The following is a 56,427-nucleotide window of genomic DNA, read 5'->3' on the forward strand; positions in this document are numbered from 1 at the left end:
ACCCCTATCCGATCGATGCCGGTTTCCGGGTTGCCTGCAGCTTTTTCCGGGCACTCTTCGTTGCCCGTTTGTTGGAGAGAAGCCTAGCTTACGTTTAATAAATTTGACAAGCCTCAAATAAAAGCTTGATCAAAAGTTGCAGGTGCGTGTGGCTTAATCGCCTCACCATAAGCATGGTGCACCTGCAGCATTTTCATGGGTTTGATCATTTCCACATCAAAACACCCGATCAGGCCCACTCTGTTTAATTGATCAAACATTACCCCGAACCGAGGAACCCGCAGTGGAGGCAGGCCGACGGCGATCGACAAACAGGCTACTGCCGGCAATCTTCTTGGCCTGCTTCTTGGCCTCCGCCGTCGCCGAACCGATTTCATAGTGCGTCAGGAATTGGCCGGGAGGCACTTTGACCACCCCGATGGACAGCGTCGACAACGGGAAAAACGACAGCTCGCCGGTTCTGCCTGCCACCTGAAAGCCGCCCAACGCCAAATGCTCGGCCGAGAACAACTCCCGCACCCCCGCATCGAAGGCAAGCAGCGCATCCTGCAAGCGCTGTTCCCAGTCCGGCGACTGCAACAGCAAGGCAAAATCGTCCCCTCCCACATGCCCGACAAAATCGCGCTCGGAATCGGCCGCATCGGCCAGCAGACGCCCCACCAGCTGAATCATTTCATCGCCTGCCGCATAACCGTACAAGTCATTGAAAGGCTTGAAATTGTCGAGATCCACATACGCCACCACAAACGGCACCTCGGCCGCCAGCAGTCGATCTATGGTCTCCGACAGCGGCACATTGCCGGGCAAACCGGTCAATGGGTTGGCATAGCGCGCGGCGGATATCTGCAGCTCCGCCATTTTGCGCATCAGTTCGAAGCCGGTGCCCATGCCCAAATAGCAGCCCTCATCGGTAATGATGAAGCCATCAACCAGATAGCGCTGTTCAGCCGCCACCACCAACGCCGACAGTTCGTGCACACTCATGTCGGCGCTGACAATCAGCGGCTGCTTGTCCATCATCTGCGCGCAAGGCTTCTTGCCGTACAACTCGCGGTTGAATGGCCGGGCAAAGCTCTCCAGCAAATGATGCCGGCGCAACAAGCCCACCGGCACCCCCTTGTCCACCACGGGAATGGCGAAGCAGGACGGATCGCGCGCGAATCGCTGATAGGCCTCTTCGTTGGGCACGCGCGGATCCAACGCATCCACCTCGCGCAAAAGATCGCGGGCAGTCGGATGGCTTTGCCAGGCCGGCCGGGCGCAGCCTTTCCAACGTACGCCGGCGATCGCCAGCTGGGCATCCAGCGCCGGCGCTGGACTGGGGCGTCCCAAGAGATAGCCCTGCCCGTAACGCACGCCAAGTCGCTGCAAGGTGCGCAGTTCTGCAGCGTTTTCTATGCCTTCAGCAATCAATTGCGCGCCGGACTGACGCGCAATATCCACCATGGAACGGACAAACTGCTCCTTCAGCGGGTCCACATGCAGATTGTGCACAAAATGCTTGTCCAGCTTGACGAAATCCGGTCTCAGCTCGGACCAGAGCCGTAGATTGGAAAACCCCTCGCCCAGATCATCCAGCGCAATGTGAAAGCCAGTGGAGCGGTAATGGCTGGTAGCCTGCCGCAGCGCCTCGTAGCTGCCGCCTGGCGAAGTCTCGGTCAGCTCGATGATGATGCGATCGGCGGCAAGCCCCAGCGATTTGACCAGCGCCAGCGTGGCCCCCTGCCGATGATCCGGGGCCAGCAAACTGGCGGGACACACATTGAGAAACAGGAAGCCCGCATGTCCGAGTTCGGCAAACCTCTCCATCACCACCTGCCGGCAAATGCGGTCCAGCATCACCGTGCTGCCGCAGCGTGCAGCTTGCTCGAACAACAGCACCGGGGAGTGCAGCGTACTATTGGAGGGGCCGCGAATCAGACCCTCATGACCGATCACCCGTCCCGACTCGAGGTCCACGATGGGCTGGAATACCGGCTGGAGGTTACGCTCTTCGATGATGAGGTCGAGCTCGGCGCAGCGCAGCACGCCCTCCTCCAGCTCGACTCGACCGACCAGGCAATTCATGCTGACTTTCGCGCAATGAACAAAGACAAGCACTGTAAACGGCGGGCATGACAGTCCGGTTACATCCGCCACACGCCCGGCGGCTGGTCTTGCCCGGCCAATACGGCCTAGAATGAATCATGACGGCGTAAAGCCGCGCACTCACCGGGATAAGGAGGCGTCATGCCGCATGTCAACCTGCAGGGTCATTCGGTGTTTTACGAGGTCAGCGGACAGGGCTCGGACGTACTCATGCTGTTCAACGGCATCACCATGTCCACTGTCGCCTGGATGCTGATGACGCCGGCGCTGGAATCGCGCTTCAAGCTGGTGCGGCTGGATTTTCTCGGCCAGGGGCTCAGCGACAAACCGGCCGGGGAAAAATACCCGCTGCCCGAACAGGCGGACCTCGCCGCAGCGCTGCTCGATCACCTCGGCATTGCAGAAATCCACCTGCTGGGCCTCTCCTACGGCGGCATGGTCGCCCAGCACTTCGCTCACCGCCACCCACAACGGGTACGCAAGCTGATGCTGGCCTCCACGTTGGCTTGGTCGGACTCCGTCAACAATTACATCAGCCAGAGCTGGATAGACGCCAACCAGGCAGGCGGGCTGGATCTGCGTTACACGACCAGCGTGCCCTGGCTGTTTTCCAGCCGCTTTCTCGCCGCCAACGCCGCCATGCTGGAAGACATGAAAATCATGGCCGGCATGGTGGACTGGGACGCGGTCATCCGCCTCATCAACGGCGTTAAAGAGCACGACGCCCGCAACTGGTTGCCCACACTGGACATGCCGGCGCTGGTACTGCTGGGCGACGAGGACAGACTGACGCCGCTCTACCAGGCCAAACTGCTGGTGGAACGTTTGCCGAACGCCCGACTGGAAACCCTTCCCGGCGCGGCCCATGTATTGCATATTGAAGCAGTGCCCGCGTTCACCCGCAGCATCCTCGCCTTTTTCAACTAATGAAACGCCGACAACAACAAGGGGAAAAACAGTGAATGAACCCGTTTTGCTGAACGTATCGCCGCAGGGCGTGGCCACCGTCACCCTGAACCGGCCCGAACTGCACAACGCACTGGACGACAAGACCGTGGACCTGCTGCAAGCCACGCTGGCCACGCTGGCGGAGGACAATTCCGTGCGCGTGGTAATCCTCACCGGCGCCGGCATCAGCTTTTCCGCTGGCCACGACGGAGACTGGCTCAAGCGCATGGCTGATTTTTCACCGGAACAGATCGAACGCGACGCACGGCGCCTGAGCGGCCTGCTGCAAACGCTGGACCGTCTGCCGCACCCCACCATCGCCCGCGTGCAGGGTTCCGCCTTCGGCATTGGCGCGGGGCTGATTGCCTGCTGCGATGTGGCCATCGCCGTGTCGGAAGCCCTGTTTGCCTTCTCCGACGTCAAGCTGGGCGTTATCCCGGCCATCTCCGCACCCTACGTCATCCGCGCCATCGGCGAGCGAGCGACGCGACGCTATTTCGTCACGGCAGAGCGCCTCAACGCCGGCAAGGCCAAGCGACTGGGACTGATTCATCAAACCGTGGAAAACGATGAACTCGACGATGCCGTAGCCCACATGGCGCGTTCGCTGCTGCTCAACGGCCCGCAAGCCATGACGGCAGCCAAGCAACTGGTGCAAGCCATCGGCCAACAGCCAATCGGCGAAAAAGTGATCGAACAGAGCATCGCCACCATCGTCGCCCTGCGCAGCAGCGAAGAAGGCCGCGAGGGCGTCAACGCCTTTCTGGAAATGCGCAAACCCGGCTGGGTGCGCTAAGAGCAGCCAAAAAAACCGCGCAGCCCTGAACCAAGACGCGCCAACGCAGGCTGCACGCAGCGTGCTGCAAGGTGGCCCGACGGAAAATCAGGAGTCATGGCGGCAGGTTCAAGCGCAGCGGTTTTCACGCTGACGGCATGCCCGTTCACATCCGCGGCATGCCGCTTCCCAGCCCGGCCAGGCTCATTACAATGTGAAGACCACCGCAACCGGAACCTGCCGCATGACCACCCCCACCCGCGACTTCCTGCAATTTGTCCTTGATGCCAGCTTCAAGCAGCCTGAATGCTGGCAGCTGGACAGTGGCCTGCAAGCCCACTGGTTGGCCGAAGGCGTGCTGGAAATACAGCCTGCCGCCCCTGCCGCGGCCTCCCGTCATGTGCTGCTGTCTTGCGGGGTGCACGGCAATGAAACCGCGCCCATTGAAGTTATCTCCGGGATTCTGCGTGATATCGCTAGCGGCAAGCTCGCGCTGAAACACCCCCTGATGGTGATTTTCGGCAACCCGGCCGCCATGCGCGCCGGCGAGCGCTATCTGGATTACGACCTCAATCGTCTGTTCAACGGCGCGCACCAACGTCAGCCGGACAGCCGGGAAGCCGCCCGCGCGGCCCTGCTCGAACAAAGCGCCGACGCCTTCTTCGCCAAGGCGCAAGCGGGTGCGGAACGGGTGCATCACGATCTGCACACCGCCATCCGCGGCTCTGCTTTCGAACGTTTCGCCATTTATCCCTTCCTGCACGGCAAACCGCACGACCGCGCCCAACTGGGCTGGCTGCGCGACGGCGGCATGGACGCCATCCTGCTGCACAGCAAGCCGGCCAACACCTTCAGCTATTACACCAGCAACCGGCATCAGGCTCATGCCTTCACTCTGGAGCTGGGCAAGGCCCTGCCCTTTGGCCAGAACGATCTGGACCGCTTCCGCGGCATTGATGCCGCCTTGCGTGCCCTGTTGTCGGGCAACGCCAAACCCGTTGCGGACTTCCAGAACGGGGACGTCCCCCTGTTCGAGGCCAGTTACGACCTGATCAAGCACAGCGAAGCGTTCCGGCTGCATCTGGACAAGAATGTGCTCAACTTCACCCTGCTGCCGGACGGCTTCGTGATTGCCGAAGACGGCGACCAGCGCTATGTGGCCCAAGGCGGACAGCAACGCATCCTCTTCCCCAATCCGGGCGTCAAGCCAGGCTTGCGGGCCGGCATCGTGGTGGCGCCGGCAGTTTTGCAAGACTGAGACTGCCCCACGCCATCCCGCGCTGAGCCTTATTGCGCACGTCCCGCACGGCCTGCGCCGGCGCATCTTGCCTCAGGTTTTTTATGCGGTTTGGCAGCGCCAAGCGCCCTTCACGCCTCCCACCTCTGGCAGGGCCGGCTGCATACTCAACATCAGCGTGGAACAGGATTTCGATGCGACTTTGTGCCCCACGCCAAAGCCGGTCGGACAATAAAAAAGGCGAACCCTCAGGTTCGCCTTTTTCATGCCGCCAGCCACTCAGCTCATGTAATTGAACAAGGACAGCGATGTCACCTTGCTGTAAGTCAGCTGACTGTACTTGAGCGCGGTCTGCGTCTGGGTGAAGTCACTGATGGCGCTGGGCAGATCCAGATCCTGCAAGCTGCTGATGGCGCTCTTGTATTGCAAAGCCATGGTACCGCCCACATCCTGCACGTTCTGGTTCTCCTGCCGGCGCGCACCAATAGAAGCCTCCAGAGTGGCCATATTCTTTTGCGCGGTATCCAGCGACGAAATGATCGTACCCATCTGCGTGCTGTAGGTGGCCGGCTTGGGGTCCTGCGCCAGCAGGTCATTCAGTTTTTTCAAGGCGTCGAAAGCCGCCGTCTGACTGCTGGAGTCGCCAAAGATGCTGCTGCCGGGATCGGAAATCTGCATGCTGCGCGAGGCGCTGATCGGCACGTTGCGCTGCTCGGTATCCCCCTGATAACTAGCCTGATAGGTGGAATCCAGCACGAACGGCGCCGTGGAGGTTTTACTGCCGCTGAACAAATAATTGCCCTTGCCGTCGGTTGCATTGGCATAACCCAGCATTTCCGTAATGCCGGACTGCACCTGCTTCTGAATCATCTGCAACTGCTTGGCGTCCAGCACGGTATTGCCTGCCTGGATGGCCGCGGCCTTCAGACTGGTCAGCAAGTTGGATGCGTTGCTGACCTGCGACTCGGCAAGCGACAGATTGGACTCCACCTGCTTGGTGTTGGCAATGTACTGGGTATTGGCGTCGTTCGATTGTGAAATCTGCAAGATGCGCGCAGAGGCCACAGGATCATCTGCGGGGGTTACCACTCGCTTCTGCGTATCCAGCTGCATTTGCAGCTTGTTGAGACCCACCTGCAAGGACTGCATGTCATAGGTGCCTACAGCGTAGGAAGTACTGGTGCTGATTCTCATGATTGCATCCTCAAAACTCAGCCGCCCATTTGCAGGATCTGCTGGAACAGCGTCTGCGCCAGGGAGATAACCTTGCCGGAGGCCTGGTAGGCCTGCTGGTACTTGATAAGATTGGCCGCCTCTTCATCCAGGTTCACCCCCGAGGAATTGGAGCGGGCCGTTGTGGCTTGTTGCAATACCGTGGTTTGCGCCGCGGACGACAGCTGGGCGGAGTTGGTCACGTTGCCGACATAACTCACGGTAGTGGAGTAATACGTCTGGAACGACTGCAAGCCGCTGTGCGTGCCATTTTTGGTCTCGTCAACAATTGGCTTGGTTTGCAGTTTCAGCATCTCGCCAAGATTGTTGCTGTTGCCCGGCGTCACCGTGCCGGTAGGCACAGTGCCGACATTGATGGTAGTGCCTGCAGACAACTGGCCGGACAGCTGGAAGCTGATGCCCACGTCGTTGGGCGGCGTGGCGCTGTCCACCAGCTTGTAACCATTGCTCACGGTCGGGTCCGGCACTACGTTATAGGTACCGGGGTTCGTGCCCGCCACGGTGGCGGAAATGCTTGTAGCAGACGTCGCGTTAATAGTCAGGGACGTCAGGCCGGTTGCCGGATGCGTTGCAGTGGACGGCGGCGTGCTGGAGTTGGCCCAGCCGTAAGTAGAGGGCACGGTTGCCCACACACCGGACAGGGTCACGCTATTGGGCGTCGGCGTAATGCCGCCGCTTGCCAGCTTCAGCGATGAAGACGCCGCCAACTTTGTGGGGTCGTTCAGCACCATCTGCATATTGCCCAGCACATCCTGCGGGTGAGACGCATAGGAGGTGAGATCGCCGAAAACGTTGCCGCCCTGCTGGCCCGACAGGTCCCGCCCAAGAGAATTCTGGTAATTCATGGCGGTGGTGAAATCGATCGCCAGCGTGCCCAGCTTTTTCTGTGTTTGCAGCAAGGCCCCATCGCGGAAATCGAGCAGCCCACCCAACTGACCGCCACCGAACAGGTTATTAGCCAAGACGGTATTGGTGCCGCTGGCGTTGGGGTAAACCACTTGCTGATTGGTCGGATTGGCGGGGTCGTTCTGGGTTGCCAGCTTGTACGCCACATTGCTCAACACCAGCGCCTGACCACTGCCGATGAAAACGCTGTAAGTACCGTCGGATTGCACCACGGCCTTAGCCGGCACCAGCTTGTTGAGCTGCTCCATGGCGTTGTCGCGCTGGTCCATCAGGTCGTTGGGCGGCTGGGTGGCGTTGCCGCCCGTCGCCGCGGCGATCTGCTGGTTGAGGTTCGCGATTTGGGTGGCCAGCGAATTGATGCCGTCCACGGTAGTGCTGATCTGCGAATTGATGTTGGACTGCATGGTTTGCAGGTTGTTGCCGATGGTGGTGAAGTTCGACACCAACGCCTGCCCCATATTGATGACAGTCTGCCGGCTTGGAATCGAGGACGGGTCCTGCGACAAGGTCTGCAAACTGTTGAAGAAGCTGGTAAAGGAAGAGCTAAGGCCGATGGACGGATCGGACAGCAGATTGTTGATCTGGTTGAGCTGCTGGACCTGGGTGCTGTAGTAGTTGCCCGAAGCCTGCGCCGTCAGCACCTGACCATCCAGGTACTGGTTGTAGGTACGGGTTACACCGGTGATGTCCACGCCCTTGCCCAGATAGCCGAAGCCTTCCTGCTGGGGAAGACGCGCCGCCTGAGTGAAAATTTGCCGGTTATACCCGGCGGTATTGACGTTGGAGATGTTGTGACCAATCACCGACAGCGCGGTTTGCGCTGCATTCAGGCCACTCACGCCAATGGAAAAGATATTCGTGCCCATACTCGCCTCTCGCTATCCTTATCGGCCGCAACCGCCCGGACTTGAATCAACTACGCGCCAAACGCTGCGCCAACGACGCCGCCACATCCACCAGCTTGCGCGCGTAGCGCGGATCAGTGGCGTAACCACCGCTCTGCAAACCTTGCGCAAAACCATAAACATTGCTGCCTTGATTCAGCGCCGACTGGTAGCGCGGCGACTCCTTCAACAGGCGCGCATAGTCGGAGAACGCCTCGCCGTAGGAACCATAAGAACGGAATTTCTCCACCCTTTTTTGCGCCACGCCATTGACGTACTCGGTGGTGGTAACGCTGGTTGCCTTGCCTTGCCAGTCGCCTGACGCCTTGATGCCGAACAGGTTGTGGCTGTTGCTGCCGTCGCCGTTCTTGATGGCGCGCTTGCCCCAACCGCTTTCCAGCGCAGCATGGGCCACCAAAAACTCCGGCGACACCCCCAACTGCGAAGCAGCCTGTCTGGCATGCGGCAACAACTGCCGGGCAAACCCGCCACCATCGGAAGCATTTGCCTGTGCGGCGGCATCTTGCGCAGCGCCTTGTGCTTGATAACCGGCGGTCATCGCTTCCTTCTGCGCGGACTGGTACGCCCGCAGCCCTTCCATTTGTTGCATGCGCACGCCCAGCGCAGGACCGCTTGAATTCAGATGCTGCGACGGCGGGTCCTGACTGATGTCAATACCGGACTGCTTGGCAATCTGGCGGTAGATCATATCGCCGATGCCCAGCCCGCCGCCCTTGCTCATGGCTTGCGCCATCTGCTGATCCAGCATGCCGCGATAGGTGTTCATCTCGCTGGAATCCGCCTCGTCGAATTTGGTTTCCCGCATCGACTTCATCAAATTGCTCAACAGCATCGCCTCAAACTGGCCGGCGGTTTCTTTTGCCGCGCCCTTCGGATCTTTCAGCATGCGCGCGCGCAAGCTGGCCGTCTGGGTGGGGTCCACCGCCAGTTGCTGGTCCATGGCGTCCTTGACGCTGTATGAGCTGGTCATCTGCATGTTTATCTGTCCTCGCCGGCAGTTGTAGCAAGAAGCGGGCCAAGCAAAAGGCCCCTTTCGGGGCCTTCGGCAAACCTTGCGGACTCAAACGTTTGCAAGCAGGTCAGATGATTTGCAGATCAGCCTTCAGTGAGCCAGCAGCCTTCATGGCCTGCAGTATGGAGATGAGATCCTGCGGCGTGGCCCCCAGGGCATTGAGCGCGCCCACCACCTGATTGAGATTCGCGCCACGCGGGACATTCAGCACCTTGCCGCCATCCGCGCTGATGTTGATATTGGGCTGATTGGTGGTCACCGTTTGCCCTTGCGACAGGGGATTGGGCTGGCTCACCTGCGGGTTGCTGTTGACGGTGACAGACAAGTTGCCGTGTGATACGGCGCAGGGCTCCAGACGTACAGCCTGGTTCATGACGATGGAACCGGTGCGCGCGTTAACAATGACTAGAGGGGAAACATCTGCCGGGTCGACGGCAAGATTTTCCATGCGCGACAAAAACTGCACGCGCTGATTGGCATCCAGCGGCGCGCGCACTTCCACCAGGCCCGCGTCAACCGCACGGGCGGTATTGCCGCCAAAAGCTTTGTTGATAGCCTGCACCACCCGGTTGGCGGTAGTGAAGTTGGCGTCCTGCAGTTCAAGGTTGATGAATTCGCCACTACCCAGCGCCGTGGCCACCTCACGCTCCACCGTCGCGCCAGCCGGGATGCGGCCCACGCTCAGCTGGTTGATTTGCGCCTTGCTGCCGCCCGAGGAGGCCCCCGCGCCGCCCACCAACACATTGCCTTGCGCCATGCCGTAGATCTGCCCGTCCGCGCCCTTCAGCGGCGACAGCAGCAGCGTGCCGCCGCGAAGGCTTTTGGCGTCGCCAATGGAAGAAACGGTGACGTCAATGTTTTGCCCACGCCGCGCAAACGGCGGCAAGGTGGCCGTCAGTGTTACCGCCGCCACATTCTTGGGGTCGACCTTGGTGCCCGGTGGAATCTGCACGCCCAGCTGGGTCAGCATGTTGGAGAGCGACTGCCCGGTAAACGGCGACGAAGTCACTTTGTCGCCGCTGCCATCCAGACCCACCACCAAGCCATAGCCGATCAGCTGGTTGGAGCGCACGCCGGCGATATTGGTGATGTCCTTGAGGCGATCGGCCGCTACGGCGGGGAACGCCAGCAAACCAGACAACAGGACAACAAAGAATCTTTTCATGATGCGATCTCAGATGGGCATGATGCTGAGGAAGAACTTGGCCAACCAGCCCGGCTCATTATAGAGGCGATTGTTGCCGCGCGTTTCCTGCTCGATGCGCGCATCCGCCACCTTCAGCGACGACACCGAGCGATCCGCGGAAATGTCTCGCGGGTTCACCACGCCGGACAAGCGGATGGATTCCGTATCGCCATTGATGCGGACCACTTTTTCGCCGCTGACCATCAGGTTGCCATTGGCCAGCACATCGATGACGGTAACCGTGATGGAGCTGACAAAAGTAGTTGCCACCTGATTGGTGCCTTTGCCGGTATTGCTCGCCGAGCCATTGCCGGAAAGGTTGGCGCCCATGCCGCTACCCAAACTACTGGGGATGAAGGGCAACTGTATGCCACTCTTGAGCGTGTCGCTGATGGCAGCCGACTTGGTGGCGGTGGTTTGTTCTGAAGCAGAGGTGGAAGATTTTTCCTGGATATTGATGGTCAGGGTGTCGCCCACCAGAGACGGCATCTTGTCTTCGAACAGGGGACGGTAGTTGGCGTTCTGGAAAATCGAGCCATTGGACGGCATGCTGGCAGGTTGCGGTTGCGGGCGAGCCGTAGTGGGCAGTTGTACCAGCGGGGCCGGTTCGGTGGCGCAGCCCGCCAGCAACACCATCGCCATCAGGATACCCAACAGGTTTGCCGTTTTTCTCATCATCCTCCCCTTGCCTGTGCATCAGCCGACCAACGCCGGCCAGTCATTACAATTGCGTCAGTTTTTGCAGCATCTGGTCTGCCGTAGTAATCGCTTTCGAGTTCATCTCGAAGGAGCGTTGGGCCGTGATCATATTGATGAGTTCCTCGGTGACGTTGACGTTGGAACCTTCAAGAAAGCCCTGCTTGATCTGGCCGCGGCTGTCGGTGTTCGGGTCGCCATCCTGCGGATCGCCCGAAGCGGCGGTCTGCAGATACAGGTTGTTGCCAACACTTTGCAAGCCTTGTGGATTGATGAAGGTGGTCAGCTGGATGGTGCCGGCCGTTTGCGGACTGGGATTGCTGGGCAGAAAGTATTGCACTACGCCCGCAGTGGACACCGTGATCTGGGTCGCCGTACTGGGAATATTGATATTCGGATTCAGCTGGTAGCCGTCAGAGGTGACGATATCGCCGTTGTTGTTGCGGCGGAATTCACCATCGCGGCTATAAGCGATGGTACCGTCCGGCATCTGGATGCGGAAGAAGCCGTCGCCGTCGATCTGCCAGTCCAGCGACTGACCGGTCTGCTGGGCATTGCCCTGGGCAAAGTTCTTTACTGTTGCCACCGCAGCCGCGCCGGTACCGATTTGCAAGCCGGTGGGCGTTGCGCTGCCATCGGCCAACTGTGCGCCCGGCTGGCGCAGGGTCTGATAGTACAGATCCTCGAACACGCCGCGGGCGCGCTTGAAACCGATGGTATTGACGTTGGCAAGGTTGTTGGAGATCACGTCCAGATTGAACTGGCTGGAATCCATCCCCGTTTTGGCCACATACAGCGCTCGCATCATGGTGCTTGTTCCTTATTGTTATCTTGCTTAACCGATAGCCAGCAATTGGGTGGCTTTCTGATCGTTCTGATCAGCGGTCTGCATCATCTTTACGTTCATGTCGTACTGGCGACCGTGCGAAATCATTTGTACCAGGCTTTCCACTGCATTGACGTTGCTGGCCTCCAACGATTCCGGCACCAGCTTCACATTTGGATCGGCCTGGGCCGTGTCGCCGCCATTGACGCGAAACAAGCCGTCAGCGCCTTTGTAAACCGCGCGATCGCCCGGATTTACCATCTTGATCTGACCAACCAGCTGGGCCGTGCGATCGGTACCGGTCAATGGAATGGCCATGACAGAACCATCCTGGCCCAGCTGCACCTTGCTGCCGGCCGGCACGGTGATGGGGCCGCCATCGCCAAGGATCGGCAAACCATTGCGGTTGCGCATCATGCCATTGGCGTCCAGCACAAAACCGCCGTCGCGGGTATAGGCCTCATTGCCGTCAGCCGCCTGCACCGCGAAAAAGCCGGGCGAACCCAGTGCAAAGTCATTCGGATTGCCGGTGCGCTGCAGGCTGCCCTGACTCATATCGTGACCGATAGTGTTGTCCACCACATACGTGCGAGTGGGCGCGCCCGGCCCCACTACCGGCAGCGAACGGAAAGACGCCAGATCCGCCTTGAAGGCATTGGTATTGACGTTGGCAAGGTTATTCGCCGTGGTCGCCTGTTGCAGGTCGATGTTCTTGGCCCCGGTCATCGCCAGAAACAGCAGTCTGTCCATACCTCCCCCTAATTCAGCTGATTACAAACCATCACTTCAGATTCATGATGGTTTGCATCAAAGAATCCTCTGTCTTGATGGTCTGTGCGTTGGCCTGGTAGAAACGCTGTGCGGTGATCATGTTGACCAGTTCGGCCGTCAGGTCGACGTTGGAGTCTTCCAGCGCCTGCGATTGCAAGGTGCCCGCATTGCCCGAGCCCGGCGCATTGAAAGCCGCCACGCCAGAGCTCAGGGTTTCCGCCCAGCGGTTGCCGCCCATGTTCTGCAAGCCTTGCTGATTGGTGAAGGTAGCCAGCGCGATCTGACCGATGGTCTTGTTCTGACCATTAGAGAAGCTGGCCAGGATTTTGCCGGTGGAGTCGATATTGATGCTCGACAAAGTGCCAGGCGCATAACCGTCCACGGTTTGGGTCGGCGTGCCGGAGGTCTGGGCCACCTGAGTGGAACCCTTGTAATCCAGCGTAAACGTCACCGGCGCGGAGGAACCGTTAACCGGTGTCGGCGAGAACGTGATGCTGAACGGCGTGGTATTGGTCAGATTGCCGCTCGTGTCGTAGTTCATGGTGTAAGTGTTGGGCGCGGTGGCCGGGTTGCCGTCCACATACGCCTGCACCGTCCACGGCGTGCCCGTTGCAGTAGGCGCACCCTTGATGTAGTACAGCGTCACATTGTGCTGATTGCCCAGGCTGTCATACACCTGCGCCGCGTTGGACCAGTTGTAGCTGGCGGAATTGGTGGGACTGAACGGCGTCACGGTCGGCGTGGACAGGCGCGAATCCAAGTTCACGCCCATGGAGACTTTGGTAGTCTGCGCCGGCGCGATGATGTTGGTCTGCAGCTGGATATCGCCCACCGGCCCCTGGCTGATCACGCCATTGTTGGCCATCCAGCCTTGCAGGCGGTCCGCGCCATTGACTACATAACCGCTGGAGTTGACCTGAAACTGGCCGTTGCGGGTATAGGCCAGCGAGCCCACACCGGAAGAGGTGTTCTGGCGCACAACAAAGAAACCGTTGTTGTTGATGGCCAGATCCAGGCTGCGCCCGGTCGGCGTGATATTGCCCGCCGTCATCGACTGCGATACTGCCCCCACTTGCGAACCAATACCGGAACTGGTGCTGGCCACGCCGTAGAAACTGGTGGAAAACAAGTCCTTGAACTCGGTACGAGAGCTCTTGAAACCCACCGTGCTGGCGTTAGCAACGTTGTTGCCGATAGTGCTAAGTTGGGACGAGGCGGAATTCAGACCGCTGAGACCTTGTTGGAAACCCATTTCACTACTCCCGGAATGCTTGGATATCAGTAATCGTCAGGACAGTTGGGCCACGTCGCCCAAGGCTACTTTGGTGCCGTCTTTCATGATCAGCTGCGGAGAGCCCGACACCCAGGACACGGCGCTGACAGTCTGATTGGCATAGGCAGTAGCCGTGACGGAAGAAGTGCTGCCCGTAGACACCGAGAAGGTGTACTTGCCGTCCGGCAGGGCATTGCCGTTGCTGTCCTTGCCATCCCACTCAAATGCGTTGTAACCGGCACTCGGGCTTTTCACGTTGACGGTATCCACCACATTGCCGTTGGCGTCCTTGATGCTGACGGAGAGGTCGGAGACCGAGTCAGACAGCTTCACGCCGCCCTGCACCGCTGCGCCGCCGCTCAGCGTCAGCGCATTGCCCGGCACCATGGCCTCCTTGCCGATCATGGAGGCCGCCATCATGGACTGATTGGCCGCCTGGGACTGCACCAGCGACTGCATGGCGGTGTTCAGCTGCTGCATGCCAGACACCTGACTGATCTGCGCCATCTGGCTGGTGATCTGGCTGTTGTCCATCGGATTGCTCGGATCCTGCGCCTTCAACTGAGCGACCAGCAGTTTCAGAAAGCGATCCTGAATGCCTTGTGCGCTGGTGGTGCTGGAGGACGACGAACCGGAGGAGGCCGAGCTGGTGCCGTTCAAATACGAATAGGCGTTGGCGCCGCTGGTGGACGAAGTGCTCATTGCCGCTTACCTCCGGTTATTGGCCAAGCTGCAGGGTTTTCTGCAGCAGGGTCTTGGCAGTGTTCATCATTTCAACGTTGGTCTGGTAAGAGCGGGAGGCGGCTATCATGTCCGACATCTCCTCCACCGGATTCACATTGGGCATATTGACGTAACCCTTCTCGTCCGCCAGCGGATTGGAAGGATCGTATTTCAAGCGAGGCGGAGTCTGATCTTCCACGATGGAAGTCACCCGCACACCGGCCACTTGCGGCTGCGCACCGGAAACCGGGATGGCGCTGAACACCACATGGCGGCCCTTGTAAGGCTGGCCGGTAGAGCTGGTGGCGCTTTCGGCGTTGGCGATATTGCTGGCCACCACATTGAGACGCATTGACTGCGCGGTGAGCGCGGAGCCGGAAATAGCGAAAACATTAGCCAGCGACATGATTACTGACCTCCAGTGATGGCGCTGTTGAGACTGGAAATACGCTTACTCAGGAAGGTCAGCGTGGATTGGTACTGCAGCGCGTTGTCAGCGAAAGCCGAACGCTCCACATCCATATCCACCGTGTTGCCGTCGAGACTCTGCTGCACGGCATTGCGGTACTGAAGTTGCGCGCCGTGTGCGTTGCTGCCGGCGCCGCCAGTGATGTGACGGGCATCGGTGGTATTCAGCGACAGACCGTTCTGACCGGTCATGGCGGACTGCAGCGCCTGGCGGAAATCAAAATCCACGGCTTTGTAGTTGGGGGTTTCAGCATTCGCCACATTGCTGGCGATGACTTCCGCGCGGTAAGCGCGCAGATTGAGCGCCCGCTGCTGAAAATCGAATTCCTTGCTGATCTTGTCCAACATAACCACCTCCTTGAGTCTGGCCATAAAAGCAGGAAACATGCCAACCAAAAAACATCTTGCAAACCGCTGATTTAACGGAAATTTCCTGATACAGCCCCATCAAAAACCGGGTGCTCCGCTCCGGCAGCGGCAAGAATTGCCGCCGGGCGGCAAAGCGCAAATGAAAAGGGCCGGTCGCAGTGACCGGCCCCTTCGGCAAACCTCGCGCAACCACAATCAGGCTTCGCGCACCTCGAAATCATGCGTGATATCGGCGGTCTTGCCCAGCATGATGGAAGCGGAACAGTACTTTTCCGCCGACAGCTTGATGGCGCGCTCCACCACGTCGGGCTTCAGCCCCTTGCCGGTAACGACAAAATGAAAATGAATGGCGGTAAACACCTTGGGTTCGGTATCTGCGCGCTGCGCCTCCATCTCCACCCAGCAATCCGTCACCTCCTGGCGGGACTTCTTCAGAATGCTGATCACGTCGTAGCTGGTGCAACCAGCGGTGCCCAGCAGCAGCAACTCCATCGGGCGCGGACCCAGGTTGCGGCCGCCCCCTTCCGGCGCGCCGTCCATCACTACCGCGTGACCACTACCGCTTTCACCCATGAAACACACCCCGTCCACCCACTTCAGTCTTGCTTTCACATGCATCCCCTTGCGTCTGTCAGGCGGCCTGAAACCGCTGCTGCGCCACAGACTATCATCACCGATTTGGGCGGACAAAGATTCACCGGTAAAATGGAAAGATTGACCTGTTATAAAAGCCGACATGCTGGTACTTGGAATTGAATCTTCGTGCGACGAAACCGGCGTTGCACTCTACGATCTGGACGCCGGCCTGCTGGCGCACCAACTGCATACCCAGATGGCCATGCACGCCGAGTACGGCGGCGTGGTGCCGGAACTGGCCAGCCGCGACCACATCCGCCGCGCCATCCCGCTGACGGAAGCCTGCCTGGCCGAAGCCGGCAAGACGCTGGCCGATCTGGACGCCATCGCCTACACGCAGGGGCCGGGCCTTGGCGGCGCGCTGCTGGTGGGCGCCAGCGTGGCCAATGCCCTGGCCTTCGGGCTGAACATTCCCGTGGTGGGCGTTCACCATCTGGAGGGTCACCTGCTGTCGCCGCTCTTGGCCGAGCCTCGGCCGGACTTCCCCTTTGTAGCGCTGCTGGTATCCGGTGGCCACACACAGCTGATGGCGGTGCGAGGCATCGGCGACTATGAAATCCTGGGCGAAACGCTGGACGACGCGGCCGGCGAGGCTTTCGACAAAACCGCCAAACTACTGGGCCTGACCTACCCCGGCGGCCCGATGCTGTCGCGGTTGGCCGAAGAAGGCGATCCCAAACGCTTTACCCTGCCCCGCCCGATGTTGCACGCCGACAATCTGGACATGAGCTTCTCCGGCCTGAAAACCGCCGTGCTGACGCTGGCGCGCGAGCAAGAAGCCGCCGGCGGCATTGACGACGCCACGCGCAAAGACATCTGCCGCGCATTTCAGGAGGCCATCGTTGATGTGCTGGTCAGCAAATCGCTCAAAGCGCTGAAACAATCCGGCATGAAAAAACTGGTGGTCGCTGGCGGCGTGGGTGCCAACAAGCAGTTGCGCGCCGCGCTGGATGCCGCCGCCAGTCGCCACAAGCTGGAAGTGTTCTACCCGCCGCTGGCGCTTTGCACCGACAACGGCGCCATGATCGCCTTTGCCGGCGCGATGCGCTTGAAATTCGCCCAGACCGCTGGCGGATTCGCCATCAAGCCACGCTGGGACCTGGCCTCCCTGCCCGCCGTTTAACTTCACACCGCGCCGGCTTGTCGCCGGCGCTTTACCGCCTCCCCATGATCCAACTGAAAAACCTCAGCCTGCGTCGCGGGCTGAAAGAACTGCTTGTTTCGGCCAACCTCACCCTCAACCCGGGCTACAAGGCCGGCTTGACCGGCGCCAACGGCGTGGGCAAATCCAGCCTGTTTGCCCTGCTGAAGGGCGAATTGCACGCCGACAGCGGCGACGCGCTGCTGCCGCCGCATTGGGTGATGGCCCACGTGGCGCAGGAAACACCGGCGCTGGACACGCCGGCACTGGAATATGTGCTGGACGGCGACCGCGAACTGCGCCAGCTGGAACAGCAACTGGCCGATGCCGAAGCACGCAACGACGGCACCGCCATCGGACACCTGCACGGCGAGCTCTCCCGCATCGAGGCCTGGTCCGCACCGGCCCGGGCGGGCAAGCTGCTCACCGGCCTGGGCTTTGATCCCGCCATCCAGCAAAATCCGGTGCGCAGCTTTTCCGGCGGCTGGCGCATGCGCCTCAACCTCGCGCAAGCGCTGATGTGCCGCTCCGACCTGCTGCTGCTGGACGAGCCCACCAACCACCTGGATCTGGAAACCGTGCTGTGGCTGGAAGATTGGCTCCAAGCCTATCCCGGCACCCTGCTGGTAATCTCCCACGACCGCGATTTTCTCGACGCCATCTGCAGCCATATCGTCGAAGCCGCCAACCAGACGCTGACGCTTTACACCGGCAACTACAGCCAGTTTGAAACCATGCGCGCGGAAAAGCTGGCCCGCCAGCAAGGCGAGTTCGAGAAACAGCAACGGCAGATAGCGCACCTGGAAAGCTTCATCACCCGCTTCAAGGCCAAGGCCAGCAAGGCGCGGCAGGCGCAGAGCCGGGTCAAGGCGCTGGAAAAGCTGGAACGCATCGCACCCGCCCACGTGGCCTCGCCCTTCGACTTCCATTTTGACAGCCCGGACCACCTGCCCAACCCGCTGGTGCGACTGGACAAGGTGGGCATCGGCTATGGGGACAAGACCATTCTCAACGGCCTGTCGCTGTCAGTGGAAGCAGGCAGCCGCATCGGCCTTCTGGGCGTCAACGGCGCCGGCAAATCAACACTGGTAAAACTGCTGGCCAACGAACTCCAACCGCAGACCGGCGAAGTGGTAAAGGCGCAAACGCTGAAGATCGGCTACTTCGCCCAGCATCAGCTGGAAACCCTGCGCGAAGACGACAGCCCCTTGCAGCACATGCAGCGCCTGGCGCCCACCACTCGCGAGATCGAGCTGCGCAGCTTTCTTGGCGGCTTCAACTTCCGCGGCGACGCCGCCACCGACCCGGTAGGCCCGATGTCGGGCGGGGAAAAAGCCCGACTGGCGCTGGCCATGATTGTCTGGCAAAAACCCAACCTGCTGCTGCTCGACGAACCCACCAACCACCTCGACCTGGAAATGCGCCATGCGCTGACACTGGCGCTGCAGGACTTCAGCGGCGCGCTGATCGTGGTATCTCACGACCGCAGCCTGCTGGAATCCACCACCGACACCTTCTGGCTGGTGCATGGCGGCACGGTGAAGCCTTTCGACGGCGACCTGGAAGACTATCGCCAATGGCGCATCGAACAGTTGGCCGAAAGCGGCAAACCCTCCAACGGCGACGCGCAAACGCTGAACCGCAAGGAGCAAAAGCGTCAGGAGGCTGAAACCCGCCAGCGCTTGTCCCAGCTGAAAAAACCGCTGCAAAACAAGCTGAGCAAGCTGGAAAAACAGCTGGAAACCCTCAGCAAGGAAAAGGCCGAGCTGGACGCTTTTCTCGCCGACCCCGCCGCCTACGATGAAGCCAACAAAGCGCGGCTGGCCGACAGCCTGAAGCGCCAGGGCGTCGTCAGCGCGGAGCTGGAAACCGTGGAAGAAGACTGGATGGGCGTGCAGGAGGAGTTGGAGCAGATCGACCGCGAAGCGTGATCATGCGCATCCGGCCAAGGCAAAACCAAAGCCGCCTTATCCACAGCAATCGACGGATAAGTCTGTGGATAAGCCGGAAATGCCGAAAAAAAACCTTTCCGGATGAAGCACTTGGTTAAACTGCACAGAAAAGCGGCAATTCAGTGAAACTTTTATGGAATTTCCCACACCCGCAAGGGACAAGCTTGAGAACAAGCTGTGGATATCAACTTTAAGACTATGATATTGCTAAATAAAAACGAGGCTGATCAAAAAATGATCAGCCTCGTTTTTTCCAACTTAACATGCCAAACAACTAGCCGTTGCTTACCTCGGCCATGTAGCGCTTCAACACCGGCGACTCCGCATCGTTCTGATCGCGCAAGGTCCACAGATTGTTCTTCACGCCATTGGCAATCAGGTACACCAACGCCGACTCGATGGCATCCTGCACGCAAAGCTGCACCGGCTCATTGCGGGTAAAGCCGGTTTCCAGTTCCAGCAGGCTGGAAAACTTGATGTACTTGTACACATTGCCGGCCAGCTGGTAAGACAGAATGGCCTTGGTGGTGGACACGCTGGACAGGATGCGGCCGGTGCGGATATCCACGGCGCGCAGATTGATGGTGACTTGGTCGGTCTGGTACATGTCGGACACGCCGATGCCCAGATAACGCGCCCCACCGCCGCCCGTCTTCACATTAGTCTCATAGCCGACAATGCCGCCTTCCAGCAGGATGCTGGCCGGCAACAGATTGGGCAATTCCGCCGGCGGCGCCTTGCCGTCGGTGGAACGGACAATCTTGCGCTCGGTCAGCAGGTTCTGCAGCCCTTCCCGCTCCACAGGGACAAACCAACCCGAGTCCAGCATGGCCTTCACCAGCATAGAGGTAGCGCCCTGCGTTACCGCCGTGGAATAGGAACTCTCAGAGCTGGGCTTGAACTGGCCGGTCTGATCGCGGAAGTTGTACACCGCCGCCACAATGGCCCCTTTGGCCTTTGGCAAACCCAGCAAATCAGTGTGCGTGCTGGAAGACGGCGTCAATTGCGGGCCGTCCGGTCCCACCGCCATCGGCTTGCCGCGGTTGATATCCATCGCTCCGCATCCGGCCAGGCCAAAGACCAACGCCAGCAAAAATATTTTTTTCATTTTCCCGCCCGCTCTCACATGCTTGCGCTGCTGCTGACCTGGAACACCGAAGTCGCACCGGTTGTTTTATCGGTAGTGGTGATTTGCACCATACCGTTGCCAATATTCACCACCTGAATCGAGAAGGTGCCCGTGTCCACCGAGCCAGGCTTGAAGTTGCCCGAGCTGTCCACGATGCTGCTCGCCACCGATGACGCCAGCCGGTTGAGCAACACCGACTGCAGCTGGTTGTTGAACTGTTGCACCGAAGACTGCGCGCTGGTGCCGTAAGCCCCGGCAGTGCTCGGGTCCTTGTAAGTGTTCTGCGCCTGCGCTTCGTTAAGCAACCAGCTGCCATTGAGCGGGCTGCCGCCAAAAGCAGGGTTGACGGGGGTATATACCAGCGAGGCTGCCGAGGCGGAGCCCGCCGCCAGCATTGCCATCGCCATCCAGATCGGTTTCATGCGCCCTGCTCCTATAGTTCGTCTTTGCCCAGATCCTGCTCGTACTGCGACAACAGCACGATTTCAATCAATCGCGCCGTAGCGGCAGGCACCGCCTGTTGCGCAATGTCTTCGATATTCCAGCGGCGCGTATTGGACAACACCCCCTGGTAAAGCAACTGATGGTCGAACTCCACCAGGATGATGTTGCCCCAGCGCGCCGACGGCCGTTCCGTCACCACCACGGTCACTTCCTTGGCCAGCACCTGCTCCTGCCAACCGGTATAAAAACTGCGGTAAAAGGCTTTGCCGGTACTGGTCAGGGTCTGGTCGATCACCCAGTGCGGATCGATCACTGCCTCCTCGGCTTTCGCCGCACCGGCCCCGCACAGAGCAAGGCACAACAGCAGCCTAGTGATGCACCGCATGACCAGCCCCCTGCAAACCGAGATGACGCACCGCCCACAGCACAGCCTGGGATCGACTGCTCACGCCCAGCTTGCGAAACAGATTGTAAATATGGGTTTTCACGGTATGCGTGCTGACAAAGAGCTCAGTGGCGATATCCTGATTGGATTTGCCTTGCGCCATCAGCTGCAGGGTTTTCAGCTCCTTGCGCGTGAGTGACAGTTCCAGCTTGTCAGCGCCGGCCGGATTGGCTTCGCGATAGCGCAGGAAGCACTCCTGCAACACCTTGCGCGGCAACCACAACTCTCCGCGCAACATGCCGGACAGCCCGCGTATCAGGGTTTCATGCGGGCAGACTCCCGGAAAAATGCCCACTACCCGCGGCCGCATGGCAAAGGGTTCCGGCGCAATGCCCGGCGATATGTTCACCACGGCGATGTGCGCCGTCGGGCAGGCCACCACCAACTCATCCAGGTGCGCGGCCAACGCCTCGCGGGAAGCGCCGCTGGCATCCAGCACCAGTAAAGGCGGCTGCTCGCAACCGGGCAATATCAGGGGTTCTCCCAAAGGGTGCACCCCGCATTGCACGTTCAGTCTGGAAGCGATCACCGCCACCAACAACTCATCCTGTGTCGATGGTTGCCCCACCAACAACATCACTGTTCTCATCACTTGCCCCCGCTGACATAGGGAATATTGTTATCAATCTCAGAAAAAAGAATGAGATTGTTTGTATTGGAATCTCGCGGCATTTTGCCTCTATGCCGCAAGTTAACCATTCGTATTTTTACTTAGCAGAGCCTACAGCAAGCTAAAACCCAGTGCCAGCAATGTATTCCAACAATATCTCATGAATATTTCTTATTTTTTCCTTTGGCAATTTCACCCATTTCGCTTATTGGAAGCCGGGGCTATTTAACCGCATAGTGCAGCCAATTCTTCACGGGAATCATCATGAAACGGATTGCACTCTTGCTGGCAATGCTGGCCGCCCTGCCCGGACTGGCGCATGCCGACAATACAGAGCAGCTGATCCTGCAAGCTTTGCGCCTGCAACAGCAGGGCGGCCCGAGTAATGATGTGGCGGGGATTTATCAGAACGGCTCACAGAATACCGCACTGATTGAACAAATAGGGCTTGAAAATTACGCGCTTATTACCCAGCAAGGTTACGGGAATAAAACGAGCGTTCAACAGAACGGGGTTTTAAATACCGGCATTGTTTATCAACAAGGACAAAACAATTCGGTATCCATCACGCAGTACGGGAATGCCAACAAAGCCACCGTTTGGCAAACCGGTTCTAACCAGGTGGTCAATATTATTCAAACACGGTAATTGATTTAAAACCGGACCCAAACTTTGGAGATTTTAACGATGAATCGCATGACCAAGATCGCTCTCGCTCTGGCCGTGGCCTTTGGCTCCGGCGCCGCTCTGGCCGACAGCAACAATGCTGCCGCCAACCAGACCGGCAACAACAACGTCGCCAACATCACCCAGGACACCAGCTACGGCTCCAACGCCGTCAGCAACCAGACTGGCGACAACAACACCACCACCGTTACCCAGCAACAGATCACTGGCGGCAACGCCAGCGTGGGCGTTGCCGGCAACAACAACGGCGTGACCGTATCCCAAACCAACACCAATGACACCACCGGCTCCACCGCCAATGTGGGCGTTACCGGCAACAGCAACACCGTCGGCGTAACCCAGAGCAACTCCGACAACGCGCTGGCCACCGTCTACCAGAACGGCGACCTGAACACCGCCTCCGTTCTGCAAAAGAACAGCACCGGCCTGCAAACCGCCAGCATCAACAGCAACGGCAGCAGCAACAGCGCCACCATCGCACAGGACGACTCCGCCTACGCTGTCGCCTCCATCAGCCAGGACGGTGTTGGCAACAGCGCTACCGCTACGCAAAGCTTCGGTACCAATGTTCAAGCCTCTATCACCCAGAACGGCGGCACCGTTGGCAATAGCGCCTACACCACCCAAGTGGCCGTCAGCAACAGCAGCGCCAGCATCACCCAGAGCGGCAACTCCCCTTGGTCCGGCTACTGGTATGGCACCGGCGGCGCCAACTACGCCAACATCAATCAGTACAACGGTGACAGCCTGAGCGCAACTGTGTCCCAAACCAACAACCAGGATGGCTCGGCATCCATTTCCCAGAGCGGTCAGAGCAATACCGCTTCGGCAAACCAGGACACCACCTACAGCAGCAACGCCAGCATCCAGCAACAAGGCGGCTGGAACAGCGCCAGCACCAATCAAACCAATTACAGCTGGTATGACTCCGCCAACATCGTGCAGAACGGTTACAGTCTGAGCGCCAGTACCAGCCAGTACGATTCCTGGAACTCTCAAGCAAACATCACGCAATCCGGCGGCTCCAACAGCGCCAGCACCAGCCAGACCTACAGCGGTAGCGGCTCGGCTCGCATCCAGCAAAGCGGCTTCATCAACCAGGCTGGCATCAGCCAGTACGATTCTTACTCCTCCACTGCCGGTGTTGCTCAGAGCGGAGCCTGGAATAGCGCATCCATCGCCCAGTCTTACGATTGGAACGACTACGCCTCCATCAACCAGAGCGGCTGGGGCAACAACGCCTCTGTCAACCAAAGGGCGGATAACTGGTACTGGAACTCCTACGGCAACAGCGGCATCGTCAACCAGAACGGCTACAGCAACAGCGCCTCCTCCAATCAGCTGAACTCCACGTACAGCAAGTCTGAAATCAACCAGAACGGTGACAGCAACCAGGCCAGCATTGCTCAAGCCAACCAGAACAACGGCATTGCTGTTGTGAAGCAGGATGGCATCGCCCTGGTGGCCAACGTGGCGCAAAGCGGCTCCTTCAATGAGGCCTACTTGACCCAGACCGGCTACAACAACAACGCCTCGGTCAACCAGTCCGGCGCTGGTGTTTATGGCAACAGCAATGTGGCCAAAATCACGCAAAGCGCCAGCAACGACGTAGCCAGCATCGTGCAGGCCGGTGGTGCAGGCAACCACGCCACCATCGTGCAGAAGTAAGCAGGCTTGACAGCAAAAAGCACGGGGAGCAAACGCTCCCCGTGTTTTTTAATGCGACTAAATCATGAACAGAATCTGGACAGGCGCGCTGGCCCTGCTGATGGCTGGCGCCGCGGAGGCTTCGGGAATGATTGTTCTGGATACCCAGCAACAAAATGGGCAACGGCTGCTGCAGCCGGCATGGTTGGCCGAAGACGGCCAGCCGGTACGCTATGCCATCACCTTACAACAAGAGCACGGCGGCAACCGCAACCAGTCCTCGCAATCCGGCAGCCTGCCCGCGCCGACGGTGGGCGAGAAAAACACCCTGTCCCGACTGTCGGTGACCGACGCAGGACAAATAGACCTGGTGGTGCGGGTTAGCGATCAGTCCAACCAGACCCTGGCGGAACAGCGGTTCCGCTTTCCGCCTTCAGAGTAGTTTGCCGGGGTTCATCACCCCGTCCGGATCGAAAACCGACTTCACCCCGCGCATGAGGGCGATCTCGGCCTCGCTGCGCGTGACATTCAGATAGTCGCGCTTGAGCATGCCCACGCCGTGCTCGGCCGACATGCTGCCCCGGAAAGCCCGCACGAGCTCGAACACCTGCCGGTTGACCTGCTCGCATGCGCTCTTGAATGCCGGCAAGGCCCAGTCTTGCGGCTTCAGCACATTGATGTGCAAATTGCCATCGCCGATATGGCCATACCACAACACCTCGAAATCCGGATAGTCGCGGCTCAGAATGGCATCCAACCGGACCACAAAATCCGGCACCTGGCTGATCATCACGGCAATATCGTTCTTGTACGGCGTGCGCGGCGTAATGGCCTCGCTGATGCCTTCGCGCAAGCGCCACAGCGCACGGGCCTGCGCCAGCGATTGCGACATCACCCCATCGCTGGCCCAGCCCTGCTCCACGCAATGCGCAAAGGCCGCCAGAGCGCGCGCCTCTTCCGCGTCTCCCGCTGCTTCAAACTCCAGCAACACATAATACGGCCAGCGCTCATCCAGCGGCGCTCCCACACCCTGCGCCGCCATCACCTGCGCCAGCGCCTGATCGGAGAAAAATTCGAAGGCCTGCAATCTCGCCTCTCCGGCGAAATGCCCAAACACCGCCATGATGTCGCCTAGCTGGCGCACGCCCAGCACCATTACTCGCGTTGGCGGCGGCGGGCTGGTCAGCTTCATCACCGCCTCAACAACAAAACCCAGCGTCCCCTCTGAGCCGATGAAAAGATGGCGCAAGTCGTAACCGCTGTTGTTCTTGTTCAGGCCCAGATTCAACTCCAACACTTCGCCAGTACCCGTCACCACGGTCAGGCCGGCCACCCAGTCGCGGGTCATGCCATAACGCACCACCCGGATACCGCCGGCGTTGGTGGCGATATTGCCGCCTATCTGACTGGCGCCGCTGGAAGCAAAATCCACCGGATAGTACAGCCCGCGCTCTTCGGCAAACGTTTGTAGCGCACCGGTGACCACCCCCGCCTGACAGCGCACCGTGCGCGACAGCGGGTCGAAATCACGGATGGCATTCATGCGCTCGAAGGACACCACCACCTCGCCGCGACTGGCTACCGCACCGGCCGACAAACCGGTGCGTCCACCCGAGGGCACCAGCGCAACACCGCAAGCCCGCGCCCACTGCACAAGCGCGCGGACTTCATCCACATCCAGCGGAAAAACGATGGCGGCTGGCGACGGCTCGATATAGCGCGTCCAGTCCCGACCGTAATGAAGCAAAGACGCAGCATCCGTCAGTACGCGCTCTTCGGCCAACGTGCGCCGCAACGCAGCCAGTGCCTGGCTGGAAATCATGCTCGCTCTCCCTTCGCTGCGTTGATCACCTCATCACGCCCGTCATTTGTCATGCGGAGACGCCAGGCAAGAAAAAACCGCCCCGTAAGGCGGTTTGTCTCGCAGTCGCACGATCAGGCGACGGCGGGTTCCTTGCCCAGCATGGCCAGTAGCTCGGCCACCTTGCGCTTGAGTTCGCGACGATCGACGATCATGTCGATAGCGCCCTTCTCAAGCAGGAATTCGGAACGCTGGAAGCCTTCCGGCAGGGTTTCGCGCACGGTTTGCTCGATCACGCGCGGGCCGGCGAAGCCGATCAAAGCGCCGGGCTCGCCGATCACCACATCGCCCAGAAAGGCGAAAGAAGCGGAAACGCCGCCCATGGTGGGGTCGGTCAGCACCGAGATGAAAGGCAGGCGATTGTCGGTCAGCAATTGCAGCGCGGCGCTGGTCTTGGCCATCTGCATCAGCGAGTTCAGGCCCTCCTGCATCCGCGCGCCACCGGAGGCGGATACGCAAATGAACGGCGCCTTGGCTTCAATGGCGGCCTGTACGCCGCGCACGAAGCGCTCGCCCACCACGGAGCCCATTGAACCGCCGATGAAGCGGAATTCGAACGCAGCCACCACGGCCGGCGCGGAATGGATGCTGCCTTGCATCACCACCAGCGCGTCGTCTTCTTCGGTGGCGCTTTGCGCCGCCGTCAAACGATCCGGGTACTTCTTGCTGTCCTTGAACTTGAGAATGTCCACCGGCTTGACCTCGGCGCCGATTTCACGGCGGCCTTCGTCGTCCAGGAACATGTCCAGGCGTTGGCGAGCGGAAAGCGGATGGTGATGGTTGCACTTGGGGCAAACCTGCAGATTGCTTTCCAGATCGGTGTAATACAGTACGGCTTCACATGCCGAGCACTTGCTCCACAGTCCTTCCGGTACCGCCGAAGGTTTGTCGGCGCGGTTTTCGCGCTTGATCTTCGGCGGCAGGAGCTTGTTCAACCAGCTCATGCTGACTCCTTGCTCATCGACCGCGCCGCGTCATGCGCGGCCGGCTCTCGATACAGAGGCTGAATAGCCCCCGCTTTGCGTAAGCTGACAAAGGACAGCCGCAAGGCTGTCCGACATCAAACGATGGCGGCCTTCAATTCGGCCACCAGACGGGTCAACCGCTCTCTGGCGGTTTCTGTCGTTGCCGCCTCGATTTCCTGCACCAGACGGCTTCCCACTACCACGGCATCCGCGGTGACGGAAATGGCCTTGGCCGTCGCGCCGTCGCGAATGCCGAAGCCCACACCAATGGGAACCTGAATATGTGCTCTAAGGGCGGCAATTTTACGCGCTACGTCGTCAATGTCCAGATGTCCTGCGCCGGTGACGCCTTTCAGCGACACATAGTAGACATAACCCCGAGCCTGACGCGCGATTTCCTTGACGCGCGCCTCGGGTGTGGTGGGAGCGATCAGGAATACCGGGTCCAGCCCGGCGGCTTCCAGTGCGGTGGACAGTTCGGCGGCTTCTTCCGGCGGGCAATCCACAGTCAATACGCCATCAACGCCAGCTTCGCGCGCTTGAGCCGCAAATTCGGTATAGCCCATCACGAACACCGGATTCAGATAACCCATCAGCACTACCGGGGTCGATGCGTTGGTCTTGCGGAATTCGCGCACCATGGCCAGCACGTCTTTCATGCCTACCTTGTGAACCAGCGCGCGTTCGGAAGCACGCTGGATCACGGGGCCATCGGCCATCGGATCGGAAAACGGCACCCCCAGTTCAATGATGTCCGCGCCGCCGTCCACCAAACCATGCATCAGCGATACGGTCAGCCCGGGCTGCGGGTCACCGGCGGTAATGAAGGGAATCAGCGCCTTTTTGCCGTCAAGCGCGGCGAAACATTCTGCGATGCGAGACATGACGGTCCTCTTACAAGGTGATGCCGGCCAAGCCGGCGACGGTGTTGATGTCCTTGTCGCCGCGACCGGACAGATTGACCAGAATCACCTGATCCTTGTTCATGGTGGGCGCGACCTTGGCAGCCCAAGCCAGCGCATGGCTGGACTCCAGCGCCGGGATGATGCCCTCGAGATGACAGCAGTCGTGGAAAGCCTTCAACGCTTCGTCGTCATTGATGGCGACATACTCGGCGCGACCAATATCCTTGAGATAGCTGTGCTCGGGGCCGACGCCCGGGTAGTCCAGCCCGGCGGACACGGAGTGCGTCTCGACAATCTGGCCGTTCTCGTCCTGCATCAGATAGCTCTTGGCGCCGTGCAATACGCCCACGCCGGCGCCGCTACTCAGGGGCGCGGCATGCTTGCCGCTGGCCACGCCGTGACCACCCGCCTCCACCCCCACCATGCGCACGCCATCCACGCCGATATAGGGGTGGAACATGCCGATGGCGTTGGAGCCGCCACCCACGCAAGCCACCACTACGTCCGGCTGACGACCGATGACTTCGGGCATTTGCACTTTGGCCTCTTCCCCAATCACGGAGACGAAATCGCGCACCAGCATCGGGTAAGGATGCGGGCCGGCAGCGGTGCCGAGAATATAGAAAGTGCTGTCGACATTGGTGACCCAGTCGCGCATGGCCTCGTTGAGCGCGTCTTTCAGCGTGCGGGAGCCAGACTCCACCGGCACGACATTGGCGCCCAACAGCTTCATGCGGAACACATTGGGGGACTGGCGCTTGATGTCATCCGCGCCCATGTACACGTGGCACTCCATGCCGTAGCGCGCGGCAACGGTAGCCGATGCCACGCCGTGCTGACCCGCGCCGGTTTCGGCGATCACGCGCTTCTTGCCCATGCGGCGCGCCAACAGGGCCTGACCAATGGCGTTGTTGATCTTGTGCGCGCCGGTGTGGTTGAGGTCTTCGCGCTTCAGCCAGATCTGCGCGCCGCCGAGCTCTTCGGACCAGCGCTTGGCGTGGTAGACCGGGCTGGGCCGACCCACGTAATGCTTGAGTTCGTGGCGGAACTCTTCCCAGAAAGAAGGGTCCGCTTTCACGCGGGCGTACTCTTGCTTGAGTTCCTCAAGCGCCGCCATCAGGGTTTCAGCGACATACACGCCGCCATAAGGGCCGAAATGACCCAGTGCATCCGGAAAATCATACCGCTGCATGCCTAGCTCCTGATATGAACGCCGCCATCCTGGCGGCATCTTTGATTCCCTTGGCCGCTTCCACACCACTGGAAACGTCCACCGCCGCCAGCTTAACCCGGGCAACGGCTTGCTTGATATTCTGATCATCCAGACCGCCGGACAAAATCAGCGGCAAGGAGAGGTCTTCGGGCAACAGGGCCCAATCGAAGGTGGTGCCGGTGCCGCCGTGCGCGCCCTCCACAAAGGCATCGGTCAGCAGACCGCGCGCATCAGGATAGGCCGCCGCTGCCGCACTCAGATCAAGACCCGGCTTGACCCGCACCGCCTTGAGATAGGGGCGATGGAAAGAGCGGCAAAACTCCGCGCTTTCTTCGCCATGAAACTGCAGCACATCAATCGCACAGTTTGCCAGCACCTGCTCCACCCATTCGCGATCCGGATTGACGAACAAAGCCACCACGGTCACGAACGGCGGCAGCGCGGCAATGACCGCTTGCGCCTGAGCCAGCGCGACATTGCGCGGGCTTTTCTCATAAAACACCAAACCGATGGCATCCGCGCCCAGCCTGGCGGCCTCAACGCCGTCTTCCGGTCTGGTAATGCCGCAAATCTTGATTCTGACCGTCACATCATCTCCACAAGGTCAGTCGCGCCGGCTGTCTTTGCGCCGGCAAGGCGTATGCTTCCGGATAGCCCACCCCCGTGAGGTAGAGACCATCCGGCATGAAGGTGGGCGGCGCGCAAGTACGATCCCGCGCGGCCAGCAGGTTTTTCATGCCGGCCGAAGACAGGCTGCCCTTGCCCGCATACACCAGCGCGCCAACAATATTGCGCACCATATGATGCAAAAAAGCGTCCGCCGTCAGGTCAAAACGGATCAGACCGTCTTCTTCATGAATGTCCAGCTGCTGCAAATGCTTGAGCGGACTCTTGGCTTGACACTCTGCAGCCCGAAAGCTGGAAAAATCGTGCTTCCCCAGCAAATGCCCGGCTGCTTCGCGCATGGCATCAACATCCAGAGACTGATGAAACCAGCCCACCTTGCCAGCCAACAAGCAAGGGCGCACCGGATGCGTCAGTAAGAAGTAACTGTAAGAGCGGGAAAAAGCCGAGAACCGGGCATGAAAACCGTCATCCACTTCCTGTGCCCATACGACTGCCACCTCAGGCGGCAGATGCGCATTGACGCCGCGCACCCAAGCGTTGAGCGGTCGCTGCGCGCTGGTATCGAAATGCGCCACTTGCATGGCCGCATGTACACCGGCATCGGTTCGCCCCGCCGCCGTCGTTGCCAGCGGCTCGCTGGCGATCGCGCTGATGGCCTGATTCAACCTGTCTTGCACCGTGTTGCCGTGCGGCTGCGACTGCCAGCCGGCGAATGCCCGCCCATCGTATTCCACGCCGAGCGCTATTCTCATGCCCACATCCTGACTGCGTTTGCTGCCGACCTTGCCGGAAAAGCCATGAGCCGTCCGTTTACGCCGACGATAAAGCATCAACTCTACCTTATCCGACGGGTTTTGCGCCATTGCGGCATGACATCAAACCATACCGATCACGTCGCAGGCAAAGAAAACGCCGGGACGAATTCAATGCCGTCCCGGCGTTTCATGACTGTCATACAGGCTTGGAGCCGCCAACAAGACCACCGATCCTGCATGGCGCCTCCTGGTGGTGCTGCGTGCACCGCCTGCACAGCACGCCTTGGCTCAAAGGCTCTGCCAAGTGTTGTCAGCAGCTCTCATGATTGCCAACCCGACAGATCTTCGGTCCACCATCACACCGCGTGACCAGCTTCCTTCATCAAGGCTTCAGCGGTTTCCTTGTCGCCCATTTCCATGTAAAGCTTGGCCAACTCCAGCTTGTCTTCCGCTTCAGACCTAGGCTTGGCGGCCGGAGACAGCGGCTCAGCCGGCGCCGGCACCTTCACACTGGGCAACGGCGACTTCTCATCCGCGTCGAGCAGGAAATCCATAGACAGCATAGGCTCAGGCGTCTGCGCTTTGACGGCGCTTTCCAGCTCAGCCTCACCAAGCGAAGCAAATGCATCCAGCCCGGACAGGCCTTCTTTCTCAACGGGAGGCAAAGGTGCCGGGCCCTTGACGCCCTGCTCCAGGAAGCTCATGTCCAGCATGGGCTCCGGCTTGGGCTCCGGATGCAAAGCGCCCAACTCGGCAGCCAGATCCAGACCCACTTCTGGCTTGTGCTGTTCAAGTTGACGCAAGGCCGCAGTCATTTCCTGTGCAACCTGCTCGCTGTTGCTGGCCAGCGCCGCCGGCTCGGCCTTAACCGCAGCGGGTGCCTCAACAACCGCAGATGCAGGCTCGGCAACAGGCGGAGTTGCTGGCACGGCAATCCGTACCGGTTGCAAATCGACCGCAGGCTCCATCTTGGGCGCGGCTACGGCAAACAGCGGATGCTCCGGTGCCAGCATCTGCCCCAGATCACAAACACGCATCCACAAGGTGCTGTCCTTGCCGAAGATGCCGCGCGCAGTCGTCGCCTCCGCGATGAAGCTTTCCTTGTCCGGCTGCATGGCCAGCACTTCCAGCAGCTTGTAGCGCAGATCCTGCCGCATCGGCTCGCGGGTCAACCCCTCGCGCAGGATTTCCAGCGCCTGATCAATACGCCCATAGGCCAAGTACACTTCAGCTTCAGCGATCAGATCCACCGAACCCAAGTCAATCCCCTCGCCGCGTTTCAGGCCGCTCATCAAAGTGGTAAGCGGGCCAAGCGTGAGCATGGAATGGCTTTCCTGCGGTTGCCGACCAGCCAGCAAGGGCTCGGAGCTTTGCTTGCGCTTGCGCATTCTTTGCGCCAGCAGGAGGGCACCCAATGCCACAGCGCCGCCGCCAACATACATCAGCGTATTCTGATCGCCCAAGGTAGCCAGCACATCGTCCACAATGGACTCTTGCGCAGGCGCGCTGTTGTCGATGGATTTCACCGGCGTCGGCTTGGCTGCCGGAGCAGGCGCCGAGGCCGGTACCGCAACGGCAGCCGTCGCAGGAGCAGAAGCCGCGGCAGGCGGAGTCACTGGCGCGGCTACCCGAGCAGTCTCCGGCGCGCTGGCAGCTACAGGCGCCGGGACAGCAGCTTTTACAGATTCGGCAGCCGGTTTTTCCACCGCTTTGGCTGCTGGTGTGGACGCTGCAGCCTTCGCAGATGGAGCAGCCGCTGCAGTTTCCGTTGCCGGAGCAGGAGTGTAATTACTGACGGGCTTGGAAGCTTGCTGCTGAAGATTGCGTATCTTGTCTTCCAGCTCCTTGGCTTTTTGCTGCGCCGCCTGAAGAGCAACATCTTGCTGCTTCAGCGTTTCCTGCAAACGGGAAGTTTGAGGGGCAGCGCTAGCCGGCTTCATCTCCTTGACCGCATTAACCACCGGCGCAGAAGCAGGCACGGCCTTGGCCGATACGACATCCGGCGTCGCCTTGACCATCGGCTTGAGCGTTACCGGCGGCGCGGCCGCCGCTTCAACCGGCGGCTTCGCCGCAGATTTGGCAGGCGGGACAGGCTTCACAGCGGGTGGCGTCTTTTCGGCTGCGGCGGGTTTGGCTTGCACTTCGGCCAACTTGGGCTCTGCCCCTTCGCGCGGTTGAGTTGGACGAACTTTCCACTCGGCTGGATACTTGAGCGCGACGCCTGCCTTCAGCTTATTGACATCGCCCGCGACAAAGGCTTCCGGATTCGATCGGTAGAGGTGATGGACCACCTCGGACTGACTGCCGCCGCCCTTCATCCTGGAAGCAATGGAGGACAACGTATCGCCTTTCAGAACGCGGTATACCTTCAGGGCTTGCAACCTGCCCGGCACGCTTGCGGTCTGTTCTACCGAACGCTCTTCCACGGTGTAGCCTGTGGGATCCGGCAGCAGGGTGTATTGCTTCTGCGCGCGGACATTGCCTGCCGCCACATCAAGGCGGAAGGACAGCACCGGCTCGTTGACCGGCTTGCCGGACTGCAACTGCAATATGCGTTTGCCCGCCGGGGAAACAAGCAGCTTGTGACTGATGGAGTCGATGATCTGTAATTGCTCGCGACTTGCGTGAGCCTGCCCGGCAGGATGCAGCTGCACTGAAACCTGATCGGTTTGCTTGGGCGCAGCGCCAAACAGTTCCAGTTCAGCCTGCAAGGGCTCGCCCAGGCGAGACTTGACCTTCAGCTCGCCAAGACCCAGCGAACTCAATTTTGGCATCTGGTCCGGAGAGACGACCGCCTTCTTGACTTGCTCGTCGTGCGCCGGCGCCTTGTCCTTCTTGCGTGGGCCATCCCTCAGATAGTCCACTTCGAATTCGCGCACCAAACGCCCGGCCGGCCAACTCATTTCCACTGCAAACCGCAGGAGGGGTTCGGAGAATTGCGCCGGCCCCTTTACCAGCACCTTTTGCGGCGAACCATCCGGTTTGCGCAGCAGGGTGAACTTGAGAGAACCAGCGGAGGCACTGTAAGTAGACAACAAAGGATAGTGATTGCGATCGGCCAGATTGACCTGCGTCGCGCCCTGCGGATCCTCGTCGACAACGGGAATTTCCGCCTCGAAAGCCTCGCCTTCCGAGGACAGCACGCGAATCGGCCCCAAACCCGCATAGGCCGCCGCTGCGCTTCCCATCCCTGCCACCAGTACTGCCAGCAGGGTCAAACCATTTCTTGAAGCCATCTTGTTAGACTTCCCCGATGCCTGTTTTGTACAGGTTTTATTTCCAATAAGCTGCCCGGCTTAAACAAATACAATTAAATAACAAATTGGCCCTTTTGCAAAGGGCCATGCCACATGAAATGGCCATCAAGAGCTGATCTTGTCGAGCAGAGCCTGAGCTTCCTCCTTCAGACCACCCTGGGCTTCGCTGATCAGGTCCTGGAGAACTTCGCGCGCGCCGTCGCGGTCGCCCATGTCCAGATATACCTTGGCCAAGTCCAGCTTGGTGGAAAGCGGGTCATCCATCAATGTCATGCCCTCTGCCTCCACCGGCTTGGCCGGCGGTGCTGCAGGCGCTTGCGCCGCTGCTAGTTCCCCCGCCGGAGCGGGTGAAGGGGCTGCTTGCGCTACGCTGGCCGTCATCTCTTCATACAAAGACTCAAAGCCGGAAGATTCCGCCGCAGGGGCTGCAGGCTTCGAAGGCTCGGCCGGGGTATCCAGATTGAAATCGAAGTCCAGCAGATTGTTGTCCGCTGCCGGCGCGGGCTCTTCCACGGCCTGCGCAGGTTCTGCCGCCACGGGCGCGGCGAGCGCGTTATCCAGATCGAAGTCCAGCATATTGCCGCCAGCTTCAGCCGCCGCAGGCGCAGACTCTTCGGCAAACAGCGCAGCACGCAGCGGATCCACCGCATCGGGCTCCGGAACAGCCGGTTGCGCGGCTTGCGCCGGGGCTGCCACAGGCGCGGGCTCGCTCATATCGCCGAACAACTCCTTATCCAAGTCGATCACGCCATCGGAAGCCGCCGGCACAGCAACAGGCTCCAGAGCGGCTTCAGCACTGTGATACAAGGCATTGGCCGGATCGATGGCAAGACCCATGGCAGCCACCTTGGCCCACATCTGGCCCTTGCCGTCCGTTGTGGTGTGCAGTTCGCGAGCCAGTTTTTCAAAGCTGGTCGCATCCGGGCGAGCCGCATAGAGCTCCAGCAGCTTGACGCGCACTTCCTGGCGGGAGGGATCTTTGGCCAGCGCATCTTTGAGGATTTCCTCCGCCTGGACATCGCGGCCATAGGCCATGTACACCTCAGCCTCGGCAATCGGATCAACCTCGGCGGCATCAATCGCGCCGGCCGACTGGGTAAAGTTGGTCATGAAAGAATGGCCGCCGCCCACCGAGGCCGGGCCGTTCATATTGGTGACCGCGCCACGACCCAGCACGGCATTGGAACTCTGGGTGGACACCTGCAAAGCAGGCCCCGCGGCATTCTTGCGCCGCCGAGCCAGTGCAGCGACCACCAGGCCGATCACGCCCACGCCGGCAATACCACCGCCAACCAGCGGCAGATTGTCGATGAGGGTGTCAAGGAAGGATTTCTCCGGCGGCGGGGGCGGCGGCGCTACCGGTTTGGGAGCGGGCTTGGGCACAACAGGGGCCGGCGCGCTGGCCGGCTGCGGCGCAACCTCGGCGGCAGGGGCGGACGCAAGGCCAGCCGGTGCGGAGGCGGACAGCGGCGCCGCTTCCGGTGCGGAGGCGGCTGGCGGCATCGGCTTGCCAGCCTGCAAGGCCTTGAGTTGTTCTTCCAGCGCGGTAATGCGCGCCTGAGCGTCTTTCAGTGACTGTTCACGTGCGGCTACCTGCTGCTCGAGCGCGCCCAGTTTCGAAGCGTCTGCAGCGCCGGCCTCAGGCGGCACCAGCTTCAGCACATCACCGTTCTTGCCCTTGCCTGCAGCCGGTTGAGCTTGCGCCGGCATCGCATTGTCAGCCGGAGCCGTTGCGGCCGCTCCACCGAGAATGTCGCGAGCCTGCTCAGGCGTGATGGCCTTGATACGGCCGACAGGCGGTACCTTGAGCGTAATGCCGGCTTTCAGCTTGTTGGGGTTGCCGTCAATGAAGGCATGCGGATTGGCTTGCACCAAGGCCGCCATGGTTTGTTCGGTGCCTGCGCCCGCAGGCTTCACCCGTGCCGCCAGACCGCGCAACGTAGAACCCGCTCGCGTTTGCAGCGTACCCGGGGTGGCGGATGGACGAGCATGAGCTGTTTTGCCCTCACCTTGGTATCGCGAGCTCAGATTGCTGTCGCCGTATGCGGGCAAGTCTTGCACGATGTTCTTGCCTTGCGGGGCGCTGTAGCTGGCAGGATCAAGCAGGACAGTGTACTCACGCACCGAGCGACCGGAAGACGTTTTGGCCTCAACGACAAAGCGGAGATAGGGTTCGTTGATGGGAGTGCTGGAAGAGACGTGAATCACGGCGCCGCGTGAGGAAGGCGCTACGGAAAAGCGCAACGCAGACATATAACCTGAGTAATCGACATTCAGATCCCGGAAGGTATCCGGACTCGCCAAGCCTATGCGAGCCCCCTCCAGTTCCGACGAGCGTACCCCTGTCAGCTCGATATCGGCGCGAAACGTCTCGCCAAGGTTGGAACGGACGCTGATTCTTCCGAGACTTGCCCATGCGCCGGCTGAAAACAGCATGGCAACGGCAAGAACGCTCAGTTTCATTTTCGCCTGATTAGTCACAGTCTACCTTCCGGCATTTATTGGTCTTGGTTTTATTCGGGCAGCCGCCCGTTGAGGGCGGGCTGCCGGCAACTAGTGCCATCTTAGGCCCTAGCAAAGGTTTTAGCTAGATTTCATAACAACTGAACCCAAGGATTCCTTGGAAATTTGACGTCATTCAAACAAACCTGCTTTCAAAAGCGACTCCGCTGCCATCACGCAGGGAAGCGCCGCTCCGGTGCGCACATTGTCGGCCGCCAACCAGAAACTGATGGATTTTCCATTCTTGCGCAGTCTGCTCACCCAGACGGCTTCGTTGCCGGTGGCTTCCATCGGCGTGACATGACCGCCGTGCTGTTCGCGGGAAACCACCTGCAGGCCGGCAGCTTTGAAGCGGGTGATGATATTGCTCAGCTCCGCATCGTCGCGCACTTCGGCGCTGACCGCCCAGCCATGACCAAAGAACACCGGCACCCGTGCGCAAGAAGCTTCGACGCGCAAAGCGGGCAGCCCCAGTACACGCGTCAGCTCGTTCATGATGGAGCGTTCTTCTTCCGCGACGCCCTCTTCGTCCAGCTCGCCGATTTGCGGCAGCACGTTGAAAGCAATGCGCTTGCTATACACTGCCGGCTCGGCCTCGCGATGGGAGAACAGGGCCGTAGTTTGTTCGGCCAGCTCTTCCAGGGCTTTCTGGCCGGTACCTGATACCGACTGGTACGTAGCAACCGTCACACGCTCCAGCCCCAGCGGCAGCAGCGGCGCCAGCGCCAGCGCTAGGGGGGTGACGGTGCAATTGGGCACGGACACCAGCGCGCCTTCGGCCAACCCTTGCAGCAATGCGCCGTTGATCGGCGTCACCACCAGCGGTACCTCTTCGTCCAAGCGGAACGCGCTGCTGAAATCAATCACAGCAACGCCGGCGGCGCGCGCTTCCGGCACATACTGGCGGGCGATATCCGCGCCGGCGACAAAAATCGCCATGGCCACGTTTTCGAAGCTGAACTCGTCCAGCTGGCGCACGTCCAGTTCCAGATTGCCGAAAGAGACAGTGCCGCCATCATGCTCGGCGGTATCCACGGCGAACACGCGACTAACGGGAAACTGGCGTTCGGCAAGCAATTCCAGCACGGCCTGGCCGATCAGGCCGGCAGCGCCCACTACGGCAATCTGCATCATTTTTATTTCATTCCTTAAAGCGAATCACGCGACCGCGAACATGCGGCAACGAAAAAGGGCGCCGAAGCGCCCTTTGGAGTCTAGTCGATCCGGCCGGGGCCGGAACAAGGGTTATCAGTATTTTAACCCGAATCAGCGTTCAATGAGGATGCGCAGCATGCGGCGCAGCGGTTCGGCCGCACCCCACAGCAGCTGGTCGCCCACGGTGAAGGCGGACAGGTAGTCGCCACCCATGGCCAGCTTGCGCAGACGGCCTACCGGCGTGGTCAGCGTGCCGGTCACCGCAGCCGGAGTCAGATCCTTCATGGACGCTTCGCGGGTGTTGGGCACCACTTTCGCCCACGGATTGGCGGCAGCCAGCATGGCTTCGATTTCATCCAGAGGCACATCCTGCTTCAGTTTGATGGTCAGCGCCTGACTGTGGCAGCGCATGGCGCCGATGCGCACGCACAGGCCGTCCACCGGTACCGGGTTGGCCGAACGGCCGAGAATCTTGTTGGTTTCAACGCCGCCCTTCCACTCTTCCTTGGACTGGCCGTTGCCCAGATCCTTGTCGATCCACGGGATCAGGCTGCCAGCCAGCGGTACGCCGAAGTTCTGGCAAGGAAAGTCGCCGGAGCGCAGGAAGTCGGACACTTTGCGGTCGATATCCAGAATGGCGGAGGACGGATCGGCCAGCAAATCGGATACCTGGGCATTGACCGCGCCCATGCCGGACAGCAGCTCGCGCATGTTCTGCGCGCCGGCGCCTGAGGCGGCCTGATAGGTCATGGAGGTGACCCACTCCACCAGATCGTTCTGGAACAAGCCGCCCAGCGCCATCAGCATCAAGGAGACGGTACAGTTGCCGCCGACGTAGTCCTTCACGCCGCGCGACAGGCCGTTTTCGATCACGTTCTTGTTGACCGGATCGAGAATGATGATGGCGCTGTCTTCCATGCGCAGCGTGGAAGCAGCGTCAATCCAGTAGCCCGTCCAGCCGGCGGCGCGCAGTTTCGGGTAGATGTCGCTGGTGTAATCGCCGCCCTGACAGGTGACGATGGCGTCCATGGCCTTCAGCTCATCGATATTCTTGGCGTCCTTCAACGGCGGCACGTCGCGACCGATGGCGGGACCCTTGCCGCCCACATTGGAAGTGGTAAAGAACACCGGTTCGTTGATGACGGCGAAATCGTTCTCTTCACGCATGCGCTGCATCAGCACGGAACCTACCATGCCGCGCCAGCCTACAAAGCCTACTTTCACGGGTTTTCTCCTGGAGATCTGTCTCTATAAAGTTGCGATTGGCCCGTCGGCTTGCGCCACGGGCCATCTGATTTTTGTCACTCCATTGTGCAGCGCGGCAGCCTGTGTGGCAATGGGGTTCACCCTTTGTGTGTGACAATTTTTTGTCAGACAAGCCGCCCTCTCCGCCGCGCGCCGACGTGAAAACACAAGGCCGGCCCGGTTGCCCGGGCCGGCCTTGTCGCTACCGGGCATTACCGCTTACAGCGCGGCGATAACGGCATCGCCCATGCCGCTGCAGCTGACCTTCTCGCAGCCAGCTTCAAAGATGTCGCCTGTGCGATAGCCTTGCGCCAAGACTCGTTTGACGGCGTTTTCCACGCGCTGGGCGGCGGCTTCCTGATTGAAGGTGTAACGCAGCATCATGGCGGCTGAGAGGATGGTGGCCAACGGGTTTGCCAGATTCTTGCCGGCGATGTCCGGCGCGGAACCATGGCTGGGCTCGTACAGGCCCTTGTTGTTTTGATCCAGCGAGGCGGACGGCAGCATGCCGATGGAACCGGTCAGCATGGAGGCTTCGTCGGAAAGGATGTCGCCGAAGATGTTGCCGGTCACCATCACGTCAAACTGCTTGGGATTGCGCACCAGCTGCATGGCGGCGTTGTCGACGTACATGTGGCTGAGCTCCACCTCGGGATATTCGCGCGCTACGTCGATCATGATTTCCTTCCAGAACTCGGTGGTTTCCAGCACGTTGGCCTTGTCCACCGAGCACAGCTTCTTGTTGCGCTTCATGGCGATGCCGAAGGCAACATGGGCGATGCGACGCACTTCGCTCTCGCTGTAGCGCATGGTGTTGTAGGCTTCTCGCTCGCCCAGCTCATTGACAGCGATGCCGCGCGGTTGGCCGAAGTAGATGTCGCCGGTGAGTTCGCGCACGATCATGATGTCCAGGCCGGACACCACCTCGGGCTTCAGGGTGGAAGCATTGGCCAGTTCCGGGTACAGAATAGCCGGACGCAAATTAGCGAACAGGTTCAGATCCTTGCGAATGGCCAACAAACCGCGCTCGGGACGCAGCGGACGGTCCAGCTTGTCGTACTGCGGGCCGCCTACCGCGCCCAGCAGCACGGCGTCGGCTTCGCGACAGAGCTTTTGGGTGAATTCGGGATAAGGTTGGCCGTAGGCGTCGTAAGCGGCGCCGCCCAGCGGGGCCTCTTCCATTTCGATGGGCAAGCCGTCCGCGCGCAGCACATTCAGCACGCGACGCGCCTGGGCAATGATTTCCGGACCGATGCCGTCACCCGGCAATACAGCGATTTTCATGATGTTTTCCTTTTCCGGGCCGCCGCAACCGGCCTGCCCATGATTTGCATCCAATATAGCGTTAGTGCCCGCCCTGCAGGTTCAGCGCCACCACGCCCGCCGCGATCAAGCCCAATCCGGCCAGGCGCATCGGACCGGCCGCCTCGCCGTACAGCCAGATGCCCAGCAGCGCCGTGCCCGCCGTACCGCCTGCGGCCCATACGGCGTAAGTGAGCCCCATATCCAGCCGGCGCAGGGCCAGCCCCATCAGCCAGATGGCGGACAGGTAACACAGGCAACTGGCAAGTGACGGCAAGAGACGACTGAGCCCTTGCGATTGTCTTAAGGCCAGATTGCCGATGATTTCGGCAACAATGCTGGCCAGCAGCATCGCCCAGGCAAATCCGAGTTGTTGAGGCATGACGCCCTCCTTTGACGCGCCGGCTTATACCGAGCCGACACGGAACTCATGGAGGGCGGTACCCGCGTTTTATCAGGCGAACAGCCAGGGCTGGCTTTGGCGACGCGCAGCCTCGTAGCTCTTGATCTGCTCGGCGTGACGCAAGGTCAGGCCGATTTCGTCCAAGCCGCCCAAGAGACACTGCTTGCGGTGTTCGGTGATGTCGAAAGAGAAAGACTGGCCGGACGGCGTGGAGATGGTTTGCGCCGCCAGATCCACCGTCAGCTTGTAGCCTTCTTGCGCTTCGCATTCGCGGAACAGCAAATCCACCACCTCAGCCGGCTGCACGATGGGCAGCAAACCGTTCTTGTAGCAGTTGTTGAAGAAGATATCGGCGAAGCTGGGGGCGATCACAACGCGGAAGCCTTGATCGTCCAGTGCCCACGGCGCATGTTCGCGGCTGGAGCCGCAACCGAAGTTTTCGCGCGCCAGCAGCACTTCCGCGCCTTGGTAACGCGGAAAATTCAGGACGAAATCCGGATTCAGCGGACGCTGGCTGTTGTCCATGCCCGGCTCGCCGTGATCGAGATAACGCCATTCATCGAACAGGTTTGGGCCGAAGCCGGAACGCTTGATCGACTTGAGAAACTGCTTGGGGATGATCGCGTCGGTATCGACGTTGGCGCGATCAAGCGGACAAACCAGTCCGTTGAGTGTGGTGAATGCTTTCATCGGTATGCCATTTCCCGGGCGCGGGGCCCTGAGCTTGGGTTTGCCGTAGCGGGCGGCAAGGCCGCCCTTCGGCCAACTTAGAGTTTATTGGAAACGTCCTTGGCGGCGTTTTCGATGGCCTGGCCGCCCTTGGAGACGTCCTGACCAATGCCCCGCACGGTATTGCAGGCGCTCAGCGCCAGCGCGGCGATCACTATCAGCATCAGTTTGCGCATGGAAGTTCTCCTGACTGCATTACAGGGAGCGGATGTCGACAAAGCGCCCCGACACGGCGGCGGCGGCGGCCATGGCGGGGCTCACCAGATGGGTGCGACCGCCCTGCCCCTGACGACCTTCAAAATTGCGATTGGACGTGGAGGCGCAGCGCTCGCCCGGCTGCAGACGGTCGGCGTTCATGGCCAGACACATGGAGCAGCCCGGCTCGCGCCATTCAAAACCGGCTTCGATGAACACCTTGTCCAGCCCTTCGGCCTCGGCCTGCGCTTTCACCAGACCGGAGCCCGGCACCACCAATACGCGGTTGACGCTGGCGGCCTTCTTGCGGCCGCGCGCCACGGCGGCGGCCTGACGCAGGTCTTCAATGCGCGAGTTGGTACAGGAGCCGATGAATACCACGTCGACCGGGATGTCCTTGATCGGGGTATTGGCCTGCAAACCCATGTAAGCCAGCGCGCGCTCGATGCTGCCGCGCTTCACCGGGTCCGCTTCCCGCGACGGGTCCGGCACCGCGCCGTCCACATCGGTCACCATCTCGGGCGAGGTGCCCCAAGTGACTTGCGGCTTGATGTCGCCGGCGTCCAGCGTTACCACGGTATCGAAATGCGCGCCTTCGTCGGAGTGCAGGGTGTTCCAGTAAGCCACCGCGGCGTCCCACTGCGCGCCCTTGGGCGAGAACGGGCGATCGCGCAGGTAGTCGATGGTTTTATCGTCCACCGCCACCATGCCGGAGCGCGCGCCGCCTTCAATGGCCATATTACACAGGCTCATGCGGCCTTCCATAGACAGGCCGCGAATGGCTTCGCCGCCAAACTCGATGGCGTAGCCGGTGCCGCCGGCAGTGCCGATCTTGCCGATAATCGCCAGCGCCACATCCTTGCCGGTGAGGCCTTCGGCCAACTTGCCGTCAACGCGAACCAGCATGTTCTTCGATTTTTTCGCCACCAGACATTGGGTGGCCATGACGTGCTCCACCTCGGAAGTGCCGATACCGTGCGCCAGCGCGCCAAAAGCGCCGTGGGTGGAAGTGTGGCTGTCGCCGCAGACCACGGTCATGCCAGGCAAGGTGGCACCCTGCTCGGGGCCCATCACATGCACGATGCCCTGGCCCTTGTCCTTGAACGGAAAGTAAGCCAGTGCGCCGAATTCCTTGATGTTGGCATCCAGCGTTTCCACTTGCTGGCGAGAAATCGGGTCCTTGATGCCTTCGTCCCAGTGGTCGGTGGGGGTGTTGTGGTCCGCGGTGGAGACCACGGAATCAACGCGCCACAATTGGCGGCCGGCCAGCTTCAGGCCTTCGAACGCCTGCGGGCTGGTCACTTCATGCACCAGATGACGATCGATATAAAGCAGCGCGGTGCCGTCCGCTTCTTCGCGCACCACATGGCTGGACCAGAGCTTGTCGTAAAGGGTTTGTGCTGTCATGGTTTCCTGCTCTTTCACTGGCGGGGCCGTTGCCCTGCCGGGTTGCCGTATCCGGGGTGGAACCACCCTGACCCGATCATTCTGTCACGCTCCGCTGCGGGCTCACAAGGCAGGCCTTTCGCGGCGACGCTCTTCTGTCTGCGCCCATCATCGCGCTGCTTTTGTTCTGGTACAAGATAAGCATTTATACTGGTATGACAACTAATACCCTGAGCACTTCATCTTCACCGGAGTCCGCCATGACCGACGCCAGCAAAACCGGCAGCCCACTGGGCGAATTCCTGCGCGCCCACCGCGAACGCATCACGCCGCAACAAGCCGGCTTGCCCGCCGGCAGCCGCCGCCGCGCCAAGGGCTTGCGGCGCGAAGAAGTGGCTGCGCTATGCGGCATCAGCCCTACCTGGCTTACCTGGATAGAACAAGGCCGCACCGAGTCCGTATCCGCCGGCACGCTGTCAAGGTTGGCCGAAGCGCTGATGCTGACCCACGCCGAACGCGAATACCTGTTCAACCTGGCCGGCCTGAAAAGCCCGCACGAAACACCGCCGGACCGGCACCCGCAAGCCCGCCAGGCTCTGCTGGACGCCGTTGGCCATATCGATACGCCCGCTTACGTGATGGATGGCGACTGGTGCGCGCTGGCATGGAATCGCCCTGCCCAAGCCTTATTTCTGGGCTGGCTGGATCAGGACGAGGAACGCCCTTGCCTGCTGAACTTCATGTTTCTGAACCCGGCGTCGCAAACGCTGGTGGAGGACTGGCCGACCCGCGCGCGGCGCATGGTGGCGGAATTTCGCGCCGACGTGAGCACAAGGCTGGAAGAAAGCGAACTGGCGGACAAAGTGGACAAGCTGCGCAGCGGCAGCGCGGAATTCGACAGCCTGTGGCGACAGCATGACGTGCAAGGCCGCGAAGGCGGCGAGCGCGCCTTCCATCATCCCGAGCAAGGGCGGCTGGTTTACCGCCAGATCACGCTCAACCTCGCGGTATCGGCCGACTTGAAACTGGTGATGCTGCTCTGACGCGCCGCCGGGCCCCTACGCGGGGGCGCGGCAAGGCCAAGCCTTTGCCGCTGCGGCAGTGAAGGTTGGCCGAAGCAGCCACGGCTCAAGCTTGCCGCGCCGCCGGCTCCGGGCGCAGCCAGCGCAAGCACACCGCCACCCCCAGCATGGCTGCCGCCACCGACATGCCGAAGGTGGCCATCTGACCGCCCCAGGGCCAGATCAGCCCGCCCACCAACCCGCCAGCGCTACCGCCCACACCGAAGGAAGCGATCACATACAGGCCTTGCGCCCGTCCCTGATGCTGCTCGGCAAACAGGCGGTTAATCAGGCCGATGGAAGTGGCGTGATGCAGGCCGAAAGTCAGCGCGTGCAGGCTTTGCGCCAGCACGGCCATGCCCGGCTGGCGAATCAGCGTGGCAATGATGGCAAAGCGGGCGACGGCAGCAACCAGCGACGCCAGCATCAGCCGTTCCAGCGAAACGCGCCCCATGATTTTGGGCATCAGGATAAAGACCAGGATTTCACTGATGACCCCTACCGACCACAACAAGCCGATCAGCCCTTTGTCGTAACCGGCCGCCTTCAGGCCAATGGAGTAGAAGGTGTAATAAGGCCCGTGCGCATAGGCCATGAGAAAACAGCAAGCAAACAACGCCAGCACTCGCGGCTGGCGCAGGGTGTCGCCAATGGGCTGCGCCAGTGGCCGCTCGCGGCGGCTGCCCACGTCCGGCACCTGCCAGGCCGCCAGCACGATCACCACCAACAGAAACAACAAGGCCCAAGGCAAACGGGCCAGGCCGATCACATCGAGAATGTAGCCGCCCACCATGGACAGGCAGACAAAACCGATGGAGCCCCATACCCGCACCCGGCTGTAACGGCCCGGCTGGGCACGCGTCAGATGCGCCGTGCTGGCCTCCACCAACGGCAGCGCCGCCGCCCAGAAGAAGTGCGATACCGCCAGACTGACGAATATCCACCAGAAGCCGTCGCCCAGGCCGACAAAGGCGAAAGCACCGGCCGACAATAGCGAAGTGGTAATGATGATGGCGCGGCGGCGGCCCTGACGATCCGCCAGCCAGCCCCACAGGCCGGGCGCGACGATACGCGCCAGCGTCGACAGCGCCACCAGCACGGATATCTGCCAGGCGGAAAACGACAAGGACTGCAGATACAGCCCCCAGAACGGGCCAAACAGCCCCTGAAAGGCGAAATAAGCGAAATAGAAGGCCGCGAACGGCAACAGCGATGGTGAAGCGGACATCAGACAAACCGGTTGTGCCGCGCCAGCGCGGCGGGATGGATCAGGACAGCTTGGATTTGAAACGATCGATATCTCGACGCGCGCGCTTGGTGGGTCGCCCGTCGCCATGCGGAAAAGACGTGAACTCCGCCTTCAACTGCAGGCTGCGCTCCTCGCGGGCGGCGGCCGACTCCGCGCTTTCGCTGTACAGCAATTGCGCCTCCTTGGCCGGCCGACGCTGCGTGGCCAGCGCCAGCACGGTGATGTGGTACTCCAACTGGTTCAGGCGCAGCAACAGCTTGTCGCCCTCTCTCACCACCCGCGCCGGCTTCACCCGGTCGCCGTTCACCAGCACCCGCCCCAGCTCGATGGCCTCGTGCGCCAGCTGGCGCGTCTTGTAGAAACGCGCCGCCCACAGCCACTTGTCCAATCGTACCTTGCCGTCGTCTTCGGCCAACGCGTCCTTGCGGCTCATGCGCGCACCCGCCAGAACGCTTTCAGCAGCCCATCCAGCGACAACTGCAATGCGTCGCCCGCATGCAGGGCGGCCACCCCTTCCGGCGTGCCGGTATAGATGAGATCGCCCTCTTGCAAACCATATACGCAGGACAGGTAGTGAATGATGTAAGCCACCGGGAACAGCATCATGCAAGAAGAGCCCTGTTGGCGCACAGCACCGTTGACATCCAGCCGCAGGCTCAAGGCTTGCGGATCTCTGACCTTGTCCGCCGCCACCAGCGCGGATACGCAGGCCGCATGACGAAAACCCTTGCACTTGGTCCAGGGTGCGCCTTTTTGCTTGGCGAGGGACTGCACGTCCCGCGCGGTGAGATCCAGACCGATGCCATAACCCGCCACATGCGACAGCGCCTCGGCAACGGGAATATCGTCGCCGCCCTTGCCGATCAGCACCACCAGCTCGGTTTCATGATGCACATCCTCCGAGAAGCCAGGCAGGACAATGTCTTCGCCCTCGCGCAGCAAGGCCGAGGTGGGCTTGAGAAACACCATCGGCTCGCTTTCCACCGCATTGCCCAGCTCTGCGGCATGGGCGGCGTAGTTGCGTCCGATACAGAAAATATTGGCTACCGGCTTTTCAAGGCCGTCCAGAATCACATGCGCCATGGGTTTCTCCTGCTGGGGGCCGGACATTATCCCAGAACCCTGCCTAAGGTGACAGAGCGACATCTTCAATGATGCAGTGCGGAACCCCATGCCATTGCGCCGGTCTGCCATCAACAGGACCTGCGCAAGCCAGACGCGGCACAGGTTAAGGACATGGACATTTTTTGTGCATCGCGCAACAACCCCATCCCCGATCAGGCCATTTTCCCGCCTTGCAGGCGCTTCAGGCTGAAAATGTCATACAGTCCTGTTACATTCTTTTCCGTACTCCCTGTCGTCCCAGGGTTTGCAGCCCTGCGGTAACGGGTGCGGTCGCATAACACCATTCCCCCTATAAAGGCTCGTTAAGGAGAACACCTTGACTCAGGAAACCACCGCTTCCCTGGAGAGTTTTTTCTCCAGCCTCTCCGAGGCCAACCAGAAATGGATGCAGCAGTTCGTCAACTCGATGACGGCAGGTATGCCTCTTGATGCGGCGGCCAATCCGATTTCCGGCGCATGGAGCCAGATGCTCAACAGCACCAATCAGCTTTTGGCGCTGCAAGGCAACCTCTACCAGCAACAGATGAACCTGTGGATGCAGTTCCTGGGGCAACCGACCGCCGCCGGGCAGGCCAGCGCCGCTCCCGCCGGCAGCGACCGCCGCTTCTCCGCGCCGGAATGGAGCGACCATCCCTTCTTCAGTTTCCTCAAGCAAAGCTATCTGCAAACTTCCAAGTGGATGACCGAGCTGGTGGATCAATCCCAGCTGGACGACGAGGCCAAGGAAAAACTGTCCTTCGCCACACGTCAGTACATTGACGCCATGTCGCCCAGCAACTTCATGCTGACCAACCCCGAGGTCATCAAGCGCGCCATCGAGACCAAGGGTGAAAGCCTGGTTGAAGGCATGAAGAACATGGTGGACGACATCCAGAAGGGCCACATCTCGATGTCGGACGAAAGCAAGTTCGAGATTGGCAAGAACATCTGTGTCACTCCGGGCCAGGTGGTGTTCCGCAACGAACTGATCGAACTGATCCAGTACACCCCCACTACCGAACAGGTTTACGAAAAGCCGCTGCTGATCGTGCCGCCCTGCATCAACAAGTACTACCTGATGGACCTGCAGCCGGACAACTCCATGGTTCGCCACTTTGTGGCGCAGGGCTATCGCGTATTCCTGGTGAGCTGGCGCTCCGCCGTGCCGGAAATGAAGCATTTCACATGGGAAACCTACATCGAGAAGGGCGTGATCGATGCCGCGGAAACCGTGAAGAAAATCACCAAGCAGCCCAGCATGAACGCGCTCGGCTTCTGCGTGGGCGGCGTCATCCTCACCACCGCGCTGTGCGTAATGCAGGCCAAGGGCATCAAGCTGATCGACAGCGCCACCTTCATGACCTCGCTGGTAGACCATGAAGATCCGGGCGAAATCCGCGTCTTCATCGACGAAAACCTGGTGGCCAGCCGCGAGGCCAAGCTCGCCAATGGCGGCATCATCAGCGGCAAGGAAATCGGCCGCACCTTCGCCAGCCTGCGCGCCAACGACCTGGTGTGGAACTACGTCGTCAACAACTACCTGCTGGGCAAGACCCCGGCGCCGTTCGACCTGCTCTACTGGAACAACGACGCCGTGGACCTGCCGCTGCCGATGCACACCTTCCTGCTGCGCCAGTTCTATCTGAACAATGCGCTGACCAAGCAAGGCGCCATCACCCTGTGCGGCGTGCCCATCGATGTTTCCAAGATCGACATCCCGCTTTACGTCTTCGCCGCCCGCGAAGACCACATCGTGCCCTGGAAATCCGCCTACTCCGGCGTCAAGTACTTCACCGGCGCGCCGTCCCGCCGCTACGTGCTGGGCGCGTCCGGCCACATCGCCGGCTCCATCAACCCGGTCACAAAGGACAAGCGCAACTACTGGGTGAATGAAAACCTGCCAACGGGTTCGGACGAATGGCTGGAAGGCGCGCAAAGCCTGCCCGGCAGCTGGTGGAAGGACTGGGACGGCTGGCTGGCCCCGCAATCCGGCAAGAAAGTGGCCGCGCCCAAAACCTTTGGCAACAAGGACTTCCCGCCGCTGACGGCCGCCCCCGGCACCTATGTGCTGGCCAAGGCGCTGCCGGCTGTGGTCGCCTCGCTGCAATAAAGCGCAGACCGATGCCTGACACGGCCTTCGGCAAACATCCCGCCGTCAAGACGCGGATGCCGTCGGCCCAGTCGGACTGCCCTCACCCCGCCCGGCGCCTTGCGGCGTCTGGCCGGGCATCCACGCGATGCCCTTACCGCCCCTGAACATAACGGAGAAACATCATGCAAGAAGTCGTCATCGTTGCAGCAGTCCGCACCGCCGTCGGCAGTTTTGGCGGCGCGCTGGCCAAGGTGCCGGCCCCGGAGTTGGGCGCCACCGTCATCAAGGGTCTGCTGGCGCAAACCGGCGTCAAGCCGGAAGACGTCAGCGAAGTGATTCTCGGCCAGGTGCTGACCGCAGGCGTCGGCCAGAACCCTGCCCGCCAGGCCCTGATCAAGGCTGGCCTGCCGCAGACTACACCGGCCTCCACCCTCAACGTGGTGTGCGGCTCCGGCCTGCGCGCCGTGCATCTGGCCGCACAGGCCATTGCTGCGGGCGACGCTGAAATCGTCATCGCCGGCGGTCAGGAAAACATGTCGCTGTCCCCGCACATCCTGCCGGGCTCCCGCGACGGTTTCCGCATGGGCAATGCTCAACTGGTGGACACCATGGTGGCCGACGGCCTGACCGACGTGTACAACCAGTACCACATGGGCATCACCGCCGAAAACGTGGCGGAAAAGTACGGCATCACCCGCGAAGAACAGGACGCGCTGGCGCTGTCCTCGCAAAACCGCGCCGAAGCGGCCCAGAAGGCCGGCAAGTTCAAGGATGAAATCGTTCCGGTGCTGGTACCGCAACGCAAGGGCGATCCACTGGCCGTGGATGCCGACGAATACATCAAGCACGGCGCAACCGCCGAAGGCCTGGCCAAGCTGCGCCCTGCCTTCAAGAAAGACGGCACCGTCACCGCCGGCAACGCCTCCGGCATCAATGACGGCGCCGCCGCCGTGATGCTCATGAGCGCCGCCAAGGCCGACCAGCTGGGCCTGAAGCCGCTGGCCGTGATCCGCGGCTACGCGCTCACCGGCTGCGCACCGGAAATCATGGGCATCGGCCCGGTGGCCGCCACCCGCAAGGCGCTGGAAAAAGCGGGCTGGAGCGTCGATCAGCTGGATCTGGTGGAAGCCAACGAAGCCTTCGCCGCACAGGCGCTGGGCGTAGCCCGCGAACTGGGTTGGAGCAGCGACAAGGTGAACGTCAACGGCGGTGCCATCGCCTTGGGGCACCCCATCGGTGCCTCCGGCTGCCGCGTACTGGTGACCCTGCTGCATGAAATGCAGCGCCGCGACGCCAAAAAAGGCCTCGCCACGTTGTGCATCGGCGGCGGCATGGGCGTGGCGCTGGCGGTTGAGCGCCCGTAAGCGCGACCTCCTCCCAATGCAACGCCAAACCGGGCCTCACGGCCCGGTTTTTTTATGCATAAAAAAACCCCGGCGCGTGCACACCGGGGCAGTATCGACCAACCGCCCTGAGGTTGGCCGAAAGGTCGCGTCCTTGATGCCGGCCCCACCGGCAATCCCTCGTTCCCGACTTGCGCCGGGCGCTATGGCACGATGCCTGCCTGTGCCGGCGAGCGAGAGGTTTTGCTGGCAGCTCCGACTCCCGACGGCAGAAAATCCGCCGTCGCATGGTTTCAGAATAGCTCGCCGATACAGCTTGCCAAGCGGTGTTTCCGCCTCAGTCCAGCGGCAGCGGCGGCAAGCCGTGGCGGGAACGCGCGCGGTTGCAGGCTTCCTCAAACACGCCAATGCCGGCGCGAGCGCCAAACTCTCGGCAAGGCGACGGGCGTTCCTTGTAGATGGCGCAACTAACCGACTCCCCCACCTTGCCTGTCAGCGCAGCACAGCGCGGATTGGCGTAATCGGTACCGCGCAGCCGGTACAGGGTGGCGGTCTCCTGGTCGGCCAGGCCGGCAGGCACGCAGCCGCCCGGCTCGCTGTCCAACTCGGAATAATGGAAAGTAACGCGAAAGGCGGCGCAACAGGCACCGCATTGCTGACAGACATTGAGTGCGGGTTTGCTCATGATGAAAGCGGAGTGTGGCAGGCCTCGGCAGTATGCCTGTAAGCTGCAAGCTTTGCAGCCCGGACGCATCCCCATGCCCAGCACCTTGCCTTTTCGCCTGCCCGACTATCAGGGCGGCAGCCTGTGCAATCTGGCGGCCAGTCTTGCCGCCGAGCTGGGCGGCCCGGATACCGGCCTGCCGCCTCTGGCTGCGCCGTGGCTGGCGGGGATCGGCCGGCATCGCCATGTGGCGCTCATCCTCATCGACGGCATGGGCAGCGCCCAGCTGGAACAACTGGGGCCTGACAGCGTGCTGCGCCGCCATCAGGTGGCTGCAGTGGATGCCGTATTCCCGCCCACCACCTCAGCCTCCATCACCTCCTTGATGACCGGCCTGGCACCGGCCGCGCACGGCCTGACCGGCTGGCATGTGCTGGCACGCCGGGGTTTGCCGAAGGAATCCATCGTCACCCCCTTGCCACTCAGCACCCGCAGTCCTCGCGCGGGCGCGCTGATGCCTGTCGCACTGGCGCAAATACTCCTGACTGCGCCGCCCTTGTTCGACTGTCTGGCCCGTCCGGCTCGCGTGCTGCAGCCTCACTACATTGCAGGTTCACCCTACAGCCTGCATCACGCTGGTCAGGCAGAACGCCTTGCCTGGCAAGACACCGCGGACGCCTTCGGCCAGCTGGCGGCAGGCTTCTGCGCCGCCGCGCCCGCCTTTCACTACCTGTACCTGCCGCAGCTCGACAGCCTGATGCACCGCTTGGGCACAAGCGCGCCGGCAGTGAAGACCCTGTTTGACGAACTGGATCGCAGCTTTGCGGCGCTGTTCGAGGCCGCGGACGCCCATGATGCGGCCCTGCTGGTCACCGCCGATCACGGATTTGTCGATACGCCGCGTGAGAGGCTGATCAGCCTGGATGAAGACCACCCGTCCCTGTACGCCATGCTGCGCGCACCCCTGAGCGGCGAAAGGCGCGCCGCTTTCTGCCATGTCAAACCCGGCATGAAAGCCGCTTTTCTCGCCCAAGCGCAGCTTGCACTTGGGCATGCCTGCCATGTAGTGGACAGCCAACTGCTGTTGCAACACGGCGCCTTTGGTCCCGGCGCGCACCCAGAACTGGTCTTGCGCGCAGGCGATGCCGCCCTGCTGGCGAAGGACGACTGGAGCCTGCGCGACACCTTGCCCGATGAAAAACCGCACCATCTGCCGGGGCAGCATGGCGGCATCAGCGATGCGGAACGCCTGTCGCCGCTGATCTTGCGCCTCCCCCGCAAGAACTAGCCCTTATCCTGCCGGCGGCGGATGGCGATACGGCGGCGGCACGCCGCACAATACCAGAATGAACCCTGCCGACCTCCCCCTCGTTTACGCTTGCTCCGGCTGCTCCAGCGCCGCGCAGATGGCCAATGACATGGCGCTGCGCCTGACGCGGGAAGGCCTTGCCGAAATGTCCTGCATTGCGGGCGTGGGCGGGCAAGTGCCGGCCCTGGTGCGGGTGGCGCTGTCAGGCCGACCGATTCTGGCGCTTGACGGCTGCCGGCTGGCTTGCGTCGCGTCCTGTTTGCAGGGCGTGGGGGTGCGGGCGGATGCCCAGGTACAACTGGCGGAATGGGGAGTGATGAAGCGCAAGCACTGCGATTACGACCCGGCGCAAGCCGAGTCGCTGTGGCCGAAGGTTTGCGCCACGGCCCGGCAACTCAAGCATCGGGCCACAGATCGCTCAGAAGACTAGCGCGCCGCCGTCGCCGCGCTGCTCGGCTACCGCCAGCTCTTCGGCAAACTGCTGCTCCAGCTCTTGCAGACGCTGGCGATTGACGTGCACCGGCAGAATGGCGCGCAGTACCGGATTAATCTGCCCCATCACCACCTGTTCGTAACGCAACTCCGTCACGCCGTCATCGCTGGCGCTGTCGTAACGCACGCCCATGCGGTTGAGACATACCGTAGCGGGCTCTACGCGGAAGAAATCTGCCGGATGCGCCAGCACGTCGGCCAGTACCGCCAACACACCGGACAATTCAGACAAGCCGGCCAAAGGCTGCAGGGCCTCGGTGAGCGCCCGCTGGCGGTTTTGCAATTGTTGCGGGTCTTCCGGTTCAGCCGTGTCCTGGGTGGATGCGGCGCCGGTGGCGTCAATCACGGTGACGCCGGTGCCGCCAGTCATCGCCAGTTTCAGCCGCAGTCGGTCCAGTTCCGAGGACAGATCCAGCCGCTGCTGTTGCAGCATGGCAAGGCGACGCGCCACCACGGCAATCAGCACTTCCAGCCCTCGCTGTGACGCATGGCGCATCAGTTGCTCGCGCGTTGGCGACGGCATCATCAGTCGGTGCTGACTGAAGCTCACCACTACCTGCGCCACATCGCTGCGCACCTCGCCGTTCTGTTCGCTCATGCCGAAACGCGCGCTCTCGCTGCACTGCATGCCCATCAGCGCCCAGGCCTCATCGCCCTGGCTGGCGCTCTGAAAAAAAGAGGTCAAGACCGGGCTGGCCTTCAAGGCTTGCAACATGGACAGCGGCGAGGCGAACAACAGCCCCAGTCGCTTGTCCGTGGCATAACCGCGCAAGGACAGATCCACCGGTTCGATATCCTGCCAGGACAGCGAAGCCAGATAATCCAGCGTATCCGCCATGCCGGTGGACAGTTTGTCGTGCGCGCCGGGCAGCAAGGCAAGGCGCGGGTCCGTACCGTCGATCAGCCTGTCGATAGCGCTGCGAATCTCACGCTTGCGCGCTTGCGACGCTTCGTCCAGACCCAACCATTCCCGCAATTTTTCCAGCATCTGTACGCCTTTCGCCAAAAACAAAAGCCTGCCACAAAGCAGGCCGGCATGCATGGACCCGTATCAGACAAAACCGTTCAAGGACGCAATACCTGTTGCAATACCGTCAGGGTTTGCGGTGCGGACAACACCGGCAGCAAATGCGTGCCGCCGTCGATGGTAATCAGCGGCGCGCTCAAACGGCGCGCCAGTCGCTGACCGATGTCCAGTGGAAACACATCGTCTCGCGCACCCCATATCACCGTTACCGGCAGGGCCAGCGGGGTGGAAAAGCGCTGGGCGTAATCCTGGCTGCCATCCACCAGCTCACGCATCAGCGCGCGCATGGCATCCTCGCGACCCTGATAGTAATGCTGGCGCACATCCTCCAGCACAAAGCCCGGCGCCCGGGCCAGTGGGCTGCCCACCACCGCCATCAACCTCGCCACATCCTGGCTGCGCCCCGGCACAAACAATTGGTCTGCCGACGGTGCGCCCGAACGCGCCAGTAGTTGCCGCAAATCCTCCTCTCCGTACACCATGCCGGGCGAGGACATGATCACCAGCTGGCTGATCCGGTCCGGCAGGCGCCGCGCCAGCTCCAGCGCGACAAAGCCGCCATACGACACCCCGACCAAGCGCACGCCCGTAAGCCCACGCTGGCGAATCAGGGCCTCCAGCGCATCGGCTTCGGCCAACAACGACGGCCGCGCCGTTGATGCGCTGCCGCCAAACCACAGCAGATCAGGCGCCAGCACGCGCCACTGTTTCGCCAGCCCCGGCATCACCGGGCCCCAAGTCACCGGGCCGTCGCCGCCAAAGCCATGCACCAGCAACAGGGGTTCGCCGCTACCGCCCTCGCGGTAACTGAGCACACCATCCGGCAGACTGAGCGTTTGTTTGCGATAGCCCGCGGCGGACAGCCACCAGTCAAGGCTGAGACGGTGAGTAGCGGAAGGGAAACAAAGGGAAACCAGCGTCAGCAGCAGCAACGCCAGCGCAATTGCCAGCCCCAGACGGCCCGGCAAACTGGTAGGGAAATAAATCGGCATGTGAGGATAGTGTCACCGGCGCGTGACAATGCCAAGACAAGTTGGCGACAGGTCATGAAAAAAGGCGGGAGAACCCGCCCTGTCGCCATGAGACCCGCAACCCAAACCCCTGCCTGGCGCCTGCTTGCCGCACTCCGGGCGCGGTCTGCATCGGCGCGCGCCTTGGCACCGGCCCCCGGCAAGGTTGGGTGAGCGGCTCACAGCCGTTCTACGTTCTCAGAACGCTTCGTCGTCGCGCAGATAACGCCACTTGCCGGTGGGCAGATTGCCCAGCTTGATATTGCCGATGCGGATGCGCTTGAGGCCCACCACGCGTAACCCCACCATCTCGCACATGCGGCGGATCTGCCGTTTTTTGCCTTCCTGCAGCACAAAACGCAACTGGTCTTCGTTTTGCCAGCTGACCTTGGCCGGCAACAACGCCTCGCCATCCAGCGACAAACCATGATTGAGCAGCGCCAGCCCGCGCTCGGACAAATCGCCCGTCACACGCACCAGATACTCTTTTTCCACCTCGGAAGTTTCACCGATGATGTGCTTGGCCACGCGCCCGTCCTGCGTCAACACCAGCAAGCCCACCGAATCGATATCCAGCCGGCCGGCCGGCGCGAGTCCTCTCAGATGAGAAGGCTGGAAACGCTTGCGACTGCTGTCTTCCTCCCAGTGGTTTTCCGGCTTCACCAGCACCACGGCCGGCTCGTAGCCCTTTTCCGCCTGGCCGGAGACATAGCCCACCGGTTTGTTCAGCAGAATGGTCACACGGGACGCCTGCGCGTCCTGCGCCTTTTTCATTACTTCGATCGTGTTGTGCGGCAACACTTTCTGGCCAAGCACGGCGACTTCGCCGTCTACCTTGACCCAGCCTTGCTCGATATAGCTGTCCGCCTCGCGGCGGGAACAGATACCCAGCTCCGCCATCCGCTTGGATAGGCGCACGGGTTCCATGGCACTCCTGTCACATAAAAAGCGGCGGGCGACGGTGGCGCTGCGATATCGGCAGGCTCCCGTTGCCGGGCCGCTGTTGAATTGCCGCTATTTTAGGGGAAGGCAGCCCGGCTTGCACGTTTGCCGAAGAGAAAAAAAGAGGCCCGATGATCTGTGGATCACCGGGCGTGAGCTATAGCCAATACTGAAGAGGAACAAAAGCCAGAGGGTACTTCAACAACTTCATACCAAAAGGAGGTTGGCGGCGAGGGAGATCCAAAAATGTGTAGCGCCGCCAACGGTGTGTACTTTAGTGCTTGTTACTGCGTTGCACTATCCGTAAAAATCCTTAGCGCGAAACACATTGCTGCGCCAGGGCCGGCGTCACCCCTGCTCCGCGCGCTTGGCCACCTGCTGACCAGCAAGGCTTTCGCTGGCCGTGCGCGGCCGCCGCGCCAGCGAGCTAAGGAGGATGCCACTGAAAATGGCGGCCAGTCCGGCAGCGTGATACCAGTGCAGCTCCTCGCCCAAAAACAGGATGGACAACAGCGCGCCAAACGCCGGCATCAGATATAGAAAGCCCGCAGCCCGGGCAGCGCCTACTTGCGCGATCGCGCGGTTGTACATCAGGAAGGCCAGGACGGAAGGAAACACACCCAGATACGCCAGCCAGAGCAAGGCCATGCCGGGCAACATGGCAAAGCCGCCCGCCGCCGTCGTTTCACGTACAAAGAACGGCAACAAGCCCGCCTCCCCTACCAACAGCAAAGCCGTCATCATCACGATCGGGTCCAGACTCGGTTTCAGCACCCGCAAGCCCAGCGTGTACACCGCCCAGCACAGTCCCGCCGCCAGCACCAGCACATCCCCCGGGGCAAAGCGAAAACCGGCCAGCCCCGCCACATTGCCCTTGAGCACAATCAACAAGGCTCCCGCCCCAGCGGCAAGCATGCCCATCAACTGCCTCCGCCCCAGTTTTTGCCGGAAATAAACCGAGCCCAATAGCAAAACCATCACCGGCGTGGCACTGTTCAGGATGATGGCATTAGTTGCGGTAGTACTGCGCACCGCCACATACACCAGCGTATTGGTCAAACCGATGCCGAATACGCCCAGCACCAGCAAAACACGCCATTGATCACGAATTGCCGGCCAGGCGGCTCGCCAGCGCGGCAGCGCAAACGGCAAGAGGCAGCACAAGGCAATGGCCCAGCGCCCGAAAGCCAACCCAAAGGGCCCAATCTGCCCGTGAATGGCGCGAGCAATGACAAAGTTGGTGGACCACAGCAGCATGGTCATGGTCAGCAAGGCATAGGCAAATGCAGGTTTTTTGGCGGTTTGTGGCATGTTGTTTTAAACATCAGAAATAACATGCCAATTCTAAGGACTATCTGCGCAATATTTATGCTTAGTTGGTTTGTTTTTGGAAATACTGACCCCGTTCAGCGCTGAAATCGATAATTCATGCCACGCAAATACAGCGTGGCGGCATTTTGTTATGGAGACGGCATGCTGCCTTTCCCCGAGTACGAAAAACTGGATGGCATCGCCATCTCCCGACTG

General features: G+C 61.0%; 55 protein-coding genes (1 of these 55 running past the window's edge). 14 read left to right on the forward strand and 41 right to left on the reverse strand.

The genetic code is table 11. The features are described 5' to 3' along the window. Window positions 1-113: 113 nt before the first annotated feature. Together Q0P52_RS05405 and Q0P52_RS05410 are read right to left on the reverse strand one after the other, a co-directional pair. Window positions 114-260 carry a hypothetical protein gene (locus Q0P52_RS05405; RefSeq protein WP_293764512.1) on the reverse strand — a complete coding sequence of 49 codons (147 nt, stop codon included), beginning with the start codon at window positions 258-260 and terminating at the stop codon, window positions 114-116. Beyond that, window positions 253-2,067 (reverse strand): GGDEF domain-containing protein, encoded by a 1,815-nt coding sequence (locus tag Q0P52_RS05410; RefSeq protein WP_293764514.1) that lies wholly within the window; start codon window positions 2,065-2,067, stop codon window positions 253-255. The genes Q0P52_RS05405 and Q0P52_RS05410 overlap by 8 nt, the downstream gene beginning before the upstream one ends. 162 nt (window positions 2,068-2,229) lie before the next feature. Between Q0P52_RS05410 and Q0P52_RS05415 the strand changes: the two genes are divergently transcribed. The 3 genes from Q0P52_RS05415 to astE all read left to right on the forward strand — a co-directional run bounded on the left by Q0P52_RS05415 (window position 2,230) and on the right by astE (window position 5,069). After that, window positions 2,230-3,015: an alpha/beta fold hydrolase gene (locus tag Q0P52_RS05415; RefSeq protein ID WP_293764516.1), complete on the forward strand. Its 786-nt coding sequence runs from the start codon at window positions 2,230-2,232 to the stop codon at window positions 3,013-3,015. Between the two features lie 31 nt (window positions 3,016-3,046). Continuing rightward, window positions 3,047-3,832, forward strand: coding sequence for an enoyl-CoA hydratase-related protein (locus Q0P52_RS05420; RefSeq protein WP_293764519.1), 786 nt, complete (start codon window positions 3,047-3,049; stop codon window positions 3,830-3,832). Window positions 3,833-4,055: 223 nt separating this feature from the next. Then, window positions 4,056-5,069, forward strand: coding sequence for a succinylglutamate desuccinylase (astE, locus tag Q0P52_RS05425; protein WP_293764522.1), 1,014 nt, complete (start codon window positions 4,056-4,058; stop codon window positions 5,067-5,069). 258 nt (window positions 5,070-5,327) lie between these two features. Here astE and flgL read toward each other — a convergent pair whose 3' ends face one another. From flgL to Q0P52_RS05485, 12 genes are all read right to left on the reverse strand, one after another. Continuing rightward, entirely contained in the window at window positions 5,328-6,242 is a 915-nt protein-coding gene (flgL, locus tag Q0P52_RS05430) for a flagellar hook-associated protein FlgL (protein ID WP_293764525.1), read from the reverse strand. A gap of 17 nt (window positions 6,243-6,259) precedes the next feature. Beyond that, entirely contained in the window at window positions 6,260-8,053 is a 1,794-nt protein-coding gene (gene flgK / locus Q0P52_RS05435; RefSeq protein ID WP_293764528.1) for a flagellar hook-associated protein FlgK, read from the reverse strand. Window positions 8,054-8,099: 46 nt separating this feature from the next. Then, the gene (flgJ, locus tag Q0P52_RS05440; RefSeq protein WP_293764531.1) at window positions 8,100-9,068 is read right to left on the reverse strand and encodes a flagellar assembly peptidoglycan hydrolase FlgJ; all 969 of its coding nucleotides are present in this window, start codon (window positions 9,066-9,068) and stop codon (window positions 8,100-8,102) included. 103 nt (window positions 9,069-9,171) lie between these two features. After that, on the reverse strand, window positions 9,172-10,269 hold the full coding sequence (locus tag Q0P52_RS05445; protein ID WP_293764534.1) for a flagellar basal body P-ring protein FlgI: 1,098 nt from the start codon (window positions 10,267-10,269) through the stop codon (window positions 9,172-9,174). Window positions 10,270-10,278: 9 nt separating this feature from the next. Beyond that, window positions 10,279-10,965 carry a flagellar basal body L-ring protein FlgH gene (locus tag Q0P52_RS05450; protein ID WP_293764536.1) on the reverse strand — a complete coding sequence of 229 codons (687 nt, stop codon included), beginning with the start codon at window positions 10,963-10,965 and terminating at the stop codon, window positions 10,279-10,281. 46 nt (window positions 10,966-11,011) lie between these two features. Next, a complete protein-coding gene (gene flgG / locus Q0P52_RS05455) occupies window positions 11,012-11,794 on the reverse strand; it encodes a flagellar basal-body rod protein FlgG (protein ID WP_293764539.1) in 783 nt (260 codons plus the stop codon). Between the two features lie 27 nt (window positions 11,795-11,821). Continuing rightward, the gene (locus Q0P52_RS05460) at window positions 11,822-12,562 is read right to left on the reverse strand and encodes a flagellar basal body rod protein FlgF (RefSeq protein ID WP_293764542.1); all 741 of its coding nucleotides are present in this window, start codon (window positions 12,560-12,562) and stop codon (window positions 11,822-11,824) included. A 31-nt stretch (window positions 12,563-12,593) separates the two neighbouring features. Next, window positions 12,594-13,835 carry a flagellar hook protein FlgE gene (flgE, locus tag Q0P52_RS05465; RefSeq protein ID WP_293764544.1) on the reverse strand — a complete coding sequence of 414 codons (1,242 nt, stop codon included), beginning with the start codon at window positions 13,833-13,835 and terminating at the stop codon, window positions 12,594-12,596. Between the two features lie 36 nt (window positions 13,836-13,871). Then, window positions 13,872-14,558 (reverse strand): flagellar hook capping FlgD N-terminal domain-containing protein, encoded by a 687-nt coding sequence (locus tag Q0P52_RS05470; protein ID WP_293764546.1) that lies wholly within the window; start codon window positions 14,556-14,558, stop codon window positions 13,872-13,874. Window positions 14,559-14,574: 16 nt separating this feature from the next. After that, window positions 14,575-14,985, reverse strand: a complete 411-nt coding sequence (gene flgC, locus Q0P52_RS05475) for a flagellar basal body rod protein FlgC (protein ID WP_293764548.1) — start codon at window positions 14,983-14,985, stop codon at window positions 14,575-14,577. Window positions 14,986-14,987: 2 nt separating this feature from the next. Continuing rightward, window positions 14,988-15,395, reverse strand: coding sequence for a flagellar basal body rod protein FlgB (flgB, locus tag Q0P52_RS05480; protein WP_293764550.1), 408 nt, complete (start codon window positions 15,393-15,395; stop codon window positions 14,988-14,990). Between the two features lie 216 nt (window positions 15,396-15,611). Further along, window positions 15,612-16,028: an OsmC family protein gene (locus tag Q0P52_RS05485; RefSeq protein WP_293764552.1), complete on the reverse strand. Its 417-nt coding sequence runs from the start codon at window positions 16,026-16,028 to the stop codon at window positions 15,612-15,614. Between the two features lie 124 nt (window positions 16,029-16,152). Here Q0P52_RS05485 and tsaD point away from each other — a divergent pair, with 124 nt between their 5' ends. Next, on the forward strand, window positions 16,153-17,175 hold the full coding sequence (gene tsaD, locus Q0P52_RS05490) for a tRNA (adenosine(37)-N6)-threonylcarbamoyltransferase complex transferase subunit TsaD (protein ID WP_293764554.1): 1,023 nt from the start codon (window positions 16,153-16,155) through the stop codon (window positions 17,173-17,175). Between the two features lie 44 nt (window positions 17,176-17,219). Further along, complete coding sequence (locus Q0P52_RS05495) at window positions 17,220-19,124, forward strand: ATP-binding cassette domain-containing protein (protein ID WP_293764556.1); 1,905 nt, start codon at window positions 17,220-17,222, stop codon at window positions 19,122-19,124. Between the two features lie 295 nt (window positions 19,125-19,419). Here the strand turns inward: Q0P52_RS05495 and Q0P52_RS05500 are convergent, their stop codons facing one another. The 4 genes from Q0P52_RS05500 to Q0P52_RS05515 all read right to left on the reverse strand — a co-directional run bounded on the left by Q0P52_RS05500 (window position 19,420) and on the right by Q0P52_RS05515 (window position 21,752). Further along, window positions 19,420-20,199 (reverse strand): CsgG/HfaB family protein, encoded by a 780-nt coding sequence (locus Q0P52_RS05500; protein WP_293764558.1) that lies wholly within the window; start codon window positions 20,197-20,199, stop codon window positions 19,420-19,422. Between the two features lie 68 nt (window positions 20,200-20,267). Further along, a complete protein-coding gene (locus Q0P52_RS05505; RefSeq protein ID WP_293764560.1) occupies window positions 20,268-20,696 on the reverse strand; it encodes a curli assembly protein CsgF in 429 nt (142 codons plus the stop codon). Between the two features lie 11 nt (window positions 20,697-20,707). Next, a complete protein-coding gene (locus Q0P52_RS05510) occupies window positions 20,708-21,103 on the reverse strand; it encodes a CsgE family curli-type amyloid fiber assembly protein (protein ID WP_293764562.1) in 396 nt (131 codons plus the stop codon). Beyond that, window positions 21,087-21,752, reverse strand: a complete 666-nt coding sequence (locus Q0P52_RS05515) for a response regulator transcription factor (RefSeq protein ID WP_293764564.1) — start codon at window positions 21,750-21,752, stop codon at window positions 21,087-21,089. The genes Q0P52_RS05510 and Q0P52_RS05515 overlap by 17 nt, the downstream gene beginning before the upstream one ends. Window positions 21,753-22,037: 285 nt before the next feature. Here Q0P52_RS05515 and Q0P52_RS05520 point away from each other — a divergent pair, with 285 nt between their 5' ends. The 3 genes from Q0P52_RS05520 to Q0P52_RS05530 all read left to right on the forward strand — a co-directional run bounded on the left by Q0P52_RS05520 (window position 22,038) and on the right by Q0P52_RS05530 (window position 24,549). Continuing rightward, entirely contained in the window at window positions 22,038-22,421 is a 384-nt protein-coding gene (locus tag Q0P52_RS05520; protein ID WP_293764566.1) for a hypothetical protein, read from the forward strand. Window positions 22,422-22,469: 48 nt separating this feature from the next. Beyond that, a complete protein-coding gene (locus Q0P52_RS05525; protein ID WP_293764568.1) occupies window positions 22,470-24,128 on the forward strand; it encodes a hypothetical protein in 1,659 nt (552 codons plus the stop codon). 64 nt (window positions 24,129-24,192) lie between these two features. Further along, window positions 24,193-24,549 (forward strand): hypothetical protein, encoded by a 357-nt coding sequence (locus Q0P52_RS05530; RefSeq protein WP_293764570.1) that lies wholly within the window; start codon window positions 24,193-24,195, stop codon window positions 24,547-24,549. Here the strand turns inward: Q0P52_RS05530 and Q0P52_RS05535 are convergent. The 15 genes from Q0P52_RS05535 to leuC all read right to left on the reverse strand — a co-directional run bounded on the left by Q0P52_RS05535 (window position 24,541) and on the right by leuC (window position 42,628). Beyond that, entirely contained in the window at window positions 24,541-25,929 is a 1,389-nt protein-coding gene (locus Q0P52_RS05535; protein ID WP_293764572.1) for an FAD-binding oxidoreductase, read from the reverse strand. The two genes, Q0P52_RS05530 and Q0P52_RS05535, sit on opposite strands and share 9 nt — an antisense overlap. A 113-nt stretch (window positions 25,930-26,042) precedes the next feature. Continuing rightward, window positions 26,043-26,912, reverse strand: a complete 870-nt coding sequence (gene accD / locus Q0P52_RS05540; RefSeq protein WP_293764574.1) for an acetyl-CoA carboxylase, carboxyltransferase subunit beta — start codon at window positions 26,910-26,912, stop codon at window positions 26,043-26,045. Between the two features lie 116 nt (window positions 26,913-27,028). Beyond that, the gene (gene trpA, locus Q0P52_RS05545) at window positions 27,029-27,817 is read right to left on the reverse strand and encodes a tryptophan synthase subunit alpha (protein WP_293764576.1); all 789 of its coding nucleotides are present in this window, start codon (window positions 27,815-27,817) and stop codon (window positions 27,029-27,031) included. Between the two features lie 10 nt (window positions 27,818-27,827). Beyond that, a complete protein-coding gene (gene trpB / locus Q0P52_RS05550; protein WP_293764578.1) occupies window positions 27,828-29,030 on the reverse strand; it encodes a tryptophan synthase subunit beta in 1,203 nt (400 codons plus the stop codon). Continuing rightward, the gene (locus Q0P52_RS05555; protein ID WP_293764580.1) at window positions 29,017-29,640 is read right to left on the reverse strand and encodes a phosphoribosylanthranilate isomerase; all 624 of its coding nucleotides are present in this window, start codon (window positions 29,638-29,640) and stop codon (window positions 29,017-29,019) included. The genes trpB and Q0P52_RS05555 overlap by 14 nt, the downstream gene beginning before the upstream one ends. 1 nt (window position 29,641) lies before the next feature. Continuing rightward, window positions 29,642-30,430: a tRNA pseudouridine(38-40) synthase TruA gene (gene truA, locus Q0P52_RS05560; RefSeq protein WP_293764582.1), complete on the reverse strand. Its 789-nt coding sequence runs from the start codon at window positions 30,428-30,430 to the stop codon at window positions 29,642-29,644. A 359-nt stretch (window positions 30,431-30,789) separates the two neighbouring features. Continuing rightward, a complete protein-coding gene (locus Q0P52_RS05565) occupies window positions 30,790-33,651 on the reverse strand; it encodes a hypothetical protein (RefSeq protein WP_293813677.1) in 2,862 nt (953 codons plus the stop codon). Between the two features lie 144 nt (window positions 33,652-33,795). Beyond that, entirely contained in the window at window positions 33,796-36,153 is a 2,358-nt protein-coding gene (locus Q0P52_RS05570; protein WP_293764586.1) for a FimV/HubP family polar landmark protein, read from the reverse strand. A 171-nt stretch (window positions 36,154-36,324) separates the two neighbouring features. Further along, on the reverse strand, window positions 36,325-37,326 hold the full coding sequence (locus tag Q0P52_RS05575) for an aspartate-semialdehyde dehydrogenase (RefSeq protein ID WP_293764588.1): 1,002 nt from the start codon (window positions 37,324-37,326) through the stop codon (window positions 36,325-36,327). 132 nt (window positions 37,327-37,458) lie between these two features. Beyond that, window positions 37,459-38,571, reverse strand: a complete 1,113-nt coding sequence (gene asd / locus Q0P52_RS05580) for an aspartate-semialdehyde dehydrogenase (protein ID WP_293764590.1) — start codon at window positions 38,569-38,571, stop codon at window positions 37,459-37,461. Window positions 38,572-38,811: 240 nt separating this feature from the next. Then, window positions 38,812-39,876: a 3-isopropylmalate dehydrogenase gene (gene leuB / locus Q0P52_RS05585; protein WP_293764592.1), complete on the reverse strand. Its 1,065-nt coding sequence runs from the start codon at window positions 39,874-39,876 to the stop codon at window positions 38,812-38,814. 61 nt (window positions 39,877-39,937) lie between these two features. Beyond that, a complete protein-coding gene (locus Q0P52_RS05590; protein ID WP_293764594.1) occupies window positions 39,938-40,276 on the reverse strand; it encodes an SMR family transporter in 339 nt (112 codons plus the stop codon). A 72-nt stretch (window positions 40,277-40,348) separates the two neighbouring features. Beyond that, complete coding sequence (leuD, locus tag Q0P52_RS05595) at window positions 40,349-40,987, reverse strand: 3-isopropylmalate dehydratase small subunit (RefSeq protein WP_293764596.1); 639 nt, start codon at window positions 40,985-40,987, stop codon at window positions 40,349-40,351. 77 nt (window positions 40,988-41,064) lie between these two features. Beyond that, window positions 41,065-41,202 carry an entericidin A/B family lipoprotein gene (locus Q0P52_RS05600; protein WP_293764598.1) on the reverse strand — a complete coding sequence of 46 codons (138 nt, stop codon included), beginning with the start codon at window positions 41,200-41,202 and terminating at the stop codon, window positions 41,065-41,067. Between the two features lie 19 nt (window positions 41,203-41,221). Beyond that, window positions 41,222-42,628 carry a 3-isopropylmalate dehydratase large subunit gene (leuC, locus tag Q0P52_RS05605; RefSeq protein WP_293764600.1) on the reverse strand — a complete coding sequence of 469 codons (1,407 nt, stop codon included), beginning with the start codon at window positions 42,626-42,628 and terminating at the stop codon, window positions 41,222-41,224. A gap of 239 nt (window positions 42,629-42,867) precedes the next feature. Here leuC and Q0P52_RS05610 point away from each other — a divergent pair, with 239 nt between their 5' ends. Beyond that, a complete protein-coding gene (locus tag Q0P52_RS05610) occupies window positions 42,868-43,650 on the forward strand; it encodes a helix-turn-helix transcriptional regulator (RefSeq protein WP_293764602.1) in 783 nt (260 codons plus the stop codon). Between the two features lie 85 nt (window positions 43,651-43,735). On the opposite strand, the gene Q0P52_RS05615 is transcribed toward Q0P52_RS05610, so the two are convergent. From Q0P52_RS05615 to Q0P52_RS05625, 3 genes are read right to left on the reverse strand one after another with little or no spacing between them, the layout of a single operon-like run. Continuing rightward, window positions 43,736-44,896: an MFS transporter gene (locus tag Q0P52_RS05615; protein WP_293764604.1), complete on the reverse strand. Its 1,161-nt coding sequence runs from the start codon at window positions 44,894-44,896 to the stop codon at window positions 43,736-43,738. 40 nt (window positions 44,897-44,936) lie between these two features. Further along, window positions 44,937-45,350, reverse strand: a complete 414-nt coding sequence (locus Q0P52_RS05620; RefSeq protein WP_293764606.1) for a S4 domain-containing protein — start codon at window positions 45,348-45,350, stop codon at window positions 44,937-44,939. Further along, window positions 45,347-46,000, reverse strand: a complete 654-nt coding sequence (locus Q0P52_RS05625; RefSeq protein WP_293764608.1) for a fumarylacetoacetate hydrolase family protein — start codon at window positions 45,998-46,000, stop codon at window positions 45,347-45,349. The genes Q0P52_RS05620 and Q0P52_RS05625 overlap by 4 nt, the downstream gene beginning before the upstream one ends. A gap of 358 nt (window positions 46,001-46,358) precedes the next feature. On the opposite strand from Q0P52_RS05625, the gene phaC reads away from it, so the two are divergent. Further along, window positions 46,359-48,131, forward strand: a complete 1,773-nt coding sequence (gene phaC, locus Q0P52_RS05630) for a class I poly(R)-hydroxyalkanoic acid synthase (protein WP_293813678.1) — start codon at window positions 46,359-46,361, stop codon at window positions 48,129-48,131. A gap of 164 nt (window positions 48,132-48,295) precedes the next feature. Next, on the forward strand, window positions 48,296-49,477 hold the full coding sequence (locus tag Q0P52_RS05635; protein WP_293765277.1) for an acetyl-CoA C-acetyltransferase: 1,182 nt from the start codon (window positions 48,296-48,298) through the stop codon (window positions 49,475-49,477). 316 nt (window positions 49,478-49,793) lie between these two features. Here Q0P52_RS05635 and Q0P52_RS05640 read toward each other — a convergent pair whose 3' ends face one another. Further along, window positions 49,794-50,141, reverse strand: a complete 348-nt coding sequence (locus Q0P52_RS05640) for a YkgJ family cysteine cluster protein (protein WP_293765279.1) — start codon at window positions 50,139-50,141, stop codon at window positions 49,794-49,796. Between the two features lie 73 nt (window positions 50,142-50,214). Here Q0P52_RS05640 and Q0P52_RS05645 point away from each other — a divergent pair, with 73 nt between their 5' ends. Together Q0P52_RS05645 and Q0P52_RS05650 are read left to right on the forward strand one after the other, a co-directional pair. Further along, window positions 50,215-51,408 carry an alkaline phosphatase family protein gene (locus Q0P52_RS05645; RefSeq protein ID WP_293765281.1) on the forward strand — a complete coding sequence of 398 codons (1,194 nt, stop codon included), beginning with the start codon at window positions 50,215-50,217 and terminating at the stop codon, window positions 51,406-51,408. 58 nt (window positions 51,409-51,466) lie between these two features. Next, complete coding sequence (locus tag Q0P52_RS05650; RefSeq protein ID WP_293765283.1) at window positions 51,467-51,859, forward strand: putative zinc-binding protein; 393 nt, start codon at window positions 51,467-51,469, stop codon at window positions 51,857-51,859. Here Q0P52_RS05650 and Q0P52_RS05655 read toward each other — a convergent pair. The 4 genes from Q0P52_RS05655 to Q0P52_RS05670 all read right to left on the reverse strand — a co-directional run bounded on the left by Q0P52_RS05655 (window position 51,848) and on the right by Q0P52_RS05670 (window position 56,211). Then, window positions 51,848-52,909 (reverse strand): hypothetical protein, encoded by a 1,062-nt coding sequence (locus Q0P52_RS05655; RefSeq protein WP_293765284.1) that lies wholly within the window; start codon window positions 52,907-52,909, stop codon window positions 51,848-51,850. The two genes, Q0P52_RS05650 and Q0P52_RS05655, sit on opposite strands and share 12 nt — an antisense overlap. Window positions 52,910-52,986: 77 nt before the next feature. Continuing rightward, the gene (locus Q0P52_RS05660) at window positions 52,987-53,940 is read right to left on the reverse strand and encodes an alpha/beta hydrolase (protein ID WP_293765286.1); all 954 of its coding nucleotides are present in this window, start codon (window positions 53,938-53,940) and stop codon (window positions 52,987-52,989) included. Window positions 53,941-54,156: 216 nt separating this feature from the next. Further along, complete coding sequence (locus tag Q0P52_RS05665; protein WP_293765288.1) at window positions 54,157-54,885, reverse strand: pseudouridine synthase; 729 nt, start codon at window positions 54,883-54,885, stop codon at window positions 54,157-54,159. Between the two features lie 363 nt (window positions 54,886-55,248). Continuing rightward, the gene (locus tag Q0P52_RS05670) at window positions 55,249-56,211 is read right to left on the reverse strand and encodes a DMT family transporter (protein WP_293765289.1); all 963 of its coding nucleotides are present in this window, start codon (window positions 56,209-56,211) and stop codon (window positions 55,249-55,251) included. 162 nt (window positions 56,212-56,373) lie between these two features. Here Q0P52_RS05670 and Q0P52_RS05675 point away from each other — a divergent pair, with 162 nt between their 5' ends. After that, window positions 56,374-56,427 carry the 5' end (the start) of an amidase gene (locus Q0P52_RS05675; protein WP_293765290.1) on the forward strand. It continues 1,437 nt past the right edge of the window, so only the first 54 of its 1,491 coding nucleotides appear in the window; its start codon is at window positions 56,374-56,376; the stop codon falls past the right edge of the window.

Source organism: uncultured Aquitalea sp. (assembly GCF_945957525.1).
GTDB lineage: Bacteria > Pseudomonadota > Gammaproteobacteria > Burkholderiales > Chromobacteriaceae > Aquitalea.

Excerpts from the sequence above, each read along its gene's own strand:
- Q0P52_RS05405 (WP_293764512.1), bottom strand. The coding sequence starts at position 260 with ATGTTTGATCAATTAAACAGAGTGGGCCTGATCGGGTGTTTTGATGTG.
- Q0P52_RS05410 (WP_293764514.1), bottom strand. The coding sequence starts at position 2,067 with ATGAATTGCCTGGTCGGTCGAGTCGAGCTGGAGGAGGGCGTGCTGCGC.
- Q0P52_RS05415 (WP_293764516.1), top strand. The coding sequence starts at position 2,230 with ATGCCGCATGTCAACCTGCAGGGTCATTCGGTGTTTTACGAGGTCAGC.
- astE (WP_293764522.1), top strand. The coding sequence starts at position 4,056 with ATGACCACCCCCACCCGCGACTTCCTGCAATTTGTCCTTGATGCCAGC.
- flgL (WP_293764525.1), bottom strand. The coding sequence starts at position 6,242 with ATGAGAATCAGCACCAGTACTTCCTACGCTGTAGGCACCTATGACATG.
- flgK (WP_293764528.1), bottom strand. The coding sequence starts at position 8,053 with ATGGGCACGAATATCTTTTCCATTGGCGTGAGTGGCCTGAATGCAGCG.
- flgJ (WP_293764531.1), bottom strand. The coding sequence starts at position 9,068 with ATGCAGATGACCAGCTCATACAGCGTCAAGGACGCCATGGACCAGCAA.
- Q0P52_RS05445 (WP_293764534.1), bottom strand. The coding sequence starts at position 10,269 with ATGAAAAGATTCTTTGTTGTCCTGTTGTCTGGTTTGCTGGCGTTCCCC.
- Q0P52_RS05450 (WP_293764536.1), bottom strand. The coding sequence starts at position 10,965 with ATGAGAAAAACGGCAAACCTGTTGGGTATCCTGATGGCGATGGTGTTG.
- flgG (WP_293764539.1), bottom strand. The coding sequence starts at position 11,794 with ATGATGCGAGCGCTGTATGTGGCCAAAACGGGGATGGATTCCAGCCAG.
- Q0P52_RS05460 (WP_293764542.1), bottom strand. The coding sequence starts at position 12,562 with ATGGACAGACTGCTGTTTCTGGCGATGACCGGGGCCAAGAACATCGAC.
- flgE (WP_293764544.1), bottom strand. The coding sequence starts at position 13,835 with ATGGGTTTCCAACAAGGTCTCAGCGGTCTGAATTCCGCCTCGTCCCAA.
- Q0P52_RS05470 (WP_293764546.1), bottom strand. The coding sequence starts at position 14,558 with ATGAGCACTTCGTCCACCAGCGGCGCCAACGCCTATTCGTATTTGAAC.
- flgC (WP_293764548.1), bottom strand. The coding sequence starts at position 14,985 with ATGTCGCTGGCTAATGTTTTCGCTATTTCCGGCTCCGCGCTCACCGCG.
- flgB (WP_293764550.1), bottom strand. The coding sequence starts at position 15,395 with ATGTTGGACAAGATCAGCAAGGAATTCGATTTTCAGCAGCGGGCGCTC.
- tsaD (WP_293764554.1), top strand. The coding sequence starts at position 16,153 with ATGCTGGTACTTGGAATTGAATCTTCGTGCGACGAAACCGGCGTTGCA.
- Q0P52_RS05495 (WP_293764556.1), top strand. The coding sequence starts at position 17,220 with ATGATCCAACTGAAAAACCTCAGCCTGCGTCGCGGGCTGAAAGAACTG.
- Q0P52_RS05500 (WP_293764558.1), bottom strand. The coding sequence starts at position 20,199 with ATGGATATCAACCGCGGCAAGCCGATGGCGGTGGGACCGGACGGCCCG.
- Q0P52_RS05505 (WP_293764560.1), bottom strand. The coding sequence starts at position 20,696 with ATGAAACCGATCTGGATGGCGATGGCAATGCTGGCGGCGGGCTCCGCC.
- Q0P52_RS05510 (WP_293764562.1), bottom strand. The coding sequence starts at position 21,103 with ATGCGGTGCATCACTAGGCTGCTGTTGTGCCTTGCTCTGTGCGGGGCC.
- Q0P52_RS05515 (WP_293764564.1), bottom strand. The coding sequence starts at position 21,752 with ATGAGAACAGTGATGTTGTTGGTGGGGCAACCATCGACACAGGATGAG.
- Q0P52_RS05520 (WP_293764566.1), top strand. The coding sequence starts at position 22,038 with ATGAAACGGATTGCACTCTTGCTGGCAATGCTGGCCGCCCTGCCCGGA.
- Q0P52_RS05525 (WP_293764568.1), top strand. The coding sequence starts at position 22,470 with ATGACCAAGATCGCTCTCGCTCTGGCCGTGGCCTTTGGCTCCGGCGCC.
- Q0P52_RS05530 (WP_293764570.1), top strand. The coding sequence starts at position 24,193 with ATGAACAGAATCTGGACAGGCGCGCTGGCCCTGCTGATGGCTGGCGCC.
- Q0P52_RS05535 (WP_293764572.1), bottom strand. The coding sequence starts at position 25,929 with ATGATTTCCAGCCAGGCACTGGCTGCGTTGCGGCGCACGTTGGCCGAA.
- accD (WP_293764574.1), bottom strand. The coding sequence starts at position 26,912 with ATGAGCTGGTTGAACAAGCTCCTGCCGCCGAAGATCAAGCGCGAAAAC.
- trpA (WP_293764576.1), bottom strand. The coding sequence starts at position 27,817 with ATGTCTCGCATCGCAGAATGTTTCGCCGCGCTTGACGGCAAAAAGGCG.
- trpB (WP_293764578.1), bottom strand. The coding sequence starts at position 29,030 with ATGCAGCGGTATGATTTTCCGGATGCACTGGGTCATTTCGGCCCTTAT.
- truA (WP_293764582.1), bottom strand. The coding sequence starts at position 30,430 with ATGAGAATAGCGCTCGGCGTGGAATACGATGGGCGGGCATTCGCCGGC.
- Q0P52_RS05570 (WP_293764586.1), bottom strand. The coding sequence starts at position 36,153 with ATGAAACTGAGCGTTCTTGCCGTTGCCATGCTGTTTTCAGCCGGCGCA.
- Q0P52_RS05575 (WP_293764588.1), bottom strand. The coding sequence starts at position 37,326 with ATGATGCAGATTGCCGTAGTGGGCGCTGCCGGCCTGATCGGCCAGGCC.
- leuB (WP_293764592.1), bottom strand. The coding sequence starts at position 39,876 with ATGAAAATCGCTGTATTGCCGGGTGACGGCATCGGTCCGGAAATCATT.
- Q0P52_RS05590 (WP_293764594.1), bottom strand. The coding sequence starts at position 40,276 with ATGCCTCAACAACTCGGATTTGCCTGGGCGATGCTGCTGGCCAGCATT.
- leuD (WP_293764596.1), bottom strand. The coding sequence starts at position 40,987 with ATGAAAGCATTCACCACACTCAACGGACTGGTTTGTCCGCTTGATCGC.
- Q0P52_RS05600 (WP_293764598.1), bottom strand. The coding sequence starts at position 41,202 with ATGCGCAAACTGATGCTGATAGTGATCGCCGCGCTGGCGCTGAGCGCC.
- leuC (WP_293764600.1), bottom strand. The coding sequence starts at position 42,628 with ATGACAGCACAAACCCTTTACGACAAGCTCTGGTCCAGCCATGTGGTG.
- Q0P52_RS05610 (WP_293764602.1), top strand. The coding sequence starts at position 42,868 with ATGACCGACGCCAGCAAAACCGGCAGCCCACTGGGCGAATTCCTGCGC.
- Q0P52_RS05615 (WP_293764604.1), bottom strand. The coding sequence starts at position 44,896 with ATGTCCGCTTCACCATCGCTGTTGCCGTTCGCGGCCTTCTATTTCGCT.
- Q0P52_RS05620 (WP_293764606.1), bottom strand. The coding sequence starts at position 45,350 with ATGAGCCGCAAGGACGCGTTGGCCGAAGACGACGGCAAGGTACGATTG.
- Q0P52_RS05625 (WP_293764608.1), bottom strand. The coding sequence starts at position 46,000 with ATGGCGCATGTGATTCTGGACGGCCTTGAAAAGCCGGTAGCCAATATT.
- Q0P52_RS05635 (WP_293765277.1), top strand. The coding sequence starts at position 48,296 with ATGCAAGAAGTCGTCATCGTTGCAGCAGTCCGCACCGCCGTCGGCAGT.
- Q0P52_RS05640 (WP_293765279.1), bottom strand. The coding sequence starts at position 50,141 with ATGAGCAAACCCGCACTCAATGTCTGTCAGCAATGCGGTGCCTGTTGC.
- Q0P52_RS05645 (WP_293765281.1), top strand. The coding sequence starts at position 50,215 with ATGCCCAGCACCTTGCCTTTTCGCCTGCCCGACTATCAGGGCGGCAGC.
- Q0P52_RS05650 (WP_293765283.1), top strand. The coding sequence starts at position 51,467 with ATGAACCCTGCCGACCTCCCCCTCGTTTACGCTTGCTCCGGCTGCTCC.
- Q0P52_RS05655 (WP_293765284.1), bottom strand. The coding sequence starts at position 52,909 with ATGCTGGAAAAATTGCGGGAATGGTTGGGTCTGGACGAAGCGTCGCAA.
- Q0P52_RS05660 (WP_293765286.1), bottom strand. The coding sequence starts at position 53,940 with ATGCCGATTTATTTCCCTACCAGTTTGCCGGGCCGTCTGGGGCTGGCA.
- Q0P52_RS05665 (WP_293765288.1), bottom strand. The coding sequence starts at position 54,885 with ATGGAACCCGTGCGCCTATCCAAGCGGATGGCGGAGCTGGGTATCTGT.
- Q0P52_RS05670 (WP_293765289.1), bottom strand. The coding sequence starts at position 56,211 with ATGCCACAAACCGCCAAAAAACCTGCATTTGCCTATGCCTTGCTGACC.